Source organism: Myxosarcina sp. GI1(2024) (assembly GCF_053543375.1).
This window is the reverse complement of record NZ_JBKGTY010000002.1, coordinates 656674-713954: the sequence shown is the minus strand read 5'-3', so window position 1 is coordinate 713954 and position 57281 is coordinate 656674. Positions and strand designations below refer to the sequence as shown.

The 57281-nt window shown below is 42.2% G+C and carries 59 protein-coding genes, 2 pseudogenes and 2 riboswitches (2 of these 63 only partly in view); of the genes and pseudogenes, 37 read left to right on the top strand and 24 right to left on the bottom strand.

The genetic code is table 11. From position 1 onward, the window contains the following. The 5 genes from ACLFKQ_RS12440 to ACLFKQ_RS12420 form a co-directional block, all read right to left on the bottom strand. Positions 1–208 carry the start of a transglycosylase SLT domain-containing protein gene (locus ACLFKQ_RS12440; protein WP_449000120.1) on the bottom strand. It extends 1892 nt beyond the left edge of the window, so only the first 208 of its 2100 coding nucleotides appear in the window; it begins with the start codon at positions 206–208; the stop codon falls past the left edge of the window. 194 nt (positions 209–402) lie between these two features. Beyond that, positions 403–738, bottom strand: a complete 336-nt coding sequence (locus ACLFKQ_RS12435; RefSeq protein WP_449000349.1) for a LysR substrate-binding domain-containing protein — start codon at positions 736–738, stop codon at positions 403–405. Between the two features lie 61 nt (positions 739–799). Beyond that, positions 800–940 carry a hypothetical protein gene (locus ACLFKQ_RS12430; protein ID WP_449000119.1) on the bottom strand — a complete coding sequence of 47 codons (141 nt, stop codon included), beginning with the start codon at positions 938–940 and terminating at the stop codon, positions 800–802. A 40-nt stretch (positions 941–980) separates the two neighbouring features. Then, positions 981–2318 (bottom strand): ferredoxin reductase family protein, encoded by a 1338-nt coding sequence (locus ACLFKQ_RS12425; RefSeq protein ID WP_449000118.1) that lies wholly within the window; start codon positions 2316–2318, stop codon positions 981–983. Between the two features lie 52 nt (positions 2319–2370). Then, entirely contained in the window at positions 2371–4788 is a 2418-nt protein-coding gene (locus tag ACLFKQ_RS12420) for an endonuclease MutS2 (RefSeq protein WP_449000117.1), read from the bottom strand. A gap of 242 nt (positions 4789–5030) precedes the next feature. Here ACLFKQ_RS12420 and ACLFKQ_RS12415 point away from each other — a divergent pair, with 242 nt between their 5' ends. Further along, complete coding sequence (locus ACLFKQ_RS12415; protein ID WP_449000116.1) at positions 5031–5174, top strand: chlorophyll a/b-binding protein; 144 nt, start codon at positions 5031–5033, stop codon at positions 5172–5174. A gap of 86 nt (positions 5175–5260) precedes the next feature. Here the strand turns inward: ACLFKQ_RS12415 and ACLFKQ_RS12410 are convergent, their stop codons facing one another. From ACLFKQ_RS12410 to ACLFKQ_RS12395, 4 genes are all read right to left on the bottom strand, one after another. Continuing rightward, entirely contained in the window at positions 5261–7879 is a 2619-nt protein-coding gene (locus ACLFKQ_RS12410) for a CHAT domain-containing protein (RefSeq protein ID WP_449000115.1), read from the bottom strand. A 36-nt stretch (positions 7880–7915) separates the two neighbouring features. After that, a complete protein-coding gene (locus tag ACLFKQ_RS12405; RefSeq protein WP_449000114.1) occupies positions 7916–8926 on the bottom strand; it encodes a hypothetical protein in 1011 nt (336 codons plus the stop codon). 147 nt (positions 8927–9073) lie between these two features. Next, positions 9074–9586, bottom strand: coding sequence for a COP23 domain-containing protein (locus ACLFKQ_RS12400; protein WP_449000113.1), 513 nt, complete (start codon positions 9584–9586; stop codon positions 9074–9076). A gap of 211 nt (positions 9587–9797) precedes the next feature. Continuing rightward, a complete protein-coding gene (locus ACLFKQ_RS12395; protein ID WP_449000112.1) occupies positions 9798–10397 on the bottom strand; it encodes a DUF1517 domain-containing protein in 600 nt (199 codons plus the stop codon). Between the two features lie 228 nt (positions 10398–10625). Between ACLFKQ_RS12395 and ACLFKQ_RS12390 the strand changes: the two genes are divergently transcribed. From ACLFKQ_RS12390 to ACLFKQ_RS12375, 4 genes are all read left to right on the top strand, one after another. After that, positions 10626–10874 (top strand): LapA family protein, encoded by a 249-nt coding sequence (locus ACLFKQ_RS12390; RefSeq protein ID WP_449000111.1) that lies wholly within the window; start codon positions 10626–10628, stop codon positions 10872–10874. 194 nt (positions 10875–11068) lie between these two features. Further along, complete coding sequence (locus ACLFKQ_RS12385) at positions 11069–12511, top strand: alpha/beta hydrolase (protein ID WP_449000110.1); 1443 nt, start codon at positions 11069–11071, stop codon at positions 12509–12511. A gap of 115 nt (positions 12512–12626) precedes the next feature. Next, a complete protein-coding gene (locus ACLFKQ_RS12380; RefSeq protein ID WP_449000109.1) occupies positions 12627–13688 on the top strand; it encodes a transporter substrate-binding domain-containing protein in 1062 nt (353 codons plus the stop codon). 320 nt (positions 13689–14008) lie between these two features. Further along, the gene (locus tag ACLFKQ_RS12375; protein WP_449000108.1) at positions 14009–14482 is read left to right on the top strand and encodes a DUF4112 domain-containing protein; all 474 of its coding nucleotides are present in this window, start codon (positions 14009–14011) and stop codon (positions 14480–14482) included. Between the two features lie 184 nt (positions 14483–14666). Here the strand turns inward: ACLFKQ_RS12375 and ACLFKQ_RS12370 are convergent, their stop codons facing one another. Further along, positions 14667–15881 carry an HhoA/HhoB/HtrA family serine endopeptidase gene (locus ACLFKQ_RS12370; protein WP_449000107.1) on the bottom strand — a complete coding sequence of 405 codons (1215 nt, stop codon included), beginning with the start codon at positions 15879–15881 and terminating at the stop codon, positions 14667–14669. A gap of 40 nt (positions 15882–15921) precedes the next feature. Beyond that, complete coding sequence (locus ACLFKQ_RS12365) at positions 15922–16677, bottom strand: photosystem reaction center subunit H (RefSeq protein WP_449000106.1); 756 nt, start codon at positions 16675–16677, stop codon at positions 15922–15924. 52 nt (positions 16678–16729) lie between these two features. On the opposite strand from ACLFKQ_RS12365, the gene ACLFKQ_RS12360 reads away from it, so the two are divergent. Next, positions 16730–16894 carry a hypothetical protein gene (locus tag ACLFKQ_RS12360; protein WP_449000105.1) on the top strand — a complete coding sequence of 55 codons (165 nt, stop codon included), beginning with the start codon at positions 16730–16732 and terminating at the stop codon, positions 16892–16894. 475 nt (positions 16895–17369) lie between these two features. Here the strand turns inward: ACLFKQ_RS12360 and ACLFKQ_RS12355 are convergent, their stop codons facing one another. Both ACLFKQ_RS12355 and ACLFKQ_RS12350 read right to left on the bottom strand, forming a co-directional pair. Continuing rightward, on the bottom strand, positions 17370–17507 hold the full coding sequence (locus ACLFKQ_RS12355; RefSeq protein WP_449000104.1) for a hypothetical protein: 138 nt from the start codon (positions 17505–17507) through the stop codon (positions 17370–17372). Positions 17508–17542: 35 nt separating this feature from the next. After that, positions 17543–17863 (bottom strand): Hsp20/alpha crystallin family protein, encoded by a 321-nt coding sequence (locus ACLFKQ_RS12350; protein ID WP_449000103.1) that lies wholly within the window; start codon positions 17861–17863, stop codon positions 17543–17545. 359 nt (positions 17864–18222) lie between these two features. Here ACLFKQ_RS12350 and ACLFKQ_RS12345 point away from each other — a divergent pair, with 359 nt between their 5' ends. The 3 genes and pseudogenes from ACLFKQ_RS12345 (at position 18223) to ACLFKQ_RS12335 (ending at position 20707) form a co-directional block, all read left to right on the top strand. Beyond that, positions 18223–18783 carry a manganese efflux pump MntP gene (locus ACLFKQ_RS12345; RefSeq protein ID WP_449000102.1) on the top strand — a complete coding sequence of 187 codons (561 nt, stop codon included), beginning with the start codon at positions 18223–18225 and terminating at the stop codon, positions 18781–18783. A 340-nt stretch (positions 18784–19123) separates the two neighbouring features. Continuing rightward, positions 19124–19300 (top strand): annotated as a pseudogene (locus ACLFKQ_RS12340) (chloride channel protein); the annotation flags it as partial. A 315-nt stretch (positions 19301–19615) separates the two neighbouring features. Beyond that, positions 19616–20707, top strand: a complete 1092-nt coding sequence (locus tag ACLFKQ_RS12335) for a glycosyltransferase family 4 protein (protein WP_449000101.1) — start codon at positions 19616–19618, stop codon at positions 20705–20707. Between the two features lie 377 nt (positions 20708–21084). Here the strand turns inward: ACLFKQ_RS12335 and sir are convergent, their stop codons facing one another. The 3 genes from sir to ACLFKQ_RS12320 form a co-directional block, all read right to left on the bottom strand. After that, entirely contained in the window at positions 21085–23037 is a 1953-nt protein-coding gene (gene sir, locus ACLFKQ_RS12330) for a sulfite reductase, ferredoxin dependent (protein WP_449000100.1), read from the bottom strand. Positions 23038–23190: 153 nt separating this feature from the next. Then, on the bottom strand, positions 23191–23844 hold the full coding sequence (locus ACLFKQ_RS12325; protein ID WP_449000099.1) for a methyltransferase family protein: 654 nt from the start codon (positions 23842–23844) through the stop codon (positions 23191–23193). A gap of 7 nt (positions 23845–23851) precedes the next feature. Further along, entirely contained in the window at positions 23852–24514 is a 663-nt protein-coding gene (locus ACLFKQ_RS12320) for an acetoacetate decarboxylase family protein (protein WP_449000098.1), read from the bottom strand. Between the two features lie 250 nt (positions 24515–24764). Between ACLFKQ_RS12320 and shc the strand changes: the two genes are divergently transcribed. Then, positions 24765–26681 carry a squalene--hopene cyclase gene (shc, locus tag ACLFKQ_RS12315; RefSeq protein WP_449000097.1) on the top strand — a complete coding sequence of 639 codons (1917 nt, stop codon included), beginning with the start codon at positions 24765–24767 and terminating at the stop codon, positions 26679–26681. Between the two features lie 140 nt (positions 26682–26821). On the opposite strand, the gene ACLFKQ_RS12310 is transcribed toward shc, so the two are convergent. Continuing rightward, a complete protein-coding gene (locus ACLFKQ_RS12310) occupies positions 26822–29059 on the bottom strand; it encodes an amylo-alpha-1,6-glucosidase (protein ID WP_449000096.1) in 2238 nt (745 codons plus the stop codon). A gap of 302 nt (positions 29060–29361) precedes the next feature. Here ACLFKQ_RS12310 and ACLFKQ_RS12305 point away from each other — a divergent pair. The 6 genes and pseudogenes from ACLFKQ_RS12305 to ACLFKQ_RS12280 all read left to right on the top strand — a co-directional run bounded on the left by ACLFKQ_RS12305 (position 29362) and on the right by ACLFKQ_RS12280 (position 34881). Further along, positions 29362–30353 (top strand): annotated as a pseudogene (locus ACLFKQ_RS12305) (IS110 family transposase). Positions 30354–30934: 581 nt separating this feature from the next. Continuing rightward, the gene (ebsA, locus tag ACLFKQ_RS12300; protein ID WP_449000095.1) at positions 30935–31309 is read left to right on the top strand and encodes a type IV pilus biogenesis protein EbsA; all 375 of its coding nucleotides are present in this window, start codon (positions 30935–30937) and stop codon (positions 31307–31309) included. A 41-nt stretch (positions 31310–31350) separates the two neighbouring features. Next, a complete protein-coding gene (locus tag ACLFKQ_RS12295; RefSeq protein ID WP_449000094.1) occupies positions 31351–32436 on the top strand; it encodes a phosphotransacetylase family protein in 1086 nt (361 codons plus the stop codon). A 51-nt stretch (positions 32437–32487) separates the two neighbouring features. Next, positions 32488–32685 carry a heavy-metal-associated domain-containing protein gene (locus tag ACLFKQ_RS12290; RefSeq protein ID WP_449000093.1) on the top strand — a complete coding sequence of 66 codons (198 nt, stop codon included), beginning with the start codon at positions 32488–32490 and terminating at the stop codon, positions 32683–32685. Positions 32686–33340: 655 nt separating this feature from the next. After that, a complete protein-coding gene (locus ACLFKQ_RS12285) occupies positions 33341–34576 on the top strand; it encodes a glycosyltransferase (protein WP_449000092.1) in 1236 nt (411 codons plus the stop codon). 2 nt (positions 34577–34578) lie between these two features. Beyond that, positions 34579–34881: a hypothetical protein gene (locus ACLFKQ_RS12280; protein ID WP_449000091.1), complete on the top strand. Its 303-nt coding sequence runs from the start codon at positions 34579–34581 to the stop codon at positions 34879–34881. 72 nt (positions 34882–34953) lie between these two features. On the opposite strand, the gene ACLFKQ_RS12275 is transcribed toward ACLFKQ_RS12280, so the two are convergent. From ACLFKQ_RS12275 to clpS, 4 genes are all read right to left on the bottom strand, one after another. Continuing rightward, positions 34954–35745, bottom strand: coding sequence for a biotin transporter BioY (locus ACLFKQ_RS12275; protein ID WP_449000090.1), 792 nt, complete (start codon positions 35743–35745; stop codon positions 34954–34956). Between the two features lie 85 nt (positions 35746–35830). Continuing rightward, positions 35831–37375 carry a phytoene desaturase family protein gene (locus ACLFKQ_RS12270; RefSeq protein ID WP_449000089.1) on the bottom strand — a complete coding sequence of 515 codons (1545 nt, stop codon included), beginning with the start codon at positions 37373–37375 and terminating at the stop codon, positions 35831–35833. Positions 37376–37397: 22 nt separating this feature from the next. Continuing rightward, positions 37398–37691: a DUF2103 domain-containing protein gene (locus ACLFKQ_RS12265; RefSeq protein WP_449000088.1), complete on the bottom strand. Its 294-nt coding sequence runs from the start codon at positions 37689–37691 to the stop codon at positions 37398–37400. Positions 37692–37738: 47 nt separating this feature from the next. Next, positions 37739–38032, bottom strand: coding sequence for an ATP-dependent Clp protease adapter ClpS (gene clpS, locus ACLFKQ_RS12260; RefSeq protein ID WP_449000087.1), 294 nt, complete (start codon positions 38030–38032; stop codon positions 37739–37741). Between the two features lie 260 nt (positions 38033–38292). On the opposite strand from clpS, the gene ACLFKQ_RS12255 reads away from it, so the two are divergent. The 15 genes from ACLFKQ_RS12255 to ACLFKQ_RS12185 all read left to right on the top strand — a co-directional run bounded on the left by ACLFKQ_RS12255 (position 38293) and on the right by ACLFKQ_RS12185 (position 47579). Beyond that, a complete protein-coding gene (locus ACLFKQ_RS12255) occupies positions 38293–39087 on the top strand; it encodes a type 1 glutamine amidotransferase (protein WP_449000086.1) in 795 nt (264 codons plus the stop codon). Between the two features lie 126 nt (positions 39088–39213). Then, complete coding sequence (locus tag ACLFKQ_RS12250; RefSeq protein WP_449000085.1) at positions 39214–40017, top strand: hypothetical protein; 804 nt, start codon at positions 39214–39216, stop codon at positions 40015–40017. A gap of 670 nt (positions 40018–40687) precedes the next feature. After that, a riboswitch (cobalamin riboswitch) is annotated at positions 40688–40834 on the top strand. 24 nt (positions 40835–40858) lie between these two features. Further along, positions 40859–41044, top strand: coding sequence for a CbtB domain-containing protein (locus ACLFKQ_RS12245; RefSeq protein WP_449000084.1), 186 nt, complete (start codon positions 40859–40861; stop codon positions 41042–41044). Between the two features lie 13 nt (positions 41045–41057). Further along, a complete protein-coding gene (locus ACLFKQ_RS12240; RefSeq protein ID WP_449000083.1) occupies positions 41058–41222 on the top strand; it encodes a hypothetical protein in 165 nt (54 codons plus the stop codon). Positions 41223–41252: 30 nt separating this feature from the next. Then, complete coding sequence (locus ACLFKQ_RS12235) at positions 41253–41417, top strand: hypothetical protein (protein WP_449000082.1); 165 nt, start codon at positions 41253–41255, stop codon at positions 41415–41417. A 3-nt stretch (positions 41418–41420) separates the two neighbouring features. Then, positions 41421–41891 (top strand): hypothetical protein, encoded by a 471-nt coding sequence (locus tag ACLFKQ_RS12230; protein WP_449000081.1) that lies wholly within the window; start codon positions 41421–41423, stop codon positions 41889–41891. A gap of 44 nt (positions 41892–41935) precedes the next feature. Next, a complete protein-coding gene (locus ACLFKQ_RS12225; protein WP_449000080.1) occupies positions 41936–42334 on the top strand; it encodes a hypothetical protein in 399 nt (132 codons plus the stop codon). Next, positions 42318–42548: a hypothetical protein gene (locus tag ACLFKQ_RS12220; protein ID WP_449000079.1), complete on the top strand. Its 231-nt coding sequence runs from the start codon at positions 42318–42320 to the stop codon at positions 42546–42548. The genes ACLFKQ_RS12225 and ACLFKQ_RS12220 overlap by 17 nt, the downstream gene beginning before the upstream one ends. Positions 42549–42632: 84 nt before the next feature. After that, complete coding sequence (locus tag ACLFKQ_RS12215; RefSeq protein WP_449000078.1) at positions 42633–43634, top strand: metal ABC transporter substrate-binding protein; 1002 nt, start codon at positions 42633–42635, stop codon at positions 43632–43634. Positions 43635–43644: 10 nt separating this feature from the next. Continuing rightward, positions 43645–44427 (top strand): metal ABC transporter ATP-binding protein, encoded by a 783-nt coding sequence (locus ACLFKQ_RS12210; protein ID WP_449000077.1) that lies wholly within the window; start codon positions 43645–43647, stop codon positions 44425–44427. Beyond that, complete coding sequence (locus ACLFKQ_RS12205; RefSeq protein WP_449000076.1) at positions 44424–45323, top strand: metal ABC transporter permease; 900 nt, start codon at positions 44424–44426, stop codon at positions 45321–45323. The genes ACLFKQ_RS12210 and ACLFKQ_RS12205 overlap by 4 nt, the downstream gene beginning before the upstream one ends. Before the next feature lie 299 nt (positions 45324–45622). Next, positions 45623–46377 (top strand): IS5 family transposase gene (locus tag ACLFKQ_RS12200; RefSeq protein WP_448998612.1). Its coding sequence is split into 2 segments (ribosomal slippage): positions 45623–45943 and positions 45946–46377, totalling 753 coding nucleotides; the frame shifts between segments, so codons are not numbered across the junction. Then, positions 46378–46605 carry a photosystem II protein PsbQ gene (gene psbQ, locus ACLFKQ_RS12195; protein WP_449000075.1) on the top strand — a complete coding sequence of 76 codons (228 nt, stop codon included), beginning with the start codon at positions 46378–46380 and terminating at the stop codon, positions 46603–46605. Between the two features lie 237 nt (positions 46606–46842). Further along, a complete protein-coding gene (locus ACLFKQ_RS12190) occupies positions 46843–47121 on the top strand; it encodes a UPF0175 family protein (protein ID WP_449000074.1) in 279 nt (92 codons plus the stop codon). Continuing rightward, on the top strand, positions 47118–47579 hold the full coding sequence (locus ACLFKQ_RS12185; protein ID WP_449000073.1) for a DUF3368 domain-containing protein: 462 nt from the start codon (positions 47118–47120) through the stop codon (positions 47577–47579). Before ACLFKQ_RS12190 ends, ACLFKQ_RS12185 begins: the two co-directional genes overlap by 4 nt. A 282-nt stretch (positions 47580–47861) precedes the next feature. On the opposite strand, the gene ACLFKQ_RS12180 is transcribed toward ACLFKQ_RS12185, so the two are convergent. Then, a complete protein-coding gene (locus ACLFKQ_RS12180) occupies positions 47862–49835 on the bottom strand; it encodes a heavy metal translocating P-type ATPase (protein WP_449000072.1) in 1974 nt (657 codons plus the stop codon). Positions 49836–49961: 126 nt separating this feature from the next. Next, on the bottom strand, positions 49962–50357 hold the full coding sequence (locus tag ACLFKQ_RS12175) for an ArsR/SmtB family transcription factor (protein WP_449000071.1): 396 nt from the start codon (positions 50355–50357) through the stop codon (positions 49962–49964). A 216-nt stretch (positions 50358–50573) separates the two neighbouring features. Continuing rightward, a riboswitch (cobalamin riboswitch) is annotated at positions 50574–50718 on the top strand. Between the two features lie 537 nt (positions 50719–51255). On the opposite strand from ACLFKQ_RS12175, the gene metE reads away from it, so the two are divergent. The 6 genes from metE (at position 51256) to ACLFKQ_RS12145 (ending at position 56526) form a co-directional block, all read left to right on the top strand. Continuing rightward, positions 51256–53511 (top strand): 5-methyltetrahydropteroyltriglutamate--homocysteine S-methyltransferase, encoded by a 2256-nt coding sequence (gene metE / locus ACLFKQ_RS12170; RefSeq protein WP_449000070.1) that lies wholly within the window; start codon positions 51256–51258, stop codon positions 53509–53511. After that, complete coding sequence (locus ACLFKQ_RS12165) at positions 53495–53944, top strand: hypothetical protein (RefSeq protein WP_449000069.1); 450 nt, start codon at positions 53495–53497, stop codon at positions 53942–53944. Before metE ends, ACLFKQ_RS12165 begins: the two co-directional genes overlap by 17 nt. Positions 53945–53968: 24 nt before the next feature. Continuing rightward, positions 53969–54352, top strand: coding sequence for a DUF1636 domain-containing protein (locus tag ACLFKQ_RS12160; protein ID WP_449000068.1), 384 nt, complete (start codon positions 53969–53971; stop codon positions 54350–54352). Positions 54353–54530: 178 nt separating this feature from the next. After that, entirely contained in the window at positions 54531–55340 is an 810-nt protein-coding gene (pgeF, locus tag ACLFKQ_RS12155; protein ID WP_449000067.1) for a peptidoglycan editing factor PgeF, read from the top strand. A gap of 18 nt (positions 55341–55358) precedes the next feature. Next, a complete protein-coding gene (locus tag ACLFKQ_RS12150; protein WP_449000066.1) occupies positions 55359–55991 on the top strand; it encodes a DUF721 domain-containing protein in 633 nt (210 codons plus the stop codon). A 262-nt stretch (positions 55992–56253) separates the two neighbouring features. Continuing rightward, on the top strand, positions 56254–56526 hold the full coding sequence (locus tag ACLFKQ_RS12145; RefSeq protein ID WP_449000065.1) for a hypothetical protein: 273 nt from the start codon (positions 56254–56256) through the stop codon (positions 56524–56526). Between the two features lie 265 nt (positions 56527–56791). Here ACLFKQ_RS12145 and secA read toward each other — a convergent pair whose 3' ends face one another. Beyond that, on the bottom strand, positions 56792–57281 hold the 3' end of the coding sequence (secA, locus tag ACLFKQ_RS12140; protein ID WP_449000064.1) for a preprotein translocase subunit SecA. It continues 2330 nt past the right edge of the window; the window shows 490 of its 2820 coding nt (coding positions 2331–2820); the start codon falls outside the window, past its right edge — the gene reads right to left on this strand; it ends in the stop codon at positions 56792–56794.

The following is a 57281-nucleotide window of genomic DNA, read 5'->3' as shown; positions in this document are numbered from 1 at the left end:
ATAAAAAACTGGTGCGAGAATTCTCTAAAGTTTGCTTGGATGATTCAGTATTTAATGAAGACAAAAGCTGAGAATTATCAACCTTAGTATTGAAGCGATCTAAATTTTTAGTCGCAACTGAATTATTACAGCCCGAAACCATTGTCGAGCTAAGCAATCCCAAACCAATTGCCAGAGAGGTTTTGATGTAAAATTTTTTTTGTACCACAGGTTACCAAAATCCAGTCGATTAGACCTCTTGCATCAATAAAAAAGAGAATACTCTTCCCTTTGCCCTTTACCCTTTTCCCATTCTTAAGGTAGTCATTAATAATTTGGGCAAGAAGTTTATTATAAAAAGTATTCCCCAGACTAAGTTTGTTTCTAACATCATTTGCCAATCCAATTAATATTCCTGGGGTTCTAAACGTGCCAATTATGGCTTGTAGCAAATATACAGAATCGGTCGACAACTCTAGATTCTTGCTGAGGTCGCCATTTGAGTCCTACAATGTGATCGAGATCGGCTAGATTTATCCTGCTGCACTGAGTAAAAGGATGGTTTAGAGGAACGGCAAGTAGCAATCTTTGCCGAAATAGTTCCTGAAAAGTTTTGGGATCTTCACTCTGCTTTAAAGAAGTAATAGCGAGATCGATCTTACCTCGATCCAGCCAGTCTTGCAGTTTTTCTAGGTGACTATTGTAAAGCTCGATCGTGACATTAGGGTGTTCTTGTCGATATTGGCAACTGCAAAATATTCTTATTGGCTATGGTTTGAGTTTAATAAATATGCTTTGACTTGTAATGTATATGAATTACTCATAATTTTAGAAGAGAGTTAACCTGTCCTTCTGTTGGCGTTGGAGTAGGACGACTTTGCAGCCAGGCAAATAAAGCACCCGAACCGACAAGAATCAGAGTAATAATACCGACAATTTGAAGCATAATGCTATAACGCATAGTACGAGTAATTTAAAGTAATTGGCTAAAACTCTAATCTTCAAACCAGGTTAAAGTATTCCATGTGGACGTGGGCGAAAGGTACGTTAAGTTCGTGCAAAGCCGCTTCTACTTGTTCCATCATCACTGGAGCAGCACAGATAAAGTATTGACGACTCCCTGGATGAGTGGGGACATAGCGTTTGAGCAATTTTTTGTCTACGTAGCCTGTTTCCCCCGACCAATTTTCTGGCGGTTCTCTAAGAACGTGAATCACAGTAAGGTCTAGTTTTTCCTTAAGTGCATTCAGTTCCTCCCGAAAAGTGATATCTTCCCAAGTTTTATTGGCGTAAATTAATAAAAAAGGGCGATCGTCATTGCGTTCGGCAGCGGTTACCAGCATACTCATCATCGGCGTAATCCCGATCCCGCCAGCGATGAAAACAAATCCACCTGAATCCCAATGTCGGTCTATTGTGAATACGCCGTAAGGTCCGTCGAGGTAGGCTTTTGTACCTGGTTTGACATCTTTAATCTTATTGGTAAAATCTCCCAGAGCTTTAATGCTAAACTCCCAGAGTTCTGGATGCTCGCCACTAGAGGACATAGAAAAAGGATGTTCTCGCATTCGCCAAGGAGAAATACCGATAGTAATCCAGGCAAATTGACCTGGTTGAAACTTCATCCCTTTATGTCCTTGGGGTCGCAGGGCTAAGGTCCAGACGTTCCCTCGTTGAGGAATCACTTCCTCTACCAAATAAGTTTTTCGCATCATTAGCCCTGGCTTGATGAGGCGAACGTAAATAAGCAACCATAAAGCAAAAAGAGCGATCGCACTCCAGAGAACGCTTTTCCAGAACAATCCCAAGTAGTAGCCTACTCCTAAAGCGTGTGCTAGTCCAAAAGCAACAGCACACACGGCTAAGATACCATGAGTAGTTCGCCAAGGTTCATAGGGAATCTTTAGAGGTTTGCGCCAGATAGACGTGACAACGATTAATACCAGTGCCAAAGTTGCCAAGATCGCAAATCTGGCTCTCCAAGGAGCTTCTAAGAAATTTAGCAGTTGCAGGGTTTGAGGTTCGGTTGCGAACAAAATCAAGGGATGAATAATAATAAAGCTGAAGGCAACAATAGAAATATATCGATGAAACTGAAGGATAATGTCTATGCCGTAGGAGGCTTCGATACGATTAAACCTTGCTGTCAGGGCAAACTGAAGGGCGAGCATAGCTAGACCAATAAAACCAAGAGCCACCGAAAATTCTGTCCAAAAAGCTCTTCCTGCTGGTGGTGGATACAACAAAAGAACGAGCAGCGGTAAAAGAGTCACGACCAAATAGATCCCAATCCAAAAGGTTGCTACTGCTACTGGGCTTCTCATCAATATACGTTGCATTTAAAATCTCCATTCCGAAGTGTATTTTATATGACAGAGAAGTGCGGTAGATTTATTTCAAATAGGCAATAGTGACTCCCGAACCCCCTTCGTTTTGAGGTGCGAGTTCGAAGCGATCTACTTGGGGATGGCGTTGTAAAAATTCATGGACTCCCTGACGTAAACGTCCCGTTCCTTTGCCGTGTATTATCCACAATACTCCCGACTCAGTTGCCGAAGCGATCGCATTTTCTAAATCTACTTCGGCATTGGCTACCCGACTGCCACGAATATCTATAGTGTTTTTCGAGGTGCGAACCGTTACTGGAGAAGGTGTTGTTGGTTTGGTACTAGTAGCTTTGGGCGATTTAGCCTTGGCGGGAACTTCAACTTTTTGTCCGTCTAAAGATTCAATCTCTCCTAAAGATACAGTCATCTTCATAATGCCAAAGCGAACCGTTACCTCTGATTCTGCCTCATCGATACTCAAGACTTCTCCAGTTTGTCCGAGACTGGATATTTTAATTTTTTCTCCTACCTGGGGTTTGTAAGCTGGTTTGTTTGGTTTGGGCTGTTGAGTTTTAGCTAGTTCTCGCTGACTAATTTGATTTAGTTCTTCACTAGCTTGTTGGGCTTCTTGGGCAGTTGATTCGCCCTGCTGCAGACGATGTATGACTTTGGCGATTTCGGCTTTAGCTTCGGCGATCGCCTGTTGGACTGCCCGTTCTTGAGAAATTTTTAACTTTCGTTCTCTTTCCTGTAATTCGGTAGCTTTGGTCGAGACTTCTGAATAAAAGCGTTCGGTTTGTTCTAACAATTTACCCGCTTCTTGGGCTTTAGCTTCTTGTTCCCGCCGCTGTGCTTCTAAGGCAGCAATTACTTGGTTGACATCTTCGGTTGTATCTATTCCCGCTTGATTGCGAGCTTCGTCGATAATTTCCGATTTTAACCCCAGACGTTTGGCGATAGTTAGAGCATTAGAACGTCCTGGAATTCCCCACAAAAGGCGATAAGTAGGCTGTAAAGTGCGATCGTCAAATTCTACCGAAGCATTTTCAAACCGTTCGTCTTGATATTTTAAAGCCTTTAGTTCGCCGTAATGGGTGGTAGCCACCGTCAGCAAACTATGTTCGGCTAGATACTTGAGTAGGGCGATCGCCAGCGCACTCCCTTCGGCAGGATCGGTTCCCGCGCCAATTTCATCGAGTAAGACGAGAGAATCGGGTAGAGTCGTCGTTTCACTTTCAGGACTTAAAGTTTCGATGATGCGGCTGATACGGCGGATATGACCAGAAAAAGTCGATAAACTCTGCTGTAAAGATTGCTCGTCGCCAATATCTGCCAATACCGACTCAAACCAAGGTAATTCTACTGGTTCTTTAGCTGGTACGAAAATTCCCGCTTTTGCCATTAGTGCGGCTAAACCTATTGTTTTGAGGGTAACAGTTTTACCGCCAGTATTGGGTCCGGTAATCGCCACTACTCGAGTTTGAGGTCGAACCAATACGTCAATAGGTACTACTTCTGCTCCTTCTTCATGACGATGTTGCCAAACTAAGAGGGGATGGCACAGACGACGCAGGGTAATCGTTTCTTTTCCCTCAAAATCGATAAATCTGGGGGGATTAGCTTCCAACCACAGACTGTATCTCGCTCTAGCGGTGGCTAAATCTAAAATAGTCGCTACTGCCAAAACCGTCTCTAAATCTTCAATAACCGCCGCTACTTTCTCAGTTAATCCTTGTAAAACCGCTTCTTCTTCTCGTTTTTCCTGACGCTCTTTTTGGCGCAATTGATTGCCCAATTCCACAACTGCCCCAGGCTCGATATAAAAAGTCGAACCCGTACTGGAAACATCGTGAACGATCCCCTTAATAGCTTCCTTTTGAGTGGCTTTTACTGATAGTACGAAGCGATCGCCTCTTTGGGTAATTACAGCTTCTTGAATGGCAGTGCTGTTGCGCTGCATGATGCCCTGCAAAGTTTTATAGATTCTCTGCCGCAGTTGTTTGATTTCACTGCGAATCTCGGCTAGTTTAGGATTGGCGCGATCGCTAATCTCGCCGCGATCGTCGATGCAGTGATGGATCTCTTGCTCGATTTCAGGATAGGTTCGCAAGTCAACAATTAATTCTGCTAGAGTCGGTAACTCTTCAGCTTGAGCATCGATTACTCGCCGCAAACGCCTTACTCCAGCTAGAGTAGTTGCCAAATCTAGTAATTCTTTAGGGGCTAAGATACCGCCAATCTTGGCTCTTTCTAGAGAATCCCCGATATCTTCTATGCCTTTGAAAGTCCATCCAGAGTCTATTTCCTGCTCTAGGTAATATATTTCTGTAGTTTGTGCTAATAGCTGTTGACTTTCTGCTTTAGTAGCTGGAAATCTTAACTGTCTGGCTGCGACTGCACCGAGTTTTGTGGCGGCAAAAGTAGCTAAATGCTGACACAAACGTCGCCATTCTAGTAGGTCTAGAGTTTCTGTAGTAATCAAAGTCGAGTCGGTCTTGTGGTTAATATCTATTTCTATTATTTAGCTATTTTCAAAAATTGAAAGGTCAAAACTGGGAAATCGATCGAATTATTTGCTTCTTACTCTAATTTATTTATTTTCGTAATGCGATCGTATTTTCAACTAAATCTTAAGATATATTGCGATATGTGTTGCAAATTGTTAAACTTGTTTACAGATAGTTGACATCAATCTAGTAACGGAATCATAGAGGGCTAATCATTATGGAAACACAAGAAAACAAATTTGGTTTTACTCGCTTTGCTGAAATCTGGAATGGTCGTTTGGCTATGTTAGGTTTCGTCATCGCCGTAGCAGTAGAATTCGCAACAGGACAAGGTATCTTAAGCCAGTTAGGCTTGATGTAACTGAAAAATTTCCTAACTGCCTTCTCTAGAGGAAGCAGTTTTACCCCTGACAATCGTTATTTGCTAGCGATGTCAGGGGTTTTACATTAGTTCCAGTTACCAATTAAGGTAAAGGCAGACCAAAAATAAGGATGAGAAAGTTCTAGAGAGCCTCGAGGAAATTCTGGAGGCAAAGCTACAGAATCACCATTTGTTAGCTCGATCTGCCCATTATCTACCAACACTTTGCCCTCTAACATCGCTAATTGAGTTTGTCTTAAAGCTTCGGCTTTAGTCAGGGTATTTCCTAAGCGATCGTAAAATTCGCTCATTAAAGCTAAAGTACCCAAATCGCTAATGTACCATAGACTAGCTAAAGCAGATTTAACTCCTGCCTGTACGGCTAAACCAGCAAATCCTAATTCCGCTTCTTCATCTCCCAGAGCGGTTTGACAAGCACTAAGCACTAACAATTCTACGGGAGTAGTGTTGCTACTATTCCATCCCAGTTCGTCGGAAATAGTTCTCAACTCAGATAAATTGAGCTTATCATCATAAAACTGAATATAAGAATTTTCTAAACTACCTGCTTGAAATTCAGCGTGAGTGCCGAGGTGAATAATTGGGAATGGTTGCTGACCGACATTTTGGGCTTTGAAATTGGCAATTGTAAATTCTTCATTTAGAAATATTTCTCCTTGACGGGGATCGCTAACAATAGTTGCTAACTCTACAGGTATGGTGGGTAAAGCAGCTTGTTCGGTAAATTCGGAAGCTCCCATTGCCAAAATAGAACTTCTATTGAGATTGACATAACGAGTATCGGTCAGACCAAAACTAGGAACTAATGCTACGGCATATTTTTCGATTAAAAATTGTTGACCATCGTGAAGAGCGGCGATTGGTAGTAGACGCAGTCCAGAGTCCATAGAAAAAACTAAAACATCGATCTCATTTGCTTTTAATTCACCTTCTATCGGTTCGATTAGTTGCTGGTATAGCTCTTTGGCAGATTCAATGTAAGTTGTTTGTCGGAGATTTTCAATGTTACTTACTTCTTGACGAAACTGCTCGGCTGTAGCCAACAAGCTGCTCCTCGAGGTATTTTTCAGGGTTTTTCTGATAGTTGCCGCTTGAGTATTATTTGGCGTCACAGCACTAATTTTAGTTGAAGCAATCGCCGAACTATTTTCTAAAGCAGATTCTTCTACAGTAGGTAAAACTACGAAAGACTCTAATTGATTCGACTGAAGAGAAATATTAATAAACGCTGGCTTGTTACCAGTTTGCAGCCAAAGTTGCCCCAATCTTTGGGAAATTTCGGTAGTAGATGGAGGTTTGCCATAAATTTGTAATCCCGATGAATCAATTAATTGAGTAACTTGAAATTCTTCTTGCAGTTGGATTGCTACATCGATATCTGACTGCTGTACCTGAACTTCATAAGCCAAGCGGTCTACTTCTGATTCAAAATCCGACTGCTGATTTTCTTCTCGCGCTTCTTCTGTAGTTTCTTCACTACTTTCTTCCTGAGTTTCTGTTTCCGCTTCTGTCGATTCTTCAGTGACTGGTTCTTCTTGCGCTTCAACCTCTGTTTCTGTTGATTCTGCGCGATCGCTACTTTCCAAGTTAGTTTCTGGGCGATCGCTCGTTTCTGTTTCTGTTTCTATCCTGTTTTGTGTATCCGTTGCAGATTCTCCATTGGATTCAGCTTCTACGGTTGACGGATCGGTTTCGACATCAGTTTCTGGGGGATTGACCGTTTCTGACTCTATTTCAGTCTCTGTTTCTGTTACATCTAGGGATTCTTGAGTATTAGCTTCATTGATGTCGGCAGCAGATTCTACAAATACAGATTCCTCATTCATATCTGTGTTATCTGTATTGACAGTATCGACAACTGTATCGGTGTCAGTCGTATCTCCTATATTGGAAGTGCCGGTATCAGTTGTCTCAATAGCCGTATTAGCCTCGGTGGTATTGGTATCGGTAGCTTCTGTAGTAGCAGTAGATTCTACAGCTATAGATTCATTACCTCCTTCAGAAAGAGCCTTTAACACTGTTTCATTAATAATGGCGGGAGAAGTTTCAATATCAGTATTAGATTGGCTACCTAAATTTTCAAAGCTCGCTTCTACCGTTGTTTCTGGCTCGATAGATTCTTGAGCTTCTGTATTGGTCATATCCGTGGTGTCAGCCGTATCTGCGGTCTCGGTGTCGGCAGTATCTGCCGTATCAGATGTGTCAGCCGTATCTGCGGTCTCGGTGTCGGCAGTATCTGTCATATCTGCAGTCTCGGTGTCGGTAGTATCTGCCGTATCAGATGTGTCAGCCGTATCTGCGGTCTCGGTGTCGGTAGTATCTGCCGTATCAGATGTGTCAGCCGTATCTGCGGTCTCGGTGTCGGCAGTATCTGTCGTATCTGCGGTCTCGGTGTCGGCAGTATCTGTCGTATCTGAGGTCTCGGTGTCGGTAGTATCTGTCGTATCAAATGTGTCAGCCGTATCTGCGGTCTCGGTGTCGGCAGTATCTGTCGTATCAGATGTGTCAGCCGTATCTGCGGTCTCGGTATCGTTATTAGTATTATTGTCGTCGGAGATCATTTCCCCTGAATTGGGTAGTGTAACGTCAGACATGTTCCCCGACTGGGAGCGAACGGGATTAATAGTAACTAAAGACCAACTAAAAAATAGACTGATATTAATAAGTAGCTGAAAAAATTTCATATTTTTTACTCTTACTCTATTAGAAATAAAATTACTTTAAAGAGAAAAAGAATAGCCTACGCCGACTACAAATCTCGCTCCGTCGCCTGCCGTTCCAGTAATGTCTGTAACAGCAGGTACTACTACTATTGGTAAATTACGAAATGGAATTATAGAAGTTCCAATAGTTAAATCTTGACCAGTCCACTCAGTTATAATACTGATTGGCTCTATTGCCCGAATAGCCAAGCTGCTAAATACACCTACAGATTCTACACCGTTATCAATATCAGATTCCGAACGAAATTGCCCGCCACCAACTCCAACCGAAGTATAAATTTCGCTAAATGGTTTAGTTATGTTCTGACGAAGTATGAATCTTTTAGTAACTACTCCATAAACGGAAGAACCACCATCTGTATCTCCCCAAGTTGTTGCCCCCTGTACGCCTGCTGCCACACTAAAATTTTGCGGTAAGCGGCGATGTAACTTAAGATTAATTGCTCCATCCCGCCAAGGGGAACTGACATCGACCAAACTAACTCCAATTTGCAGACCGATGTTTTGGCGGGGATTTCCCAAACCAAACCCCAACCCAATTACACCGTCAGATTCATTAATAAAACGCGCTCTTTCTTGAAAACCTACACCAATACCAACGCTTCTCCACGACGCACCGTATCCGGAGGGATTAATGATGGTAACGCTAGGAGATGCTCGATAATTTCTTCTTGGAAAAGAAGGAACGCGCAAAGGTATTCTTTGTGGCTCAAACTCTTCTTCTCCTTCTAGTGGTTCACGACGTAGAGCAGGAATTCCCTCATCGCTAGATTTGGTTTCTTGAGGTTCAATAGCCATAGTTTCTATGTCACTAGAAGTAGAATCGAAATCTGTTAGTCGCCAAATATCGCGATCGCCCACATTGACATTATCTAATTTTGATTTTTGAAGAGCGATTTTTACCTGGTGAGCTTGGACTAACTGATTTGAGGTCAGAATAAATCCAACGCTAGCGGTTAGTGTATTAATTCCTCCCAAAAATAACTTTTTATATTTTTTGTATGACATTCATTTGAGTTTTGAAATGACTTATCTTTTTAAATTTTTCAATCAAGGATATGTAGTATCAAATTTTATTTATCAGCGATGATAGAGCGATCGAGGTATTTAGCCGCTCGATAAAAAATTTGTCCGCGCTATAAACATGCCAACCAATTACCAAGGCCACCATGTTGGCTGATAGGGACTATCGATACTGCTATAAACGCCTCTAACTCTGCCGAGGGCAACGCATTCTAATGGTTCGCGATTATCGAGAATACAGTGGGCATCGTAGTTAGGATTGATGCTAAATAGTTCTTCGCTATTATTAGAGGAACAAGTTGCGTCTTTTTCAGATACTATACATACTACGGTACGGTGTACTTTGGACTGTGTTCTAAGATAGTGCTCTTGTCGTCGATCTATTTCTTGTAGTTTGGTTGCTGTTTGTTGACAGACCTCAGTTGCCGATTGTTCTGATAGTAAATATTCTGAATGCCAACTAACTATCGGAGTAAGTTTGACATTTCCAGGAGTAAAAGCGAACATAGTAGGCGTTTCTATATCAGTCGCACACACAAAAATTTTATCGGCATTGGGACTGGGTTTTTCTTGTGCCTGAATGGAAGTTGTAGTGATAGCAATTGCACTGGTAGCGATCGCCACATAAAAAGCTTTGTTATTCATCACAGCGTGACCGAATCGTTTTGTATTAAATTTTGTATTAAATTTCTATCTAGGTATTTTTGACGAAATTATTCAGTATGTTGTTCATTATTTCACTAAACATTATTTCACTAAACTTGTTGAGAGATTGCAATTTTATTTAAACTTATTGGCTAGGGTACGAAGAATACTGCCTCAGATAGCTTCGCAGCATTCTCTAACTCAAACACGCCTAAAGCGGTACGAGTTCGGGAAAGTTAATTATTAGCTGTTCGTCATTAAGTTCATCTCCTAACTTGGCAGGAGAAAAATGAATTTGAATCGCTCTCAATCTTCCCTGATAATGAAGTTCGATTAAAGCTTTAAGACCTTCTTCTAAAGCCTTTACATCGGCGAGATTAGTTTCGAGGTCGGTTGCTTCTCCTTCAAATGCCACTACCAAGATTACTACTAAATTGTTCGTTATTGGTAAAGATAGAGTTTTATCTGTGGTGGGTTGGGTAAAATCGAATTCGCTGAGATATCTTTGTCCAGAGTCGGTAAAAAGTTCGTTGACATAGCTTCCTGCTTCACCTTCATCCCAGAAAACATCTCCTTCATTGCCAGTAGATTGCCAGTAGGCATTCATTTGCAACAAATTTTGACAGACCGTTACCAATCCTTCTCCTAAAACTTCGAGCTCTCCATCGGCATCTACTACCTCTCTGACGACTCGATTGAGAACGCCCAAAAGAGGCGCAATTTCTCTTCCAGCAAAATGTATGAATAGACGAGATACTACAAAACGGGTTTTGCCACTAAATTGATTGAAGCGATCGCGCCAAGAACTCATATTTCATTCGCAACTCAGACATTCATTACTAATTTCTTATCATATCTCTCAAATCTCGATGATTAATTATCTCTGTGGTTCTTGTCTTCAAGACGCGCGATCGATCTTGTCGAACAGGAAAGCAGAGCTGACTGAGATAATCAAAATTAACGTATAATTTAGATAGACTTAATACCTTACTGTAGGATAAAGTGGCGCTCGACTTCGTCGGAATACTAGAGAAAAACTATGTTTTTAATTGCATTTAGACTGATTATCCTTCTAGCATCTGCCTATTTATTCGGTCTACTAGTGGCTTGGTTGTTCTCGTGGTTCGATGATAGTAACGGTGGTGATGACTTCCGTGGTGACGATCCCGATACTCCTATTCCGCCAGAACCAGGAAAAACCTTGGATGGACAAAGAGGTAAGAAGCGGTTGGTAGAAGTGGATGAGTCTTATTATCTTGAAGAATTTGATTTGAGCAAAAAGCTGTAGTTTGACTTCAAACTTAGTCTCAATGGCTGAGAAGCTGGAATTTTATACTTTTGCTATGGGTTGTTAGTAAGATCGAACTCTTGTAAATAACTACAATATCGGTGCAAAAGTACAGAAGCGTCATATTAACACTTCTATATTGAGTCGACAATGCCATAAGCTTTATTTGACTAGCAGTTGAAGCTATTTCCTTGGTGAGATTAATTTCTTTAATGTACGGCTTGCCTAAAATCATTTCCAGCAGTTTTTCACTTGGCGCGATCGCCGCAATAGTTCTCATAGATACTCTAACTGCTAAACCCAGCCAGAGTGCCGAAGAAATTCGCTTTTATACCGATGCTCCCGTAGCGATTTCTTTTTCCCTCGATACTTTGGAAAAATTTGTGAGTACCGGGGTAGCTGAGGGAGATTTAAAGTTACTAACTAGTTCTTTCGATGAGCCTACCCTCAATACTCTGCGCCAACAACTCCAGCGACCTTTTCCCCTCAATGTCGAGCAAACCCATCATTTCTCTTATTCTCCTTTAGGTAGAAAAGTACTGGAGCAAGTGGGTAAAGTACTGAGATTTTCTCCAGAAACTAATGGTTTTTATGGCTTGAGAGCCGCCGCGATCGCCGCTATTGCTAATTCTTCACCTGAAGGCTGGACGCTTCTCGATGCCATGAGAGAATTTCCTACAGAATCTCTAGAAGTTAATGCTGAAGATCTGCTTAAATTACGTCGAGAATTAACTTTATATTTTAACTATAGTGATGCTGCAGTTAAAGCAATAAGCGAACGGGCAAAGGCAGAAATAGCAACGCAAGTCTCCCCTTCTTTAGAAGAGCTTTCAAGCTTGAGCCAACCGGGAGCCTACAGTTTCGAGCGACAGACCATAACTATTGTTAATCCCACCCTCAGACAAACTGACAGAGGTCTATCGATCAACTACGATTTTCCAGTGGATATTTACCTTCCTCAAGGTTTAGAACAACCCGCACCCATTATAATTATCTCTCATGGATTTGGAGCAGTTAAAGAAAATTTTGCCTTTCTTGCCGAACACCTAGCATCCCACGGTTTTGTAGTTTTAGTTCCCGATCATGTAGGCAGTAACTTATCCTATCGTCAAACCTATTTACAAGGTCAGCTCAATACCCTACTCAGTCCTATCGAATTTATCAATCGACCACAAGAAATTTCCTTCTTAATCAATGAGTTAGAACGACTAACCGCCACTCCTCGTTGGGCGAAGTTGCTTAATTTATCGCAAATTGGCGTTATGGGCAATTCTTTGGGAGGAAGTACGGCTCTATTCCTAGCAGGAGCTGAAATTAACTATGCCAGACTAGTAGAGACTTGCGATCGCGACAACCTCATTTTAAATTTCTCTTTGTATCTTCAGTGTCGGGGACAATTTCTGCCGCCGCAAAACTTCGATCTTTACGAGCCGCGCATCAAAGCTGCTATTGCCTCTCATCCTCTCAGTAGCGGACTATTCGGACCAGAAGGCATGAGTAAAATTACTATTCCTTTAATGATAACCGCAGGCAGTCGAGATGTAGTCGCGCCAGTTATTACCGAACAAATTCATCCCTTTGTTTGGCTGCAGTCCAAACGAAAATATTTAGCTTTATTTAGTTTTAGCTTTATTTAGTCCGGGAACCCATTTTACTACCAGCGAACCCAATGCAGCAGGAGCAGAATCTATTCCTCAAGTTTTGCGTGGCGAACATCAAAAATGGGGTCGCAAATACTTTAAAACTCTCAATGTGGCATTTTTTAATACTTATTTGCGCGATAAGCCTCCGGCAATCGGCTATGCCGATTCGCCATTGCAAAGCGATGTCGGTGCGCTCCAGCGCACGCAAGCCAATCGCAGTGAGTATTTACCTTACCTCAGCGCGGCGGCGGCTCGTACTATGAGTATGAATAAGCCCATGCAATTAGATTTTATTGGCGCTCTTTCTCCTCAAGATTTAAAAAAAGCCTATGGTAAAAAACCTCCAATTCCGATCGTTCCTGCTGCTGTAGAATCAGTCTCTCAGCTTCGCGATCGCACTATTGTCGAGGAGATTAAACGCACCGGGGTATTACAAGTAGCAATGCGCCGCGACGTTGCCCCTGTGGGCTATATCAACCAAAACGATGAATGGTCTGGTTACTGTGGGGATTTAGCGATCGCTTTACGAGATTATTTAACCGCAAAGCTAGAATTCGAGGACGTAGAACTAGAACTGGTAGAATTGCCTTCAACATCGCAAAGTCGTTTTTCTCTAGTGCGAGACAATGTGGTTCATTTAGAATGCGGTCCTAATACTGTTAGGCAAAACGTTGATGGTATTGCTTTCTCCAATCCCTTTATGGCAACGGGAACTCGTTTTCTCACTCAGAGTAATTCTCATCAAGCAGTCAATCCCAATCGTTTTCTAGCAGATGTACGAGTGGGGGTTCTGAAAAATTCTACTGCCGAAGCTTTCGTTGGTGATAAATATCCTCAAGCTAATATCGTTCTTTTTGAAGGAGTGACCGGACAAGAAGATGCTGTAAAGGCAGTGATGGAAGGTCGCATCGATACTTTTGCTCACGATAGTCTTTTAACTTTAGCAGAAGTAGTACGGCAAAAGATACCTTCAGAACGCTATACTTTTTCTCCACACAATCCTCTCACCTGCAATTTCTACGGGCTGATCCTACCAGACGACGATCCAGAATGGCGCAGAATAATTAATCAATTTATGGGAGTCGAAAAGAACGCTCAATTAATTCAGAGTTGGTTTGCCCAAACTATGACTTCTGAGTTAAATGATTTGGACTATTGTCTCAATCGCTAAATTGCATTAGAACATAAGTTCGACAGATGCGCAAAGCCCTATTCTTTGATAAGTTGAAACCTACATTATTTCTTAAGAGACTAATAATTTCTGTTTTTATCGAACTCTTAGGAAACAAATTGTTTCTTTCAGACATAAGGAATCAAAATTCGTTGGACGCTCACGTTACCCAAATTAATCTCCTGTAAAACATGAGCAAATTTACCAGCAAATTTCTCGAGACTTTTTGCAGCGATCGCTTAAAGCGATCGCTTAACACTAGATCGAAAAATCAAAAATGTTATTGTTTTTAATCTCTAAACTTAGAGCTTGAGAATTTTATGCCACCCCTTCGACCTCATTCTACTAAGATCGCCCGTCTCCGTCGGATTGCTCACCTGCTCGATAATGCGATCGCTATACCGGGAATTGGCTACCGTATCGGGCTAGATCCGCTGATAGGTTTACTTCCCGGAGGTGGGGATACCGTAACTGGTGCCTTGGGTGGTTATATCATCGTCGAAGCAGCACGAATGGGAATACCTCGTCGGGTTATTTGGCAGATGGTAGGAAATATTATCTTTGATTCCATCTTAGGTACCCTGCCAGTCATCGGGGATATTTTCGATGTTGGTTGGAAAGCTAATGCCAGAAATATGGCTTTGTTAGAGAAACATTTACACTATACCCAAGATAATCGTCAGAGCGATCGCCTGTTTTTAATTGGTCTAGTTTTGCTGCTGGTAATTATCATTTTGGGATTTGCGGCGCTGACGGTGTTAGTAATTCGTTGGTTGTGGCAGACACTCTCATAGTAGCGATCGCTTATCAAAACCTTAAAGTGAAAAATCTTTTTCTCCCAAATTTAGGGGTTAGGGGCTTAAATTAATTCGACTTACCCAATAAATTCATCCGAATATGCCAGCAGGTTGGATTGAGGTTAGAAAAAAACCCAACTAACAGTTGAAGTTGTTGGGTTTTTATTTACGATCTCAAATCTTATTTAGCAGCTTCTTGTAACTCTTGAGGACGTACAGATAGTTGTTGAGTTTGTTCTCCCCGTCGCACGGAAATACTCAAAGGCTTGCCAATTTGACTTTGTTCGACTGCTTTCTGTAGTTGTTCGGCAGTTTCAATCTCAGTTCCTGCAACGGAGGTAATTATATCACCGCGACGCAAACCTCCTCGTGCTGCGGGACTATCTGGGACTACCCTTACTACTAATACGCCCCTGATTTTTGGAACGACCATCAGAGAATTAGGATCGTCATTAAATTGTTCGGCGACTTCGGGAGTCAAAGTCAACATCTGAATGCCAATGTAGGGATGGGGAATCGTTTCACCACAAGCCAGGGGATCTTTAATTGCTTTAGCTTTATCTATAGGAATAGCAAAGCCAATCCCTTCTGCACCGGCACGAATAGCAGTATTAATGCCAATTACTTCGCCGTGATCGTTCAATAAAGGACCACCCGAATTACCAGGATTGATTGCAGTATCGGTCTGCATAAAATCGAGACGCATATCGGGAATACCAACTTGGGCGCTGGAACGGTCGAGAGTGCTAATAATTCCCAAGGTAACCGTATTATCGAGTCCTAAAGGATTACCTACCGCGATCGCCCAGTCTCCTACCCGTACCTGACTAGAGTTTCCCAAGGGTGCAACGGGTAAATTGTCTCCTGAAATTTTGACTACTGCCAAGTCGGAAGGTTCATCGACTCCCTGTACTTCCCCTTGAAAACTACGTCCGTCTCGCAGCTTGACGGTTACTTTATCCGCACCACTAACTACGTGAGCGTTGGTCAGAATAATTCCTTTGCTGTCAATAATAAAACCAGACCCCTGACCTTGCTGACGATACTCTTTGGGCAGTTGAGGAAAAACATCTCTACCAAAAAAATCGCGGAAGAAAGGATCCTCGAAAAATGGATTCTGAAGATTTGTAGCAATGGTACGTTCGGTATCGATTCGCACTACTGCGTCTCCAACCAGCTCGACAGCAGCAGCAACAAAATTGCGAGGTCGATCGGATAAAGGCGGCGCTTGAGAAGGAAAGGCTTCTATTGCTGTTGAATTCTCGGCTACTGAGGCCGGGGGCAGTAATTGAGGAAATACCCGCAGCGATCCCAGAGTTAAAGCGACACTTGCAGCCACGACGATCGCATAGATACCAGCTTGTCGTAGGGGTTTAGAAGTAGGTTGAACGGTCACGATATTTTATCCTCCGAGAGCGAAAAATGATAGAAAACAGTTATTGATGAGTTGATTTTTTCCAGGCAGAGTCTAAAGCCGATCGCATTCGTTTACCTGCGCGACTAATACTTTGCTTTAGATCTTGCCACTTATCTTGTAGAAACTCAGTTGCTTCAGCCAAGGTGTGGCGATCGTGTTTGCCAGAAGTTGCTAGTTCGTTACTCAAATCTTTAATTTTGACCCGCACTAGTTCTGGTTCATCTTCAGGAGAAATCAAAGAACTAAGGCGACTACTCATTTTTTTGACTAAATGTTTGACCTGCCGGGATTTCTCGCTAATAAAGCCTTTGAGTCCTTCTGATTCGCTTTGAAGACGATCTCGAGCTTTATCTTTAATTACCACTACTTCTGCGTCGATCGCTTCGACATCTTCGGAAAATAAGACTGCCCTTCCGCCAAAAGGTTCGGCAACATCTCCACCTAAAACATAAGCAGCAATATCTCCTGTTTCCCAATCGAAGAGAAAATCTTCTACCCAACCGAGGGGATCTGATATGGGAAAACTTACTTGCATACGGTTGAGGCGACGCAAATTGCTAGAAGGTTCAAAAACATTACTGCTGTAGGTTAACACTGCATCTGGACCGATTACCGATACTTGTTCTAAAGGAGTATAACTTTCTTGACCTGCCAAATAAACGACTCGCCCGTTTTCATCTAACCAGACCTCTTCAACACGGTCGTATTTGGTAGCGGTGGAACCGTCCATAGTCATCAAACCAACGATTTGGCTACGACGAATTACATTCATCATCTTGTGCCTCCTGAGTAAATTAAGATTGGGAAATTGAGACTTTTACTAAATCATGCTAGTTAGCAACACGGCAGCAAAGAGTACCAACGCTTTTTATTTTCACTACAATACCGATCTGCGGTATGGTGGATCGAGTTTTAATGTGAGTTTTAAGCTCGAATATGGAGATAAAAATTACTGTAATGGTCGCCTAATTGAAGTTGAAGAATTATTGTAATTACTAGTTTGAAAAATCAGCAACAAGATAAATAGCTGAATCTGCCAGGAACGGTTAACTAAACACCAAATGAAACTAACTCCACCAATAAAGAAAGAAATAATACGTCCGATTTATTCCCTAGTTTTACAGCCAATATTGATAATCCACCAACTTATTAACAACAGCAATAAATACATGACTACCGCATTCGATCATTCGATCTTTATCTTCAGTTCGAAATAACTAGCTGATTTTTTCTACCTCAAGAATAAAATAAGTAAAACTAAAATTAGGTTCGGCTTTCAAGACTTTTTCTGAAGAGATCACCCTACTTCTATAAAGCGATCTCTACTTGGATTGAAAGAACAATCGAAGAATAAACTGTTAAAATCATTGTGCATTCGCATAAAAAACCACAACCAAAATCTGGTTGTGGCATGCCAATTAATTGTTAATCTAGAAGATTGGTAATGATTTACTTTCTCTTTCGATTTTAAGCATTGGCTACTGCGGCTTCTGCTTCTACAGATTCTGTTTCTGGTAGAGACGATGCTGAATTTGTATCTCCCAAACTAATTTTCACCGTTCGCTGTCTGGCTTCTTCGGCTTTAGGTAGTAGCAGCGTTAGCATACCAGCTTCGTACTTAGCAGTAGCTTGGCTATTGATTACGGGTACGGGTAAAGATATGTGTCGCTGCCATAGTTAAATTCTGAATGCAGATAACGAGTAGATTTGCCTTGAAGATGGTTACGTTTTCCAGAAATAGCTACAGATTCTCTGGTAACTTGGATATCGAGATCCTTGTCTTCTACACCAGCAAGCTGCATTCGTAAAATCAAATTATCCGAATCATCTAGTAGTTCGATTGCAGGTGTCCAAGTTGAGTAATTATCTTGGGCAGTATTTTCAATGTCTGCAAAAACTCGGTCGATTTGTTTGCGTAATAATTCCATTCGTCCAAAAGGTGAAAAGCGCACTATGTCCATAACGAAATTTCCTCCGTCATTAATGCAACTCAACAAACAATTAAACAAATAAAAATTTATAAAAATAAACTTAGAAGCAGCGCTTAATTCCCTATTGAGGGGTAGTTTAGCAGACCTTACTTCTGAACGCTAATTTAGCAAAACTTATTTTAGAATGACAACTCCAGTAAAAGTAGGGTTATCCGAACCAATAACACTAACTGCAAATTACGCTCGAAATTAAAAACTCCGCTCGACACAGAAGCAAAATATTGTAAATATTAAAAGAAAATGATTAGAAAATGAACTGAATATGACATAAAAATATCGCTAAAAACAATTAAAATAACTAATAATTTAAGTTCGGTTAAAAATAAACAATGGATTCTTTATCGACAACTTTTTTAGCCTTGGGATTATCTGGGGATGCTTTTGCTGTTTCTCTCAGCAGTGGCATGCTAATTCAGAGGATTAAAATTAACAAGGCATTAAAAATTGCTTTATTTTTTGGTGGTTTTCAATGTTTAATGTCTTTAATTGGTTGGGGAGTAGGGATAAATTTTAACGATCTTATTTCTGGAGTCGAGCGCTGGATTGCCTTTGGCTTATTGAGTTTTATTGGAGGAAAGATGATTCATGAGTCACTGCAAACAGAAACCGAACAAAAAAAATTTAATCCTTTAGATTCCTATACTCTCTTGGTACTAGCGATCGCCACTAGTATCGATGCCTTAGCTGCTGGTTTGGGATTATCTGTACTGAAAAGTTCGATTATTTTAGCCGCTACTTTAATTGGAATTGTTACTTTTTGTTTGTCTTTTGCGGGAGTTTTTATCGGTCATAATATTGGCAATAGATTAAATGATAAAATTGAAATTTGCGGTGGTTCGCTCTTAATCCTGATTGGCGCCAAAATTTTATTGGAACACTTAATGATATAATATCAGTTCTCTAAGAAAATGGACTATATAGACAATCAATCCTACTCCTCAAGAACAAAACTTTGCAATATGTAATCTTGTTACTACTGGCGATCGCTCTAGCAAAATTAATTAGACGAGAAAAAGCGTCGCCAAGTAAACTCAGAAAAATCCTGTTGTCAGAAAAAAAGAATTTTAATTTCAAATACGGAGCTAATTTTTTACGTTCGAGATTAATAGCCAATTTCCAATGCTTTTACTACCCAAGTTTAAGCTTGCATCCGTAAAAACTACTCTGATTTTTTATTGACCTTTACCGAAGCTTGAGTTTCGAACGACTACTAGGATTAATTTTTGAGCAATAGCTTCCCCTCTTGCCTATGCCATTGTCGGTATGACAGCGGTTGCACCCGGTAGCGTTAAAGCTCCTTTAACGGCGATCGCCTTCCTATTCGAGCTAACTCAAAACTACTCAATCATTCTGCCTTTGATGGCTGCCGTGGGAGTATGTGTCTGGATTATTGACATCATTCAGCCCAACAGGCTAAAGAAGTATTGACCTTACAGCAAATGGAAATGAACCTAGAAAGACAGAAAGAAATATAGTCAAACGAGGTGCTCGCGTTTCAGATTCGAGCATTACTTTCAAACCTTGCAATTAGTATTAACCGTAACCTTGCTTTTCTGCGGGTAGGGAGATATCTACCTTAAACTAGATTGCTATTTTTAATAATTATTAGTTAATCTATAAATAACTATTAACTAAATAAAATTTCGTTAACTTTTTACGGTCGACTAACAGTATTACAGGCACTTCTAATTTACGTTACAGATTTTTTTAGGAGGTTTGAAGATGCGAATTGCTCAAATTGCACCTTTATGGGAAAGAGTACCTCCACCAGCCTATGGTGGCACGGAATTAATTGTTAGTTTGCTTAGCGATGAATTGGTACGCCGAGGTCATGAAGTAACTTTGTTTGCTACGGGAGATTCTCAAACTCTAGCGAAATTAAAATCCTGCTCTGCTCGACCCTTGCGCTCGCTGGGAATAAGTCACCAAGAATCTGAAGTTTACCATACACTGCAACTCAACAAAGTTTTTGAAAGAGCTTCGGAGTTCGATCTAATTCACTCTCATGTAGATTATGCGGCATTTCCCTATGTAAATTTGGTTAATATCCCAACTCTACACACGATTCACGGTATTATTCTGCCTCATGCCGAACCACTATGGCGGGATGCACGGGAGCAAAATTTTATCAGCATCTCTGATGCTCAAAGACGCAAAGATCTGGGATTAAACTACGTCGCTACAATTTACAACGGCATCGATATTAATATCTTTCCTTTTTATCCTCAGCCAGCTAATCCTCCCTATCTGGCTTTTTTAGGTCGTATTGCTCCAGAAAAAGGTCCCCATCTAGCAATTGAAATCGCTCGGCGTACTGGTTGGCAGTTAAAAATGGCTGGTAAAGTAGACCCTGTCGACCGAGAATATTTTGAAGCCAAGGTTAAACCATTTATCGATGGCAACCAGATCGAATTTCTAGGGGAAGCCAATCACCAGCAAAAATGCGAGCTAATGGGTGGTGCGGTAGCGACTCTATTTCCCATCACTTGGTCAGAACCTTTTGGTTTGGTCATGGCAGAATCGATGGCAGTGGGTACGCCAGTAATTGCTATGGATCTGGGTTCGACCAGAGAAGTAATCGAAGATGGTAAAACTGGTTTTTTGTGCCGTAATGTAGAAGAATGTATCGCAGCACTCGATCGCCTAGGAGAAATCGATCGCCTCAGCTGTCGCGATCGCACTGCCGCTAATTTTAGCGTCGCTCATATGGTAGATGGCTATGAAGCAGTTTACCAACAACTTATTGCCAAACGGTTCGCCAACAACGGTCAACTTCAGACTCCAGTGGTCGCTTTCAATCGTTTGACCGCATAAGCCGCTAATTAACTGGTTTGAATATCCAATAGGTGAGACAAGGAATCGCTACTTGAGAATATACCACAGCGATCGCTAGGGAATGCTTAAATTAAATTGAGTAACAATCTGAGGCTAGTGTTTTGTCAATTAACAATTGAGCAACGGTCACTCGCACGCGCTGGATGTCAACGGGACACCGCAATTCAATTCCGGTGCCTCCTGCGTTGACTTCGTAAAATCGAGCGATCGAATGACGGGTAAAGGAGAAGGGGGAAAGGAGCAATTGTTATACCTTTTCCGTTGCCTCAACCGAAGTTTATTGGACTTATGCAAGAGTTCTACTTATTGTCTTTAACCTTTGCTCTCTACTCTTTTCCCCTAAAGAAATCTCAAATCTATTGAGCTTGCTTATCTTTAACGAAATAATCGTTTAAAGCTTCGGCAATAATTTGGTTCATCGGTCTTCCCTCTTGTTGGGCGACTTCTTTCAAACGAGGAAAGAGATCGTCGGGTACGCTGACGCGACGTTGATTTTTACGAAATTTACGTTTTTTAGTGGTATCTGTTTCCATATAGCTTCCAGGTGTATAGTTAGCAGAAAATTGACGAATGGCTTCAAATCCAACGCGATCGCAGAAAATTCCAAAGCTTTCTTGCGGTTGACGGTTTTGTTTGAAGTAAACCAGAATTGGCTCTAAGAAGCTTTCCAGGTCTTCAATGGGCATTCTCTGCTCGTAAGGTTGAGCTAGTTGGGTTTGATCGGGGGTACCTCCCAACCACACTTGGTATTTATCGGGAGCACTACCGACAAAACCTAATTCTGCCATGTAGGGACGGGCGCAACCGTTAGGGCATCCAGTCATTCTAACCACAAAGTGTTGGTCTGCCATTCCGAGTTTATTTAATAATATTCTCAGGCGATCGATAATTCCCGGTAAAGCTCGTTCCGATTCGGTAATGGCTAAACCGCAAGTGGGTAATGCCGGACAAGCCATCGAATAGCGTAAGAGCGGATCGATGACGCTGGGATTAGTCTCAATTCCTCGTTGTTGGAGAATTTTAGTAATGCTTTCTTGTTGCTCTGGTGCGATATCGTAGATCAAAATGTTGTGGTTGGCACTGAGTCTTAGGGGTAGATTGTACTGACCGACAATTTCCCTCAGAGCAGTTTTCAGTTGCCAATCTACTTCGTCTTTGACGCGACCATTGGGTACGGAAATACCAAAGAAAAGCTTGCCGTCTCCTTGTTCGTACCAACCTAGATAGTCTCGATACTTCCATTCGGGTAATTCTTTAAATGGCGCGATCGCTTTGCCAAAATACTCTTCTAATTTGGCTTTAAACTTCTCTACACCCCAATCGTGAAGCAAATACTTCATTCTCGCATGACGGCGATTGTGGCGATCGCCATAATCTCTTTGGGTGGCGACGATGGCTTTGACTAGGTCGAATACTTCATCTTTAGTCACAAAACCGATGGGATCGCTCATGCGGGCAAAGGTTTCTTCTTTATTGTGAGTGCGTCCCAATCCGCCCCCTGCTAAAACGTTAAACCCTTCTAATTCTCCCGCATCGTCGGTCATTACCACCAAACTAATATCGTTGGTGTAAACGTCGATGGAATTATCTCCAGGAACGGTCAGACAAATTTTGAACTTACGGGGCATATAGTACTTACCGTAAATTGGTTCTTCGCCTTCGCGAACGAGCGTGCCATTACCGTTGCGTTCTCTAGCAGCTTTCACTTCTGGGGCTTCTTCAGCACTAATCGCTTTTTCCCCATCCAGCCAAATTTCGTAATACGCACCGGTTTGAGGCTTTAACAAATCGGCAATTTTTTCAGCATATTCCCAGGCATACTGATACTCTGGTTTATCTTTGAAAGGAGCGGGTGGCGCTAGAACATTGCGGTTGACGTCGCCACAAGCCCCCAACGTAGAACCCATATTCCGCACGATATTAGAAATTGCGGTTTTGAGATTTTTTTTGAGGATGCCGTGAAGTTGAAAACCCTGACGGGTGGTAACTCTTAGGGTGTGATTGCCGTATTCTTCCGATAACTTATCTAAAGTTAAATACAGTTCGGGGGGAATATATCCACCAGGATTGCGGGTACGCAACATCATTTGGTAGTCTTTTTCCTGACCCTTGACCCGGTTATCGCGGTTATCTTGTTGGTAAGAACCGTGATATTTCAGAATTTGAAGCGCATCTTCACTAAAATGGGTGCTGTCAGTTTGCAGTTCGGAAAATAACGGTTCCCGTAAAAAATTGCTACGTTCTTTGAGACCTTCTAACTTTGATACTTTTTTGTCTTGTTCGTGCTGAGGAATTGGTGTCTGTACCATATTTATCTACAAATACGTTTAAAGCAAAGTTGGCAATTGCTTTATTTGATAATTAAATGCTCTATCTTTCATCTTAGCGTTTGCGATCGCACACTTGAGCTAATTACCAAGTTAAGAAAAGATAATTATTTTTTAGCTGTTGTAAATTCCCATCTACTGGGATTCGGCGATCGCTTCTGTCGTTTTTGATTCGACGAATAGTTTGGGCAATAATAAACCAGAACGCTCTTTGTAGGCGGCAAATTCTGGATAACGAGAGAGAGACTCGTCTTTTTTGAGCATATTCGGCACGAAGATCCAGGCTGTAAATCCTCCTAAAATCACAAAAGGCAACCAGTGTTGCGCTAACATAGCAAAGCTCGAGTAAATTAAAATTTCTCCTAAATAGTTGGGGTTGCGACTGCGGCTGAAAAACCCCTCGGTAATCAAACCACGTTTGTATTTGAGAGTAAAGTATTTTTGAGCATCGCTTCCGTGGTGTAAAACAGTTCCCGTGATATTCATCGCGATCGCGGTGGCGATTAGAGCCAGTGGAGGTGTCGAACCGGTACTAATCAGAATAAACGGCGCAACCCAGTACGAGCAAAGCAACAAAAAAACTCCTATTCCCCTAGGAATGGATATTTCTGCTTCCCATTGCTTATCGGGATATAGTCGGTCTTTGAGTATCCACATCAAACCATAAGTTCCATGTAGAGCCAAATATACCCATGCGGCAATGCTAAAGTTACCGTAAATTACCATGAGGCTGCCAACGAAGGCAAAGGTCAAAAATTTATTGAGATTAACTGGGTGTTTGATTTTCATCTTAAATTTAGCTAGTGTTTCGGGCGATAGTAGATTTCTCGCCGACTGTTTCTGGCACGCCTGCAGTTAAATTAAGTCGATCTAATTTGAAGGTAAACCAAGGTTGAGCGAGAGCCAAACTAGCAAAAGGACTATTGTGGGGAATGGTTACGCTCCCAGAAAGTAAACCAATGTCGGCTGAAAACTGATTGGTAAATAACAATAAATCTCGATCTAAACTGCTAAAAACCTGGGCACTAAACTGGGGTTGCCACCAAGTAGCCAAATTAAACCAACTCGACCGATACTGTAAACTGCACAACAAGCGAGTATCCTGTTTGACAGTGACTCGATCCCCTTCCCAAGTAAATTCAGCCATTTCTTTGGGTAGTCCCCAAACTTCTCTGCCACCAGCAACTGAAGCTCGATCGTCTACATAAATATGAGAAATCCAAGCACCGAGGCGATCGCCATAGCGCGTCAAACCAGGAACGATGATTAACTCACTATATTGCAATGGCGAACCGAATTGATAAGTAGACAAATAGATTCCACCTAGGGTTTTACCTGGGAAAACTGAAACTACTGTCAATTCTGAAGGAATAACCGCACGAGCCTGCTCTAGATCGACGAGATTTAGTGATTGAATCGCATAACCCTGAAGATTCCAGGGTGGCGAGGGATAATTCATTGCAAGAAGATTTGTTTACTTTTGTTACTAGTTAAAGTAATTTTAGCGAAGCTAATCGATCGACATTAGTCATAAGCTTTCCAGGTAATGGTTACAAGGCGATCGCGATTTAAAAGGTTAAACCTCAAGTCGCTGAAGGAGCATCAATTTTGAAGAGTTTCGGTAGGTAATACCCAAAAGAATTTCTTACTTGCTACTTTTATATATGATATTTTCTGTCTAATCAGGTGTAGGAGTTCGAAATCATTTCATGCTGACTCAATCAGAAAAAATGAGTTACTCAGCGATCGCCGCAGCAATCGCCCGCAGTCAAAACTATTTACTTTCAATTCAATATCCCGACGGCTATTGGTGGGGTGAGTTAGAATCTAATGTTACCATTACCGCTGAAGTAGTTTTGCTGCATAAAATTTGGGGTACTGAGGGCAGTATTCCTTTAAAGAAGATCGAAAATTATTTGCGATCGCAACAGCTCCAACACGGTGGTTGGGAATTATTTTACGGTGATGGGGGCGAACTTTCTACCTCTGTTGAAGCTTACATGGCGTTGCGCTTGTTGGGGGTGCCACCAGAAGATTCCGCCATGATTGATGCCAAGCAGTTTATTCGGCAACGGGGCGGGATCGCCAAAACCCGTGTCTTTACCAAACTGCATTTAGCTTTAATTGGTTGTTATCCTTGGCGGGGTATTCCTTCACTGCCCCCCTGGATTATGCTCTTACCCGATAACTTTCCCGTCAATATTTATGAGATGTCGAGTTGGGCGCGAGGCAGTACCGTACCGTTACTGATAGTCTGCGATTGCCAGCCCGTATTTGAGATCGAGCCTGCAATTAATTTAGACGAACTATATCCAGAAGGGAGCGATAATGTTCGCTACGAGTTACCCCGCAATAACGACTGGACGGATATCTTTTTAGCCTTAGACGAAACTTTTAAATTCGCCGAAGCTTTTAATTTAGTTCCCTTTCGTCAAGAAGGAATTGCCGCTGCCGAACGCTGGATCTTAGAAAGACAGGAGGCTACGGGAGACTGGGGAGGAATTATTCCTGCCATGTTGAATTGCATGTTAGCTTTACGCACTCTCAATTACGATGTTAACGATCCAATCGTGCGTCGGGGTTTTCAGGCGATCGCCAACTTTGCCATTGAAACCTCAGATAGCTACAGAATTCAACCGTGTATTTCTCCGGTTTGGGATACGGCTTGGTGTTTGCGGGCTTTGGTGGAGTCGGGTTTAAATCCCCAGCATCCTACTTTAGTTAGGGGTGGCGAATGGTTATTAAACGAGCAAATCCTCGATTATGGAGATTGGGCGGTAAAAAATAGCCGAGCTACTCCAGGGGGTTGGGCATTTGAATTTGACAATCGCTTCTACCCAGATTTAGACGACTCGGCGGTAGTAATGATGGCGTTGGCGGGGCTCGAACTGCCAGATGAAGCTGTAAAGCACCAGGCGATTGCTCGTTGTCTGAATTGGATCGCCAGTATGCAGTGTCAACCAGGAGGCTGGGCGGCTTTCGATGTAGATAATGACCTGGATTGGCTCAATTCCCTACCCTATAGCGATCTCAAGGCAACGATCGATCCCAACACTGCCGATGTAACCGCCAGAGTCTTAGAGATGTTAGGCAAATGCAATCTGGTTATCGAAGAACGACAACTCCAAAGAGCGATCGCCTATTTGATCTCCGAACAAGAACCAGACGGCAGTTGGTTTGGACGTTGGGGTGTCAACTATCTTTATGGTACCAGTGGCGCATTATCGGCTTTGGCTGCCATTGTCCCGACGACCTATAAAGAAAATATAGCTAGGGGTGCAGCTTGGTTAATAGGCTGCCAAAATCCTGACGGCGGTTGGGGCGAAACTTGTGGAAGTTACCATAATAGTGCTTTAAAAGGTAAAGGAGTTAGCACCGCTTCGCAAACCGCTTGGGCTTTAATTGGTTTAATCGATGGGATGAATGCGACTGGTTTTGATGCTAGTAGAGCGATCGAAAAAGGAATCGATTATCTTTTGGCTACGCAACAGCCAGACGGAACTTGGGACGAAGCAGAGTTTACTGGTACCGGGTTTCCCGGTCACTTCTACCTTAAATACCATCTCTATCAACAATATTTTCCTCTAATCGCTTTAGGAAAATACAGCCGTTCTTGCCTTTCATGAGGTCAACCAAAGGAAGGAAACCTTGCCCCCATCAGTTAATCGTTCGGTACGAGCCCTTCTTTTAAGAAGAAATGCAATTGGCAGAGGTCTAAATTGGCGCGCCTCCCGCCTCCTGCCTTTCCACTTCTGCCTTCTTCAAGTTAAGCTTCAAAAACTACCTTAAGATTGCCACGTTTTTTGGCAACCCGACAAGCGGTCGTACCTCCAGAACGTTCGAATTGTAAGTCTAGTACTGTCGAACCTACCCGAAGATTGTGTAGCCAAAGAGAATCTAACGACTCTGGTAATACGGGATGAATGACTCGCACGCCGTTAGTAGCGGCATCGGGAACGATATTAATCGCTACTTGTAGTAGTTGAAATAAGCTGCCAGTCGCCCAGGCTTGAGGCGAACAAGCAACGGGATAGCGCACTGGGGTATTTTCTGGGGTGCGTTCGTAACCGCAAAATAGTTCTGGGGGACGTTGATAAGCTTGTTGTAAGGTCATATCAAAAATTCCCGTAGTAACTTCGAGAGTTTGTTCGATTAGTCCAAGCGAGCGCAATCCTAAAGCAATAATACTATTATCGTGAGGCCAAACCGAACCGACGTGATAGCCCATGGGATTGTAAGCAGGAGAAGAACTGCTGAGGGTGCGAATACCCCAACCGCTAAACATATCCGGCGCACGCAGTCTTTCGGCGACACTGGTTGCTTTTTCCGGTTGCAAAATATTCATTGCCAAACAGTGACCCGGGTTAGAAGTAATGCTATCGATTGGTTTTCCCGCTCCATCCAATGCCAAGGCACAGTAGTCGAGGTCGCTCAGCCAAAAATCTTTATTGAAGCGACTTTTGAGTTCTTGAGCATCCCGATACCACCGTTCGGCAAGGTCAGTTCTCTGCATTAATTTAGCAATTCCACTGAGGCGCATTTTAGCCCCATAAACATAACCCTGTACTTCACAAAGGGTAATCGCTCCTGTTGCCAATTTCCCTTCACGGTTGACGATACAATCTCCAGAATCTTTCCACCCTTGATTGACCAAGCCACCAGGAGAAACACGCTGATAGCTCAAATAACCAGTTTTTTTACAGTTATGGTCGATCCATGCCATTGCCGCTAAAGCAGCTTCCCACAGTTGTTCTATAGTATCGCGATCGCCCGTCCAGCCATAATATTCTGCATAGAGAATCAACCACAAAGGAGTAGCATCTACCGTACCGTAGTAAGGAGTATGGGGAATTTCACCGCAACGAGCCATTTCCCCCAAGCGTAGTTCGTGGAGAATTTTTCCTGGTTCTTCTTCACGCCAATCATCGTGAGTTTTACCTTGATATTGAGCCAGAATAGTAAGGGTATTCTTAGCAATTTGCGGATCGAGAATTAAAGTTTGCCAAGCGGCAATCAGGGAATCTCTTCCAAATAAGGTAGAAAACCAAGGAATTCCGGCCGATAAAGCTTTTTTATCCTCAAAACTTTGCCGTAGCAAATATATATCCCTTTCTGCCCGTTCGATGAGACGATTAAAGGTGTTGCTATCGGAACGAATATTCGTCACCCGTTGCTGCCACTGTTCTAATTCCATCGATTCTGCTGCTTTAGCCTGCACTAGAGTCATCGGCGTTCCTACTTTGGAAATCGAACGGTGGTCGGTAAACATCTGTATCCGATAACCCAAACGGATAGTTTGATGGGGTTCTAATTCTAGTTGCCAGACAGCAGTATGTCCCTTGGAGTAGTCGGGTTGGCGTTCGGAAAACTGAATGCGGGATTCCATTACCGCTCCATCTAGACCTTGATAGGCGATGACCATTTCTTCTAGAGCTTCTAAAGGTTCTAGTTGCTTGGTTTCATCGTTCTCCGTTACTAGGTGCAGTATTTGACCGCGTTCTTTGCGCTCTCGACCCCTTACTTCAAATAGATCGGCAAAATCCGCGTCGAAACTAAGACTGAGTTCGAAGCTGACGGAACTAGTGCGATAGTTGGTAATAGTTAATTCTTCAAATAGTCCACCATTAATGGCAATTTCTCGCTCGATGCCGATAGTTTCTGCTCCAATTCCTTTTTCCTCTAAATAAGGATTAGCACAGAGAGCTGAAAGAGCAAAGCCACGACGCGCATTACTGCTGAGGAGAATCGGTAAGCGTCCTTCAATTTGTAACTCCAGACGACTCAAAAAACGGGTATCTCGGCAAAATAAGCCTAGAGTACTACTTTCTTCATCCGGCAGACATCCAGGAATGTTACCCAAAGTATCGGTAACTAAAAATATATCGTCATCTTTAAGAGTTAGAGTAGGAATCCTCGGTTCGTTTTTAACACAGGGCCATTGCGGAATCGATACGGTTTCCCTCGAGACAAAAGTTTTGCCGTCATGCTGAAGAGTTTCTGCCATAGTCAATTTAATACAAATTTTGAGTAGAGGAGACTGCCAGAGCTGAAGCAACTTTAGCTCTTTTAATCATCCCTAGAGAGATATAAATATATTTTAAATAAGTTTAGTCGTTAGAAAGACACTTCTAGTATTCTGTCAACATTGTTTTGATGGGTATTTTTCTAAAGTCAAATAAATTTCTTTAATCTTCAAGTAAACTCAAACAATCGCTAGAGACAAAAATCTCGCATTGTAGCAAGGAAGAGTCAGAAGAGGTGAAGATATTTAACTAGCTCAAACTAAGATCGTCTTTGAGAACAACAATGAGCGAACAACAATGGGTAGGAATAGATGTTTGCCAAAAAATACCTTGATGTCTATGTCCGTCCCAAAGGAAATCTATTTAAAGTAACAAACAACGAAGTAGGTATTAGTAAACTGGTTCAAACGCTAACAAAAATCAAACCAGAGCTAATTGTCGTAGAAGCCACAGGAGGAATGGAAATAGATGTAGCAGTCAAACTAACTAAAGCGGGACTAGCAGTAGCAATAATTAATCCTCGTCAAGCTAAGGACACGGGTGCTGAGGTTGCCTCAGCACCGTGAGCTGTCCGTAGAGATTTTGCCCAAGCGACGGGAATATTAGCCAAAACCGATGCTATTGATGCCGAAGTGTTAGCGCATTTTGCTGATGCGATTCGCCCCCAAGTCAGACAAATAAGTGATGAATCTTCCCGTCAACTGGAAGATTTAGTAGCTCGTCGCCGTCAAATCAGCGACATGATTACCGAGAAAAAAATCGTAGAAGAGGCAAAACTAATTCGGTTCAAGCCGATATCAGCGAACACATTGAATGGCTGGAAAAACGACTCAAAGAAATTGAATCCCAAATCAAATTAGCGATCGCTAATAATCGAGACTGGCAACAAAAACTTAAGCTATTAACCAGTGTTCCTGGAGTAGGAGAAGTTGTTGCGGTTACTTTAATTTCATCTTTGCCAGAACTTGGTACGCTTTCCCATAAATCTATTTCTTACTTAGTAGGTGTTGCACCTCTGAATAAGGATAGCGGTAAGTTTCGAGGGAAGCGAAGGATTTGGGGTGGACGGGCTAAAATTCGTTGTGTACTTTATTTATATATATGGCAGCTTTGGTCGCAATTCGTTATAACCCGCCAATCAAAGCTTTTTACGAGCGTTTGATTCAAAAAGGTAAGCTCAAGAAAGTTGCGATAACTGCCTGTATGCACAAACTCTTAATTTTTCTCAATGCCATGATGAGAAATAATCAAACCTGGCAACCTCAAATCGTTTAGTTCAATTATCACGATCGCTTTAGTTTTTTCCTGCTCGCAGTAAGTTATGACTGTGACAAGCGATTCTTCTTACTTAATTTGGTTACTAGCGATCGCACCATAAGACAAATTAAACTTGACATTTAAGACAATCGCTTTTCCCTTTCCCCTGACTTCTGCAAGAAGTCTAATCTATTTCTTTTTTCTGTTATGCTTTGAAATTTTCCCCTAAACTGTAGCCGTTGTTCGATCGTGTGACCTCGAAGGGTTAGACAGGCAAAAACCAGTCAACACTTAGCTCACATTATTTTTTTTATATGAAATACAAAATCTCTTTTTATTTGTATTTGTAGCAAACTTTCAAAATCTCTTTTTTGCCGAAAATATCGAGTGCCTATTTCAACAATCCCTTCAAAGTCGAGGCAATTTAGACTCAGTTCAGTTTCGATGGGTTATTCCGATTTTCTGCTTTCGAACTAGTTCGACGAGCGGTTTCTCTACACCCTAATTTAAAAGCAAGCTTGTCGCCATCGAGATCGAAAAAACTGATGTTATAACGTAAAAAGTCAGAAAAAATTATCAAAAATCGAATATTTACCTCTATGCCCACAATCGACCAGTTAAAGCCCGCTAGTCATGCAGAAGTAGTGATCTACATACCTTACTATGCGAAAACTAAGCACAGTTGGCTTCCACAGGCAATTGCCCTCTATCGCCAGGGTTCTCTAGAAGGAAACCGCATTATCGAAGGAGGAGAAAGTATACCTTATATTGCTAGCTGGTATGTATCCAAATTACCTTCTGAATTAACTCGTTGTCGCCTACAGTTTGATGGACAGGCAGAATTAAGCTATGAAGTTACTTTATCTAATTCCGAGTTCATAGATTACTTAATTGATGTCATCATAAAATTTAAAAGCTCTCAAATAACAGATTTTCCCAGAGGATTTTATCGGAAACTGTTGCGCTTTGAATAGCAAAGAGCGAGAAAGCAAATCAATAATTAAGGAGTCTAGACGTGGCAGATGCCAAATATTTGTTAGTTGGTTCGACTGAAGCTTATAGTGGTAAATCGACGACCATACTCGGTCTAACTCATCTAGCTGTCGAACATCAAATTAGTATTACCTATGGCAAACTAATAGGGACATATTTAAGTCAGCATTCAGTAGAAGTCGTCGAAGAAGATGTAAATTTTTTGGCAACTACTTTAGGACTATCAGCCAATCGCGTACGCCTTCCTCTATTATCTCTCGATCGCGAAACGATTGACCGGCGTCTCAAAGGCGAAGATAATCGAAATTACGGCGATGCCTTAAAAAAACATTTAGGAAAAATCGATAGCGAGCTAGTAGTATTAGAAGGACCTGGAAATTTATCTGAAGGAAGCTTGTTCGAGCTATCCGTACCAGAAATTGCTGAGACTGTAGATGCAGCAATTTTATTAGTAGCTCAGTATGATTCTCTATCTTTGGTTAGTAGTTTACTGACTGCTAAAAAACTATTAGGTGGGCGCCTAATTGGAGTAGTCATTAACGGCGTTCCTGCTGCAGAACTAGAAACAGCTCAAAAGGTTACTAAGCCTTTTCTCGAAAACCACGATATTCCCGTATTGGGCACGATTCCCCGGGATAATTTACTTAAAGCAGTAAGCGTGCGTGAATTAGCTCGCAGACTGGATGCTAAAGTTCTCTGTTGTCACGATCATCTAGATTGGTTAGTAGAAAGTCTCAGTATTGGCGCGATGAACGTCAACTCGGCTTTAGGATTTTTTCGTCAGCGGGAAAATATGGCGGTAATTACCGGCGGCGATCGCACCGAACTACAGATGGCAGCTTTAGAAACCTCGACTCACTGTTTGATTTTAACGGGGCGAATTCCACCACAGCCCTTGATTCTCAATCGTGCTGAAGATTTACAGGTGCCAGTTCTCTCTGTCGATAGCGATACCCTAACTACAGTAGAAATTGTCGATCGCTCCTTTGGTACGGTACCAATTCACGAGCCGATCAAAGTCGAACGAGTTAGAGAATCGATGCAGCGCCACTTCGATATCGAGAGATTAATTAGCAAATTGGGTTTGAGATCGACCGTTAAGGCTTAAAATAGCCAACAAGAATTCAACCAAGAGATGACGGAGGAAAAATTTTAACTAATGACGACAATCAATTTAAAAGTGCCTAGTATGGTCTGTCAAGGCTGTGTCGAGACGCTTTCTAAAGCGATCGCCACTCACGAACCAGAAGCCAAAATAGATATCGATCTCGACACCAAACAAGTAACGGTAGAAACCGAAGCCTCTAGAGCTTCGCTCGAACAGGCGATCGTGGCAGTCGGACACACTGTTGAATAAACCCCAAACTATTAACCGCTGATGAACGAGTTCGCTATTGGCAGTTGGAGCTTGAGTGTAGTCTCAACGATCTGGTCGAGCCAAATAGCAATAGCAGCACCCCTAAAATCGGTGTCACTAGATCGAGTCCCTCTGGGACTAGACCAGACTATACTCATGCTCTTGCAATTCCGCTCTAGACCGAAGTCTTAACCAATGGCGAACTGAAGCTAGTTGTTCTCTAGTTCGCCACAGCAATCGATGGAACGAGTCGAGCCGCAACAACTATAAAGCAAGCAATCTATAACAGACTTGATTACCTGAATACCCCTAAAGCAGCTAGAGACTATCGCCACTTGCTACCAGAATTTAGTTTGAAATGAGTGAAGCGATCGCTAATTTGCTTTCGGCAATTACTGTTAACTATAGAGAATAAAGTTTGCTATCTACTTTATAACTAGTTAGGATTCTAGATACTTCCAAACAAAATCATTGCTTAAAATTATATTCGACTAAAACTAATTCGCAATTCGATGGGGCATTATTGCGGTGGGAAAAACTCCCAGTCTCAGCCCTTTGACTTCGGAATTTGCAATTGGCAGTTTGGACTAAAATAACTCCGAACTCTGAACTAGAGCGAAGCGACTCGAGTGTCATTTTCTACCAGTAAAAATCCATGAATATTCTCATGCTTTGTTCTACCTTTCCCTATCCTCCAACGAAAGGCAGAAAACAACTAAGAACATTCCATTTACTAGAGTACTTAGCACAACGACACCGAGTAACTCTCTTAACTAAACGCAGCGAAGAAGTTACCGATGAAGAAGTAGAAGTTCTTAGAGAACGAGTAGCAGAATTAGCAATTTTTACAGTAGAAAAAACTAAGACATCGACAAAACTAATCGATAAAGCTAAGCGTTTGGGAACTTTTATTCAGCAAGGCACACTACCCAAGATTCTCAGTGCCTATTCTTCTGACATAGCTGCCTGGGTAGACACGGCAGTTAACGAGGGTGCTTTTGACTGTATCGTCTGTGAAGATAGTGCTGATGAAATATATATTAATCCTAGCTGGCGAGATGCAATCGGAGTAGTTTTAAATCTTCATTGTTCTGAGTATAGTATCTACAAACAACAAATTGAAACTGGCGACTCAAAAAACGAATTAAAAGATCAAATTAACCTGGGATTTCGGCGAAGATACGAACGCAACTATCTAGGTAAGTTTAGTGTAGTCGTAACCGTTACTGAAATCGAGCGTCGCATGGTTAAAAAATTGGATCCAGAAAGCCGTATCGTCACTATTGCCAATGGTGTCGATCTCAAAAAGTTTCCTCGTCGCGTAACCAATCAAGGCGGACAACGCATAATTTTTGTCGGCAATATGGATCGACCTTTTAATATTGATGCAGCCAGACTCTTGGCGTTAGAAATTTTTCCCGAAATTCGCCAACGCTATCCAGAAGCAGCTCTAGAACTAGTAGGTGCCAATCCCGTACCAGAAGTTTTAGAACTAAAAGCCTTACCCGGGGTCAAGGTAACGGGAAAAGTTCGCTCTGTAGTTGAATATTTGCATTGGGCTACTGTTTGTGTAATTCCAATCCGCCAGGGATTTGGGCTAAAAAATCGTACCTTAGAAGCAATGGCGGCAGGAGTGCCAGTAGTAGGAAGCGATCGCGCCCTGTCGGGTTTGCAGGTTGATGGTGCTAATTTTCCTTTACGAGCTATGCGCGCTAATAATATCGAAGAATACGTATATGCGATCGCCCGTTTGTTTTCCGAACCCAAACTGAGAGCAAAACTGTCAGAAAATGGTCGTAAGTTAGTCGAAACAGAATACACCTGGGATAAGATCGGGCAGAAATACGAACGAGTATTAATTGATGCTTGTGCTCTAACTGAAAAAAACTAGTTTTGAGTTCAGATCTAGACGAGATAAGTTCGATCTCCACACGACTTGGCAATTTTAAGAAGAAAGGAGAGCAAAAAACCTTTGCGCTAGAAGGCGAAACCTATTCTCTAGGACGAGATTTAAATAATTCAAGGGTGCTTTACGGAGCCTTAATTTCCCGTCTGCTCCCGACAATTTTACGCCTTAGCGTTCCCGAAAGCGAGCGCTATTTTTTCGGATTATTGATGGCAGTCTCAACGGCAAAAAAAGTAAACGGCATAACAATTAGTGGGAAAAAGTGTTTGAACCGAAATATAAACTGCTGACAGCCAAGTTAGGCTAAATCCCTATTTAACTAGAAACAAAAAGACAGCAAATTGAAGTTTAGTGAATAATGCCTAAGAAAACATTATTTTGCGCAGGATCGAGGCGATAAGAGTAACCACGCAAATTACAGCTATTTGTCCTGGAAGTGGAGTAAGAGAATAGATCGAAATTCCTTGCCACCACGAATCAATTCCCTCTCCCAAACCAGTCGAAAAATACAATCCTGTCAGATAAACAATGCCTGTCAAATGAATCGCTAATAAACCTGCCAGACAGCTAGAGATCAAAGTATGTAACTTAGCTTTAGACTGAAAAGCTAAATAACCACACAGCCAAGCACCGAAAACAAAGCCTAGTAAATAACCAAAATTAGGCTGTTGAAAATATTGCCAACCTCCACCGCGATCGAAAATAGATAGTCCCGTCAAGCCTAGCAATAAATAGGTCAATTGCGAAAGCCAACCGGCGTGTTTACCACCTACACAAGCAACAAACAGCACGGCACCAACCTGATAGCTGACTCCTAAATAGTGAGTGGTAATTTCCTGACGCCAAGTCCAAGGTGGGGCAATGGTATGGGCTGGAATAAAGGTACAGGCGACAGTAAGAATTAAACCGATAGTCGCCCACAAGAGAACTTCAGGTAAAGCTGGTAAAGAGACGCGATCGCCTGGGTTTAATTCTAAATCCAGTTGTTGACGCAACCATCGATTTTCCGCTTTTAAATATTCTAGATTTTGCTGTTTTTGCTGTAGCGAACGCTCGAGGCGATGGAGGATCGCTTTGACGGCAGGAGGTGTAACTTCCCACTCATAATCAGTAATATCTGCATTAGGTTTGGAAACTGATTCTAGGTTAGACATACCCTAACTCGTTCGGTAGCATTTCTTAGTTTAGCCTCCAATTCGCTTTTCGCCAGGAATTTTTCGCGGTTTTTAGAATCACTCCTTACTCAATCGACCGCAAAACTTTCAAATGCTGGTTTAGAGGTGCGATGGTATTCGCAGCGATCGCTCCACTAGCAGCAACCGCAGGAATGCCAATTCCGGGAAAAGTCGAATCTCCACAGCAAAATAATCCCGACAGAGGAGTAGTAGAACCTGGGAAAAACCCCGTTCCTGCTTTAATTGCCGGACCATAAGTACCGCGATAACGGCGAAGATAATATTGATGCGTCAGGGGCGTACCTACTAAAGTTACTTCACAACGCTGACGTATATCGGGAATAATTCGTTTTAAACCCTGCCACATCACTTCAGCCCGCTTTTGTTTCAGTTGCTTGTATTCTGGGCTGCGGCGCTCGAGTCCCGCCCAGATTTCGTAAGGTTCATTACCTGGGGTATAAACGTGAATTACCTGCTTGCCGGAAGGGGCGAGAGAGGGATCTAATACCGAGGGAATAGAAACTACCACGACGTTCTGCGGTGCGCTAACGTCCCTCTTCCAGTCATTAACTACGATGTAGTGACACTGCAAATCATCTGGTAACCCCTTGCCGTCGATACCCAGATGGAGGTGCATAAAACTCTCGCATTCAGGAGTAGCTTGGCGTTGGTTAACGAAACTTTTGGGTAACGCCCCGTCGGGTACTAAAGGTAAAGTATCCCAAATCGAAGCATTAGAGACCACCGCTCGAGACGCGCCGATTTCTTTTCCGTTTTGCAGACGCACTCCCACTGCCCGTCGATCTCTAACGATAATTTCTGCTACGTGAGCGTTATAGATAATTTCGCCGCCATTTTTAGTCAACCCTCTAATTAGAGCTTCGACGATCGCGCCACTGCCGCCGACAGGATAGTCCAACACCACTCCAGGCTGATACCATTCGGCAAACATAAACGCCATTTCTGCCCCCACAGTACCGCTAGCAGGCAGTCCAGATAGTAAAAAACACAGCAGATCGAGCCAATTGCGAATGAAGCGATCGCTAACGATGTCATCGACAATCGTGCTAAACGGTCGAGTTAGTTTGAGAATATTGGGAAAGTGCCACAGCATCGAGGGCAGATAGCGACCCATGCTCATCGCCGCTCCCAGATCGAAGCGCATTGCTAGAGGAGGTAAGGCATTAACCGCTTCGGCGAGCTGCTTCATCTCCTGCTGAAGCTTGCTCCACTGCTCTACGGCAGCTCGACCCCGTAGCTTTGCCAAAGTTTCGCTAAAGTGATTTGCCCCGATATAGGCATCAAAGTCTGCTTCTGGCAGACGACAGCCCCAAACATCGTAGTTGACCCAGGCAAGCTCTTCACCAAGCACGTCTAACACCTGTCTTAAAGGATTATTGGAAGGATGGGATAAGCCCGAATAGAGAGAAGGACCCGAATCAAATTTATAACCGTCGCGCTCGAAACTGTGTGCCGCCCCACCGGCGATCGCGTGACTTTCGCAGATAATTACTTTAAAACCATATTTGGCGAGTAGTGCCCCACAGCACAGACCCCCAACGCCACTACCAATAACGATGGCATCTACTTCTCGAGCGAAATTATTCATTAATTTAATTATTGATTTACTGCTAAGAGTCGATTAACGAGGCAATAACTTTTTCCAATTCCCTTTGCTCGAGTACGGTGATGATAAACACTTCCTGTACGGTTTTCCCTTGACGAGCGATGACTTTATAGCCGCCCCGAATTGGTACGGAAACTCTCAATTTTAAATTAGCACAGCGACCGCGAGCGGTTTTGATTCTGCCGGGAGTAATCGTTCCTATTCCCTCACAGCCTACCAGCTTTTCTAGTATGGGAATTAAACCGGGCAGATGAGTCGAGTGGTTCCAAACTAGCCTACCGTCAGAAGAGTTATTCATAAACCAAAGGCGATCGCCATAAACTAAAATAAATAAATTATCTAATTTTAAGCCTTTTCTAAAGGAGCCATGGTCAAACCCGCCCGTTTTAGTTGTTGGTGATATAGTTCGGCTTGTTCTTGAGGACCTACCCAGACGATCGCTTGTCCTTCAGAATGAACCTGCTCGGTCAACTTCCAAGCGCGATCGCTGCTCATCCCTGGAATATATTTCATCAAACATTCAGCAACGTGCTTAAAGGTATTAAAATCATCATTAAGTACGATTACTTTATAGTTAGGATAAATTTCTTTGATGGTTTGACTTGCACGTTCTCTAGTTGTCGTAGGCGTAGCAGTCATATCATTAAATTCCGTTAATTTAGTAAAATTCGATCGAATGTCAGAAAAAGCCCCGATTTTCAAAGATTATCGAGAGCGAACATAGCAATAGTTTAGCTACTTTAAGTGTTTTCTTCAAAACTAAACTGGCAATTTTTCCTCGAGTAAGTTACATCTGTAACCAATAGTACGAACGATTTATCGAGTAAAGGTTTAAAATTAGCCCTTTTGTCGTTGAGGTATATATTGGAAAAATTAATCTTACACAACGAGCTTGCAAAATGAAATTATCAATTGGCTGGCTGTATCCTTCCTTAATGAGTACCTATGGCGATCGCGGCAACGTTATTTGTTTACAACGACGCTGTCAATGGCGCGATATTGAAGTAGATCTGGTTCCCCTGCAAAGAGAATCTAGTGTTGAAGAGTTCGAAAAAGTAGATTTGATTGTTGGTGGAGGGGCGCAAGACCGACAGCAAGCCATTGTGATGAGAGATTTATGGGGAGCAAAAGCCGATGCTTTGCGCCACAAACTAGCAACCAATACCCCTGGTGTATTTACTTGCGGTTCGCCGCAGCTTTTGGGTCATTTTTACGAACCTGCCTTAGGACAGAAAATTGAAGGATTGGGCTTATTCGATCTCGTTACCAAGCATCCAGGAATTGATGCACCACGCTGCATTGGCAATTTGGTCTTTGAAATCGTCGCTTCACCCATAGCTGAAGAATTGCGAGCAATGCTTGGTAAAAAACCAATTGCCATTGGCTTTGAAAATCACGGCGGAAGAACTCATCTCAATCGCGTTCAGCCATTGGGCAAAGTAATTAAAGGTTTTGGTAACAACGGTACAGATGGTTGGGAAGGAGCTTTTATGGGTAATGCGATCGCCACCTACGCTCACGGTCCTCTATTACCGAAAAATCCTTTTATTGCTGACTGGCTGATTCAAAAAGCTTTGCAAAAAAAATATCAAACCGAGATCGAGCTAGCGAAACTACCAGATTCTCTAGCCATTGCCGCTCGCCAGGCAATGCTGCAACGCTTGAATTTGACTAAAATTGCAGTAAATATCTAGTTCCGGCTTGCAGGTTTTTTTAAATATTTGCTAGAAATGGATGTTTTGCAACCCAAATTGCATTAAGATTGGCAATTATGCAAGACAAACTTGCAACTAATAGATTTAGCAATTGCAATTACAACTATGACAGGAAAACCCTTAAACAATAGTTCTGCTGGCATTCTAATTCTAATCTTGCCCCTAGCACTATCAATTGTCATTTTGTACAAGCTTTGGCCTTTACTGCTGTTGTTGGCATTATCAATTGTTGCTTTTAGAATTTGGCAAAATTATCAGTGGCAAAAATGGTGCGCTCAGGTAAATCCTTACTTCAATCAATTAATCAAAGAAAATCGCGGTTACCTTACTCCAGTAGACTTATCCTTGAAAGCTAATTTGACTGCCAAAGCGGCAAAGAGTTTCTTAGAAGGGAAAGCTAGCGATTACGGGGTAGCGCCCAAAATCATTCCAGATAAAGGAATCGTGTATTACTTTCCTACTGCCAGTGCCTTGGGAAGTATTTTAGATGACAGCGAACCTGAAACTGAATCAGAATTATCCCTCAATTCCTATGAGTCAGCAGCTAGTGAGTCTGGTAAAGTTTCTTTTCGCGGAATTGCCAGTTTAGCCAAGCAGGAACAAACACAGCAACAGCAAATTAGCGAGCATTCAACTTCTGCTGCCACTGATGTAGCTGAGTTAGAATCCGAATCGCCTGTTGCGACTGAAAGCTCTGCAGTAGATGAAGCTGAAATCACTACTACCGATGAAGAGCGCTTTTTAATTCAGGCAGATTTAGCCAAACGTCTCGATCTTAACTCTAGTACCGTCGGCAGACGCAAACTAGACGAAGATTTTCCCGAATGGAGTCAGAGTAAAGATCCAGAAGGAATCGCTTGGAAATACATACCTGAAACTAAACACTTCGTTCCGATGGATGAAAATTAAATCTGAAATCGACGCTAATTCGACGAAGCTAAAACTTAAAAATTATCGATCTCGAGCGGTTTCAATTGCCTAAGAGCTCGTAAAAAACAACTTGACTTTTAATTCCTAATTGCAAATTGCCAACTCCGGTTAAATCTATGGTTTAGCTAAAAAAAATCATCAGAAAACAATTCAGCCAGTTAAAAATAGCTGAATTGTCCAACTCAGCTCGGAAAATAAGGTTTAACAAGCTTCTTTTTCGATTTTTTAGGGCGAGAATAACTCTTTTTCGCTATGGGATAGGTCTTTCTTTTTCTTCTTTTCTAACCTTTTATCCAACCAGGAGACTTTCCACGGAGTTTAGGTAAAGTAGTCGCGGTGTCAATCTCAACTAAAAGTGAAAATAGTGACTGTACAACCTTTCCAAAAGTTAAATTTTTTAAAAATCACCAAAATAGTCTTCCTCTCTCGCAATCAGAAAATATGAAAACCATGATTGACGAGCCTTGGTCAGAAGTATGAGAAATAGTCAAAGCTAGAGAGCGTCGCTCAAAAAGCTGTAGCGACTGGTACTTAGGTGCATCGATTAATGTTTACTTTTGGGTGGCTTTAGGTGCTGGGGTGCAGTTATTTTGTAGCCTAAATCATTTAAATTTCTTGTTGCAGTCAATCTAATTAAGGTTACTATAACTGTAACAGTTACTCAATCGGTTCTAATGGGGAACAGTCATTAGAAGTAATGGGGAAAGTTTGGTAAAAATCCAACGCTGTACCGCAACTGTGATGAGAGCGTTAAAATTCTCTTAGTCAGAATGCCCGCCGATATTAACACCGCACTAAATCAATCTGCGAGGTACAGATAATGGTTAGCATAAGTAGTTTGGGGCAACGCGCCCAGCGTTTAGTATTGTCATTGCCAGTCCAAGTTTTTCTGATAGTTGGTCTTTGCATGATAATTCTTTGGACGCTTTATTTTTCCACCTATTCTCCCGTTCATGACGCGCTACACGAGACTCGTCATCACACTTTGACGGTCGCCTGTCATTAATTAGGGAGAAAAAATGAAATTAATTAAATATATTTTATTGACCGCAGTAGCGATCGCAGGTTGTAGTTTAGTTTGGTTATCTAAATTAACACCAATTGTCTCTCAACCAACAGTACTACTGCAAACTGAACCACCTTTGGAAGATGTAATTGTCGATGATACGGTCGTTAAATTTTAACTTCAGGCACTCGATGCTGACGAACAGCCTTTGACTGATGCTAATTTAAAAGTCGGTATTTTCACACCAGCCAAAACACCCTGGTTTACTTCCGATTTTCCCATTGTCGAGGGGACAGAATTACTCAGTTTAGAAGCGATCGCCTCTCAAGGAAATCCAGAGTTCGAGCAAGTATTACCCATTCGCGGTAACTAAACTATGGAAGTAGCTGCCAATCCCCAGGCTACAGACATATTTAAGGCTTTCGAGCACTCTTTAACCTTCAAAGTTCCTGAAAACGCCGTAAAATATCGTAATTTAGCAATTTTAGCGATTATTTTGTTAGGAGTTGGTTTTACTGGCGGTTGGATTTTAGGTGGCGAACAAACTTTGAATGATGGAGAAATCGCTCCTCAGCCAGTCAGAATGTTATTGAGTGGCATGACGATAATTGCGATCGCGGTTTTACTCGTGGTTAATGTTAGTGCCAAAGTTGCAGCATCTAATGTTGAAGTTGGTGCAGTTTCTACTTCTGCTGCTGTTGCGAACAATAAAGCAAATGCAGGTATCTCAGGAAATAGAAGTAGAAGGCATCGCTCCTCCACTATTAGTCAGGTTCATCAGTCTATTGTATTTCACTCTCATTTTTGTGGTGGGATTAATCGCAAAATTCTGGGGACGGAGACGTAAAACAGTTTAGTCATTAGTTATTAGACTTTAGCATCCTTAAACCAATGAAATCTGACGTAGAAAAACTAGCTAAATCTTGGTTCGTTTCTTCAAAATCTGGGAAAAATGGCGAATTATCTCAACTCAATTCCTGGCAAATAGCAGTAAAAGCGATCGCTAAAAGTAATCGGTGGCAGATGTTTCTGATTACTGTTGGTAGTGCTAGCAGCATCATCTATCCTCATGCGCCTTTAGTCGGTTTTGCTGCGGTAACTGGTAATACGTTGACTCGCAAAAAAGCTCTAATTAGTGCCATGAGTATCTGGTTTGCCAATCAGCTTTATGGCTTTACCATTCGCCAATATCCCAGAACTTTAGAATCTTTGACTTGGTGGTTAGTAATGGGTTTAGAAACACTGTTGGTTACTTGTTACTTGGTTGGTTACATTGCGACCAAAATTTAGCCGTCATAGTGTTTGGGGTTATTTGATTTGGTTGGCTGTAAGTCTTGTCAGTGGTTACGGTATTTATCAAGGCAGTATCGTGCTAATTGCCCAGTTAATGGGCGGACATGGATTTAGTTCGACAATTTTATGGGGTATTTTTATTAAGAATTTTATTTGGGCTACTGCTTTATCTGGGATACATGGTTGCGCTGTTTTGATGAAAAAAGCTTAAGCCAATAGTCGCCATGCTCAATAATGAGAGAAATATGAAAGAAAAGTGATACGATAATGAAATTGAGTTCAATTTTATTTTTCGATGGCACAAATTTTTTTAAAGCGAAAGATGCTCTTCTCCTCCACTCTGGCATTAAGCGTTTGGCTGACTGGCTGTGGGGGTACAGGGGAAACTACAACCTCGACTACTTCAGACAGCACACAACCAACGGAGGCTGATTCAGAACAGGTAGCTAATAACGAAGGTAAAAAGAAAGTCCTCACCACTTTTACCGTATTAGCAGACATCGCTCAAAAAGTGGCAGGTGACAAACTCAATGTAGAATCTATTACTCGCATTGGTGCGGAAATTCACGGCTACGAACCCACACCCAGCGACATTGCCAAAGCTCAAGATGCCGATTTGATTCTTTACAACGGAATGGGTTTGGAGCGTTGGTTCGAGCAGTTTTTGGGCAACGTACGAGATGTTCCTTCGGTGTTATTGACAGAAGGTATAGAGCCAATTCCTATTTCTGAAGGTCCATATGAAGATAAACCCAATCCCCACGCCTGGATGTCGCCCCAGAATGCTTTGGTTTACGTGGAAAATATTCGTCAAGCTTTTGTAAAACTCGATCCAGAAAATGCCGCAACCTACAACACCAATGCCGAAGCATATAGCAAAAAGCTTAAAGCAATCGACGAAGAACTACAGGCAGATTTGACACAAGTCCCCGAAAATCAACGTTATTTAGTAAGTTGCGAAGGGGCATTTTCTTATCTCGCTCGCGACTACAATATGGAAGAAATTTATATGTGGCCGATTAATGCCGAGCAGCAGTTTACTCCCAAGCAGGTTCGGGGGGTGATTGAAGAAGTGAAAGCTAACAATGTGCCGACCATTTTTTGCGAAACTACAGTGAGCGACGAAGGAATGAAACAAGTTGGCAAAACGACGGGAGCAAGATTTGGAGGAAACCTTTACGTGGATTCTCTTTCGTCAGAAGAAGGACCAGTTCCCACTTTTTTAGATTTACTCGAATACGATGCTCGCACCATTGCTAATGGTTTGCTGGCGGGTAGCAATGCAAGTAATAAGTAATTAAAAGATTATGCAAATAACAACTCAAGCACTCGATATTAGCGTCAATGACCTCAGCGTTACCTACAGCAATACCAAACTAGCTCTTTACAACGTTAGCTGTACGGTAGAGCCAGGCAGTATTACTGCTTTGGTAGGACCGAACGGTAGCGGTAAATCTACTTTATTTAAATCCATTATGGGATTTTTAAAGCCTGCCCAGGGACAGATTCGCATTGGTGATGTGACCGTACAAAAAGCTCAGAAAAAACAGTTAATGGCTTATGTACCGCAATCGGATGAAGTAGACTGGAATTTTCCTGTAAGCGTATACGATGTGGTAATGATGGGACGCTACGGTTATATGAACCTGTTGCGTATCCCTGGTTCAAAAGACCGTCGGTTGGTGATGGAAAGTTTAGAACGAGTGGGTATGAGCGATTTTCGTCACCATCAAATTGGCGAACTATCTGGAGGTCAGAAAAAACGGGCATTTTTGGCAAGAGCCTTGGCTCAAGAAGGTAAGGTAATTTTACTCGACGAACCTTTTTCGGGTGTAGATGTAAAAACCGAAAAACGGACGATCGATCTGCTGATCCAGCTACGGGAAGAAGGTCACACTATTCTAGTATCCACTCACGATTTAGCCTCTATTTCCACTTTTTGCGATCGCACTATTCTGCTCAATCAAACTATTTTGGCTTCGGGAAAGACGGAAGAAACCTTTACCGAAGAGAATTTATCCATGACTTTTGGCGGGTTGCCAATTAATAGCCTGCGCCAGATGTACCAATCGTCTGAGGTGGATTCATGAGCGATTTGATGATGGCTATTTCGGTTATCGACTGGCTGGTCGAACCCTTACAGTATGGGTTTTTAGTCCAAGCTATTTGGGTTAGTGCCTTTGTTGGTTTAGTGTGTGCGGTACTTTCTTGCTACATTACTCTTAAAGGCTGGTCGTTGATGGGAGATGCGGTTTCCCATGCGGTTGTGCCAGGAGTAGTAGTAGCTTATGCTTTAAATATTCCCTTTGCGATTGGGGCGTTTCTATTCGGGTTTGGGGCAACCGTTGCCATTGGCTACATCAAGTCAAAAACTCGTCTCAAAGAAGATGCCGTGATTGGAGTAGTGTTTACGGGCTTTTTTGCCTTTGGTTTGGTGCTGGTTACAAAAATTCCCAGCAACATCGATTTATTTCATATTCTATTCGGTAACGTCCTGGGTATATCCCAAGAAGATATCATTCAAACTGCGATCGCTGGGGTAATTACGCTGGTAGTAATTTTAATCCGACGCAAAGACCTATTGCTGTTCTGTTTTGACCCCAACCACGCCAAAGCTATCGGTCTGAACGTTCAGCTTATGTTTTATACATTGCTTTCGGTGCTGGCTTTAACCATCGTTACCGCTCTGCAAACCGCAGGTATTATTCTGGTCATTGCCATGCTAGTAACACCAGGCTCGACAGCATATTTATTAACCGATCGCTTTGACCGTATGCTAGGCATTTCTGTTGCTACCAGCGTCTTTTCTTGTGTAATGGGAACATATCTCAGCTACCACTTTGACGTATCCACAGGGGGAGCGATCGTGGTACTTTTGACGGCGTTATTTCTTTTAACAATGGTATTCGCACCTAAGTATGGAATTTTGGCTCAGAATTCTAATCGGCACCAACCAGTTTTAGAAGGAACACAAGGTAAAGCTTAGCTGGCGATCGCTACTCCTAATTCCTTTGAAGCTATACTGGCACAGGTACAACCAGCAACCGAACAACTCGATGAAGATAGTTCGATTAGCTATTCTCAGACACAACTCAACAAAATTGAGAAAGCTGCTAAAGATGTTAGTTCATTGCGCGATCGCCTAGAAGCATTTCCACCCGCGATTAAAAAGCGAGATTGGTCAGAAGTTCACAAGGATGTTGCTGGATTATTAGGTTCTGTTGACGTAAAGAGGCAAAGATAAGAAAGTACCTGAAGTTGCTGATTTTAGTCAAAAAATTCTTCATGAAATCTCGTGTTAAGTTGGACGATTCTGCTTGGCAGCAAATTTTCGTTGTTCTGAGCCACCAACAAGACATCCGTATCAAAGACCCCAAAGCTTGTCGTCGTTTTCTGAATGCGGTTCTCTGGATTACTCGCACAGGTGCTCAATGGCGTGAATTACCCAAACGTTTTGGCAACTGGAACAGCCTCTACAAACGATATCGGCGTTGGTGTCAGAAGGGAGTTTGGCATCGTCTCTTGCAAGAAATGTCCCACTCTGCTGACTTAGAAAGTTTAATTCCCGATAGCACCATGATTCGTGCTCATCCCTGTGCAGCAGGAGCAAAAGGGGGTCAGAAAAACACTCTTTAGGAGGTTCTTGTGGCGGATTTAGTACCAAGTTACATGCTGTGGTAGATGCGTTGGGCAATCCGCTGCGGTTGCTTCTGACTCCAGGGCAAACCGCCGATATCAGTCAAGGAGAGGCATTGGTGGCTGGTTATCGAGCTCAACAGGTAATTGCCGATAAAGGCTATGATTGTGATGCTTTTGTGGTCTTGATTGAGGAAACTGGTGCTCAAGGCGTGATTCCGCCTCGTTCTGGTCGCCTCAACCCTAGAGATTACGATTCACATCTGTACAAGGAGCGACATCTAGTTGAGTGCTTTTTTAACAAACTTAAATACTATCGTCGCGTTTTCAGCCGTTTTGACAAAACTGACGAATGTTATTTGGGATTTGCCGAATTTGCTTCGGCTTTAATTTGGTTGCGTTAATTGTGTCAACAGAACCTACCCGATCTCAAGCAAAAAATGATGAGCGTAACCGACCAATTAGAATTGAGCGATCGCATTTTAGCGCGAGCCGTATCTACAGAAGTATTTATCCATTTGGAAAAAATTGACGAAGCCGATGAAGTTTACGACTATCAAGCTGCCGAAACTAACTATCTTCAAGCAGTACAAGACTTTGATGCCTTTTTGAATCTCATTCCCACCAGTTAAGGTTAAAGTAGTGCGATCGCTTTTATGTGGGTGAAAGGGCGATCGCATCTAGAGTACAAACAAAAGAAGTATTTATGGAATAGATAAAGCGATCGTGAGTTAGAAAAGAGCGATCGCGGAAATCACCTGTGTCTGGATTAAGTTACGATTTATATGTATTCGAGTTAAAAAAATCAATCTACGAATCTTGTTTAAGAGCGCGAGACAACGCTTTTATATATATAAGGAGTCTAATCCATGGAAATTACGCTCAATCTACCTGACAAGCTGGTTCGACATTTTAACCAAAATCACCTTGCTCGCGAGATTTTGGAAGCTTTGGCAGTACAAGCATACCAAGATCGAAAAATTACCAGTGCTGAGGTGGGACAAATCATAGGTTTACCGTCTCGTTGGGCAGTAGATGCCTTTTTAAAGCAGCACCACGCTGATTTACATTACAATGAGGCAGATCTCGTGAGCGATCGTGAAACTCTCCGTCAACTCCGTGCGAATTATTCCAATAGCACCTCATGATCGTCGTTTCTGATACTTCGCCTCTCAATTATCTACTGCTCATTGACCAAATTGACCTGCTCTCCTACTTGTTTGAAAAAATCATTATCCCTGATGTGGTGCGAGATGAAATGCTCGATCCAGATGCACCACCAGCCCTTCAGCAATGGGTTGCTAGTCCTCCTCCTTGGCTTATAATTCAAGCAGTCTCAGTGATCGATGCAACCCTGAGTAGTCTCGATCCAGGTGAGCAAGCTGCTATTACTCTGGCTCAAACGTTATCAGCAGACTTACTGATTATTGATGAACGCTTAGGAAGACAGATTGCAAGGGAACGGGGAATTCCCATTATCGGTACTCTGGGAATTTTAGATGATGCTGCAAGTCAGGGTTTAGTAGACCTTTCAGATACTATTGCTCGATTGCAAAAAACGAACTTCCGTATATCCCGTCGCATCATTCAGGCATTGTTAAATTAGAAAAGAGCGATCGCATAGAGGTACTTTCGGCGATCGTAATGTACTGTTACATCGAATCTAAATAAAAATCCCTACATAATTTAGGTATTTAGCGTAATTTAATTGATGCTTCAAAGGTTCAATTAATCTATCAGGTAATATATTTATTCGGTAATGTTGCTCTATAGATAACACTATACCGCAGCGGACGTGGTGGCTAAAGCACTGGCTTAGTTCGGGCTTCTGGCCGCGCCACTAGCCTCAAGGACATTATATGCTTCGATCCTCTATACATCTTCACCTCTACCTCGCTCGCAAAACACGACTGGCATTAAGAATCGCCAACAGAGCCACTCCCATATCAGCAAATACCGCTTCCCAGAGAGTTGCTATCCCAATCGCGCCCAGGGCAATAAACAAGGCTTTCACGGACATAGCGATGATAATATTTTGCCAAACAATACGTAGGGTTCGGCGAGCAATGGTGATCGCTTCGGCTACTTTAGAGGGAGCATCGGTCATAATTACCACATCGGCGGTTTCAATGGCTGCATCCGAGCCTAGTCCCCCCATAGCTATACCCACATCGGCACGAGCAATTACTGGTGCGTCGTTGATGCCATCCCCGACAAAAGCTACTTTATGGTTGGTTCGGTTTACCGTCTTCATAATCTTCTCTAGAGCATTCACCTTATCCTCTGGTAACAGTTCGGCTAACACGCGGTCGATCTGGAGTTGACGGGCGATAGTTTCGGCGATCTGCTGGCTATCTCCTGTCAGCATCACGGTTTTAATTTGCTGCTGATGCAGTGCTTGGATCGCTGTGACGGCATCTTCTTTGAGTTCATCGGCAATCATTATGCGCCCAGTATATTCACCATCGACAGCTAAGTGAGCTACCGTACCATCTACCACACAGACATCGTGGGGAATCTCCTCTCGATGTAACAAGCGATCGTTTCCTGCTATGACAACTCTGCCGTCCACTCTGGCGCGGATACCATGTCCCGCAATTTCTTGATAATTTTTAACCTGAGAAGCATCAATCGGTTTTCCATGAGCTTGTCGAATCGATTGGGCTACGGGATGATTGGACTGAGATTCCACTCTGGCTGCTAATTCTAGCAGTTGTTCTCGACTCAAACCATTATGGGAAATAACATCGGTAACTTGGAAGTTTCCTTGAGTAAGAGTGCCAGTTTTGTCAAAAATAACGGTTTTCACCTGAGTTAGGGCATCTAAAAAGGTAGAACCTTTAATCAAAATACCCCGCTTGGCTGCCCCCCCAATACCGCCAAAGTAGCCCAGAGGAATACTAATGACCAATCCACAAGGACAGGAAATTACCAACAGCACCAACGCTCGATAAGTCCAGGTACTTGTGGTCGCTCCCGAAATCAGCAAGGGTGGTAATAGGGCAACTGCTAGGGAAAGAAACACTACAACGGGGGTATAGTAACGGGCAAAGCGAGTAATAAACTTTTCGGTGTCGGCTTTTTTGCTTCTGGCATTTTCCACCAACTCTAAAATTCTGGCAATGGATGACTCGCTAAACAGCTTAGTAACGCGGATGGTTAGCCCTCCAGACTGGTTAATCATTCCTGCTAACACCGTATCTCCCGTCGCTACGGTACGGGGTACTGATTCTCCCGTCAGGGCAGAAGTATCGACTTGAGAACTTCCTTCGATAATCTCACCGTCGAGGGGAACTTTCTCCCCAGGACGTACCCGAATTATCTCTCCAATGCCCACTTTATCGGGAGATACGGTTTCGATCTCGCCGTCAACCAGCATATTGGCAGTATCGGGACGCACTTCCAGCAAGGCTCGAATCGAACGACGCGATCGCCCTACGGCAGAACCCTGTAACAGTTCACCTACCTGGTAAAACAGCATCACGCCCACTGCTTCTGGTAGTTCGTGAATGGCGATCGCTCCTAACGTGGCGATGGTCATCAAAAAATTCTCGTCAAAGATGCGACCCCGCAGGATATTCCGCCCAGCAGTGGTCAGCACTCCCCAACCACAAAGCAAGTATGCAGGAATCAAGACGGCATATTCGGCAATAGAAAACGGAGTCTGATGTAAAGCATCGTGAAAAATCAGTCCGATTAATAAAAGAGGTGTAGCGATCGCAATCTCTCTTAACTCTCGCCATAAGTTAAACTCACTCTTTCCGTGACTGTGACCGCAACAGTCATCATGGATTGTTACTTCAGATAAGGGTTCGGGGGAATGTTCGTTACAGCATCCTTGATGATGATGGTGTTCTGCCATAAATACCTACCGTGAAAATATCCTGAATATATGAAAGTCTATTCAGATGAAAGATTATTCAAATTATATAGTAAGTATTCGTGCAAAATAAATTATTAGTAGGGCGACACAATCTCTGGTTGAGAATCAACCCTCATCGAGGTGTTTGGCTACCTCTCGATAAAAAGTCACAATATGCTCGTCTGCAAGGCTGTAATAAACGTTGCGACCTTGACGGCGATATTTGACCAGCTTTTGCGATCGCAATACTCTTAGCTGATGGGACACTGCCGATTCACCCATTTTAACAATTGCTGCCAAGTCGCAAACACAAAGCTCCTGCTGTGCTAAAGCTGAAAGTAATTTGAGCCGATGGGGATCCGAGAGAACGCTAAAAAATTCTGCCATTTGTTGAGCCTTTTCGGTTGCTAGAACCTTACGTTGCACCTGCCACACATTATCTAGATGAACTAAAGACTCTTCACAGCCTGGAGCATCAGAAGCGGGGGCAGTTTGTTTATTTAAGGAACTAGAATCAGCCATGATTAATTAGAATTAGTTTTAGTCTCTGGCTCTATAATACTAAGAATCATTATCATTTGAATACTTGTTCAGGCAATTGAACGTTTAAGCCGATTAAAAACGCTTAATTTCACTGATTATATGAATACCTCTGAAGCAACAAGTAAAATACGGTGCAGGAATCTTGTATTGTAAATCAGGCAAATTTCTTGTTTCAGTAAATTAACCTAGGGTATCATGTATGGATAATCGATCGGTTCTAATGGGGAACAGCCATTAGAAGTAATGGGGAAAGTTCGGTGCAAATCCAACGCTGTCCCGCAACTGTGATGGGAAGGTTAAACTTCTCTCAGTCAGAATGCCCGCCGAGGTTAACACTACAAAACAAACTAATCTGCGAGGTACAGATGTTTAAACACTTTTTGATTTCCAAAATTATTAATTCTCTGCCTGTTATATTACACATAACTCTACGACGAACCACAGAGTAATTATTAAATACAGTTTTACAGAGATTTGTTTAGCAGTTTTCTTGACGCTGTTTTGAGTACATTTTTTAGTGTTACTCAGGCTATAAATGCGCATTCTAATTCCTAAATTTTGCGGGAAAATTGAATAGCGACAGAGCGGTGTTTAAGAGCAATTTTAAATAAATTTATTTCGTAAAACGCGATAAACAATTCATCACTAAATAGGGTATGAGATGGCACTTATGTTAGTTAGCAAGCTACTCATACCACACAGTTTATAATGCCAATTTGTTCTCGGTTTAGTGTCGGTCGTGAACAAGAGCAATCGCAGCTTTTTCTGCTGTAAGTTTGGCATTTTTAATTGCAAAAACAGACATATTCCGTAAGGGCAATTTGCCCCTACCTTATTCTTACTTATCCTTAAAAAGCGATCGCTTTTAATCAAAAATATGAATATTTCCACAGCAACAATAGGTTATCCTCGTATCGGTAGAAGTCGCGAAGTCAAAAAAGCACAAGAGTCTTTTTGGCGCAATAAAATAACCGCAGAATCTTTACTACAAACAGTAAGAGAAGTAGAAGAGGCAAGCTGGAAAACTCAGTTAGCAGCAGGAATCGATCGCATTGGAATTGGCGATGCTACCCTTTACGATCGGGTATTAGATTGGTCGATACGTTTGGGTTTAATTCCCCAGAGATTTCAAGATTTTACGGGATTAGAACGTTACTTTGCTATGGCGCGAGGTAAAGAGGGAACTCCTGCTTTAGAAATGACTAAATGGTTTGATACTAACTATCATTATTTAGTTCCTGAAATAGATAATAATATTACTCCCGAAGCGGATTTTGCAGACTTTATTGAGATAGTAACTAGAGGACATTCAATATTAGGAAAAAAAGCCGTTCCCATTATTCTCAGTCCTGTTACTCTTTTGCGTTTGAGTCGTTTGGAAGGAGTAGAATTAGGAGATTTTTTAAACTTACTCGTGCCACTCTACCACAGTTTATTAACCGAACTAAAAGCATTGGGAATTGAGGAAGTTCAACTACACGAACCCGCTTTGGTTTTGGGGAATGCGCCTAGTCTTAAAGAACAGGTACAAACTGTCTATAACGAACTAGCGACAGTAAGAATAGACATTAACCTGGTTACTTATTTTGATGACTTGGGACAAACCTATCCTTGGGTTATAGAGTTACCCGTTGCTGCGATTAGTTTAGATTTCACGCGGGGTAGTAATTTAGACTTAATTAAACAGCATGGTTTTCCCCAAGATAAAAGTTTGGGAGTCGGTATTGTTGATGGCAGAAACATCTGGCAAATTCGCACCGATAAAGTGTTTCCCCTGTTATCAGAAATTCAAACTGTAACCTCGAATATTTCTCTACAACCATCGGCATCTTTGCAGTTCGTTCCCTATGACGCAACTAGAGAACGACAACTCCCCGAACCGTTACGTAATGTATTGAGTTTTGCCGAACAGAAGTTACAGGAAGTCAGATTTTTAGCCCGAACTCTATCGGGAGAGAATACTCAGATCGAACAAGAATTAACCGAAGACTTAATTGATGCTAATTGGGAGGTTTTCTATAAGTTTAATCCCGTTAATGAATCAGTCAAAGCTAAGGTAGATAACCTGACTCCTCAAGACTTTCAACGTTCCCTATCCTACTCCTTACGCATCGATAAACAAATTCCCCTGCCCCTCTTACCCACAACAACTATCGGTTCTTTTCCCCAAACACAAGAAGTACGGAAACTGCGCCTACAATACAAAAAAGGTAATTTAACCGAGTCCGAATATCAACAGGCGATCGCTGCTGAAATTGCTAAATGTATTAAAACTCAAGAAGAAATCGGCTTAGATGTCCTGGTACATGGGGAATTTGAACGCACCGACATGGTGGAATATTTCGGTCAGCAGTTAGCTGGTTTCGCCTTTACCGAACATGGCTGGGTACAAAGCTACGGTAGCCGATATGTACGTCCCCCTATTATCTATGGTGATGTAGTTCGCACTGCGCCCATGACAGTTAGAGAATATAAGATAGCACAGTCTTTAACCGAAAAACCAGTCAAGGGAATGCTAACCGCCCCAGTTACCATCTTGAATTGGTCTTTCCCCCGTAACGATATTTCCCGTCGCGAGCAATCCTTTCAGATTGCTTTAGCTTTACGGGAAGAAGTAGCGGATTTAGAACAAGCAGGGGCGAGAATCATTCAAGTAGATGAACCCGCACTACGAGAAGGTTTACCCCTAAAACCCGAACGCTGGAGTAACTATCTTTCTTGGGCGGTAGATGCGTTTAGACTAGCTACAGCGAGTGTCACACCGCAAACTCAAATCCATACCCATATGTGCTATTGCGAGTTTGGAGATATTATCCAAGATATCGAACGTCTCGATGCTGATGTAATTTCTATCGAAAACAGTCGTAGCAATAATCGCACCCTGCAAGAAGTTACCCAAGGGGGCTATTCCCATCAAATTGGTAACGGAGTCTATGATATTCACTCTCCTGTCGTCCCGACAACAGAACAATTAGCCAGTCAATTAAAAACAGGAATTACCAATCTTCCCTTACAGCAAATCTGGGTTAATCCCGACTGTGGACTTAAAACCAGAAGTTGGGAAGAAGTCGTTCCTGCTTTGAAAAACATGGTTGAAGCTACTAAAAAATTGCGTGATGAACTCAAATCATAACCAAGATTGGCAACAGGCGTTAATTGAAACCAACCTTCTCGTAATTGGTTACAATGCCTGGAATGGCTATTTGAAAACAGGACGAGGGGTAGTTGTTTGCAGCACTAATTCCCCTTTGCTCGATCGCTTGGGGGAAACTTTTAAAACTCACTTTGTACCCCGTTCTCGCCTAGCTGCTTTTTTGAATGCTTGGCTAGCTACGCCAGATACGGTAATTCTTCAAGGACACCACATGAACGGACACATTTTAGATGCGGTGGATAACTATAACCCCAAACAAGATGTCATCTTGCTTTTGGAATCGGGTAACAAAGTTTCCTTTTATTACCTAAAAAATCTACCCATCACTCCCCCTGAATCCCATCAAAGGGTTTGCTTTGCTTGGTCAGAATTTCAGCTACCAGCAAATCATCACCATCGAACAAAAATTTAATTAACTCATTCATTAAAAAATACCATGACTCAACACACCCTATTTGTTTGCAGCCTCTGTCGATTTTCTGAGAATCAAAACAAAAAACACGGACTTTCAGGAGGACAGCACCTAATCCAAGAACTAGAGAAAGGCTTAGAAAAATATGAGTGGCGCGATCGCATTACTGTCAAACCTCTATCCTGTATGGCTGCTTGTCGTCGTTCCTGTGCGGTAACTCTAGCTGCTAATGATAAACTGACCTTTATTTTTAACCAGCTTGCACCTGTTGAGTCTGCACCCGAACTGTTAGAATTTATCGAACAATACGTTACTACATCTCAGGGGAAAGTTCCTTACCGAGAGCGTTCTCGAACTATACAAAAAGCTACTGCCTTTATCTTACCGCCTCTAGTGAATTACCACTAATTAAGAGGTAAAAGGGGTCGCATTTTCGACTGAATGAGTTAGATCTTTAATCCAAAAAGAACACTCCCCTTCTCACTATTTCTTATTTCTACCAATCAAATATAAACCACAGTTAAATCCAGGCTCGGGAAAAAATAAACAGTAAACTATTTATTGTCGAGCGAAAAGCAAATGAGAAGTGACTGATAATAAGCGATCGCGAGAATCTCAATGGCAATGGCGCGAGTGGAATGGTTCTGGCTATTTAACCTGTAGTTTGCTGGCAGATTGGCAGCATGGTTTTTTTACACGGGAGTTTTATCCCCACACTCCCGAGCGCTTGGTTGAGGCTTTAAATTTAGATGCTGAAGTTTATCGGCTCAAACAGGTACACGGCAAGATTGTTTTAACTCCTAAAGAAATAAATCTGACCCGAGAGCAAATTCAGCAAGATAATTCTTTTGCCGATGGAGATGGCATAATTACCGATAACTCACGGCAGGCAATCTGGGTTGCTAGTGCTGACTGTAATCCCGTCTTGATTGGGGATAAATCTACAGGAAGAGTTGCTGCGGTTCATGCTGGTTGGCGAGGCAGTTCCTTAAAAATTTTACCAGCAGCGATCGCGCGATTTTTAACTTGGGGAAGTTCGCTGGAAAATCTCCGGATCGCTATGGGACCGGCAATTTCCGGAGAAGTTTATCAGGTAGGAGAACGGGTAGCAACCGAAGTTGCTGCGAGTATTGTTAGCTCGAGAGCGGCTGAGGATAGCCAGGCAATTCTCAAACAGTTGAGCGACCTACCCCATTCCCCACTTTTAGCAGACGAGCGACCGGGAAGAGTGCGCTTAGACATCAGACTGGTAAATTTCATTCAGTTAGAACAACTGGGAATTAGTCAGACTCAAATAGCGATCGCTCCCTATTGTACCTACCGAGACGAGCGCTTTTTTTCTTATCGTCGGACTAAAGCCAAAAAGGTGCAATGGTCGGGAATAGTTAGTAATTAATCGTTTGGTTGGTTAAAATTGTTTAATTCCTTAAAAAAAATCTTACCCCAGCTCGAATGTCAACCTGGCTGGGAAGAATATCGACAATATCGTCAGTTATTAGAGTGGTGGCAGAAAACTGTCGCCTCGACTACAGTCCAACATACTCGACTACTTTATCTTAAAAATAAGGTTTTGTTTGTTGCTACTTCTAGTTCGGCTCGGGCACAGGAATTATCTTTTCAAAGATATTATTTACTAAAAAAGCTCAATTCTCAGTTACCTTTTACTTTAAAAGATATTCGTTTTTCTGCTGCTCAGTGGCATCGAGTGACTAAAGTTGAAAGTAGCTCGAGCAGTACTCAGACATCTTCTACGGCTTTGCGCCAACCTTTTAAGCAAGCAAGCAATTCAGCCGGTGCTGTTGGCACTTCCTCAATCCCCTCTCGAAATCCGCAAGCTGCGGTGCGAGAATGGCTAAAGCAAGTTGAAGCGCGATCGCGCGATTTGCCTCTCTGTCCTCAATGCTCCGTACCGACACCAGAGTCAGAATTGCAACTCTGGCACAAATGCTATCACTGTATAGCCCAACAAAAATTCGAACTCTATCGTTCGATAAAATCCATAAATAATAATAAAATAAAAAAAATCATCCAAAAGCTAGATAGTTAATTATTAGCGATCCCGTATGGTTTTAACTCGTATCTATCCGTATATATACCCAAACAAACTGTCGAATAAAAAGGATATTTTTTTAATAGCTGTATATATTCATTAACCAAATATAAAAACAATATAAAAAATATTTATTTGATGGGGATCGCCAAAACCCAATACAGATCGCAGCTCCAATTGGTTATTTATGATTTAGCCCATATAGCAAAATAGAAAATACAGTTATGGACTAAAAAATTATTTTTAACCAAACATCATAATGAACATCACCAAGATTTCAACCTCTGCTTGCCGATATTGTCGTTATTACAAACCAGAAGGGCGTAGAGGTGGTGGCTGCCAAATGTTGGGTGTACCAGTTAAAAGTAGCTGGAAAGCTTGTGCTCTAGCTTGTTCGCCTTTTGAAACTAATTTTATAGAGCTAGAGGATATTTTCAACTTAGAAACCTCACTTTTAGAAACACCATCATCATTGAGTTCTAAGAAGCAGGCTGCTGCAGCGGATAAATTTGCTCATCCAGTTTCTATTTAAGCTAGAGAAATTTTTCAAGCTACAAAGTCACGACTAAATATATCGCCTTGTCGCTGCTTACAATACGGCGGCGTGCAAACTAATTAAATACAGTTGCAAAGGTTGATTTTTGAGCAAATCGAGTTTTTTTCTGTGCTTAGTATCTCTCAATACCGCTGTAAATCCGAATAATCAGTGTTTTACCTGAGATGATATTGCTACATAACTCCAAAAAATAACCAATAGGGCGAGTAATACTCGCCCTAAAACTAATAATTTATACCGCTTATACCGCTTGCGGCTGTGGTTGTGGCTGAAATTGGAAGAGAGAATAGACTACGTTGCGACGAATGTCGATCATCATCTCGATGAACATCTCATAACCCTCCTGTTTGTATTCAATCAGGGGGTCTTTTTGTCCGTAACCGCGCAACCCAATGGACTCCCGTAGGGCATCCATCGCTTGTAAATGTTCGCGCCATAGGGTATCGATTTGCTGGAGGATAAAAAAGCGTTCGGCTTGGCGCATCAAACCAGGCTGCATAGAGTCGATTTGATTTTCTTTAATGTCGTAAGCCTTGCGTACTTCTTCATGGAGGAAAGTTTTAATCTCTCCGACGGTCATGTCTTCTAGATGGACTGGTTCTAAATCTGATAGTAAATAAATAAATTCCTTAACCTTATCCACCATTTTGTCTAGCTTCCATTCTTCTGGAGGTAGTTCGGGATTGACATAAGCATCGACAATTTCACTCATGGTTTTTTCGGCATACTGA

Excerpts from the sequence above, each read along its gene's own strand:
- ACLFKQ_RS12355 (WP_449000104.1), bottom strand. The coding sequence starts at position 17,507 with ATGCTAACGCTGCTACTACCTAAAGCCGAAGAAGCCAGACAGCGAACG.
- ACLFKQ_RS12335 (WP_449000101.1), top strand. The coding sequence starts at position 19,616 with ATGCGAATTGCTCAAATTGCACCTTTATGGGAAAGAGTACCTCCACCA.
- ACLFKQ_RS12175 (WP_449000071.1), bottom strand. The coding sequence starts at position 50,357 with ATGGCTGATTCTAGTTCCTTAAATAAACAAACTGCCCCCGCTTCTGAT.
- ACLFKQ_RS12345 (WP_449000102.1), top strand. The coding sequence starts at position 18,223 with ATGGATTCTTTATCGACAACTTTTTTAGCCTTGGGATTATCTGGGGAT.
- ACLFKQ_RS12310 (WP_449000096.1), bottom strand. The coding sequence starts at position 29,059 with ATGGCAGAAACTCTTCAGCATGACGGCAAAACTTTTGTCTCGAGGGAA.
- ACLFKQ_RS12245 (WP_449000084.1), top strand. The coding sequence starts at position 40,859 with ATGGTTAGCATAAGTAGTTTGGGGCAACGCGCCCAGCGTTTAGTATTG.
- ACLFKQ_RS12350 (WP_449000103.1), bottom strand. The coding sequence starts at position 17,863 with ATGGACATAGTGCGCTTTTCACCTTTTGGACGAATGGAATTATTACGC.
- ACLFKQ_RS12185 (WP_449000073.1), top strand. The coding sequence starts at position 47,118 with ATGATCGTCGTTTCTGATACTTCGCCTCTCAATTATCTACTGCTCATT.
- ACLFKQ_RS12390 (WP_449000111.1), top strand. The coding sequence starts at position 10,626 with ATGTTTTTAATTGCATTTAGACTGATTATCCTTCTAGCATCTGCCTAT.
- ACLFKQ_RS12285 (WP_449000092.1), top strand. The coding sequence starts at position 33,341 with ATGAATATTCTCATGCTTTGTTCTACCTTTCCCTATCCTCCAACGAAA.
- ACLFKQ_RS12425 (WP_449000118.1), bottom strand. The coding sequence starts at position 2,318 with ATGCAACGTATATTGATGAGAAGCCCAGTAGCAGTAGCAACCTTTTGG.
- ACLFKQ_RS12180 (WP_449000072.1), bottom strand. The coding sequence starts at position 49,835 with ATGGCAGAACACCATCATCATCAAGGATGCTGTAACGAACATTCCCCC.
- ACLFKQ_RS12215 (WP_449000078.1), top strand. The coding sequence starts at position 42,633 with ATGGCACAAATTTTTTTAAAGCGAAAGATGCTCTTCTCCTCCACTCTG.
- clpS (WP_449000087.1), bottom strand. The coding sequence starts at position 38,032 with ATGACTGCTACGCCTACGACAACTAGAGAACGTGCAAGTCAAACCATC.
- ACLFKQ_RS12410 (WP_449000115.1), bottom strand. The coding sequence starts at position 7,879 with ATGAAATTTTTTCAGCTACTTATTAATATCAGTCTATTTTTTAGTTGG.
- ACLFKQ_RS12210 (WP_449000077.1), top strand. The coding sequence starts at position 43,645 with ATGCAAATAACAACTCAAGCACTCGATATTAGCGTCAATGACCTCAGC.
- ACLFKQ_RS12205 (WP_449000076.1), top strand. The coding sequence starts at position 44,424 with ATGAGCGATTTGATGATGGCTATTTCGGTTATCGACTGGCTGGTCGAA.
- ACLFKQ_RS12165 (WP_449000069.1), top strand. The coding sequence starts at position 53,495 with ATGAACTCAAATCATAACCAAGATTGGCAACAGGCGTTAATTGAAACC.
- ACLFKQ_RS12240 (WP_449000083.1), top strand. The coding sequence starts at position 41,058 with ATGAAATTAATTAAATATATTTTATTGACCGCAGTAGCGATCGCAGGT.
- ACLFKQ_RS12145 (WP_449000065.1), top strand. The coding sequence starts at position 56,254 with ATGAACATCACCAAGATTTCAACCTCTGCTTGCCGATATTGTCGTTAT.
- ACLFKQ_RS12320 (WP_449000098.1), bottom strand. The coding sequence starts at position 24,514 with ATGAATTATCCCTCGCCACCCTGGAATCTTCAGGGTTATGCGATTCAA.
- ACLFKQ_RS12405 (WP_449000114.1), bottom strand. The coding sequence starts at position 8,926 with ATGTCATACAAAAAATATAAAAAGTTATTTTTGGGAGGAATTAATACA.
- ACLFKQ_RS12400 (WP_449000113.1), bottom strand. The coding sequence starts at position 9,586 with ATGAATAACAAAGCTTTTTATGTGGCGATCGCTACCAGTGCAATTGCT.
- ACLFKQ_RS12255 (WP_449000086.1), top strand. The coding sequence starts at position 38,293 with ATGAAATTATCAATTGGCTGGCTGTATCCTTCCTTAATGAGTACCTAT.
- ACLFKQ_RS12360 (WP_449000105.1), top strand. The coding sequence starts at position 16,730 with ATGCTAGTTAGCAACACGGCAGCAAAGAGTACCAACGCTTTTTATTTT.
- metE (WP_449000070.1), top strand. The coding sequence starts at position 51,256 with ATGAATATTTCCACAGCAACAATAGGTTATCCTCGTATCGGTAGAAGT.
- shc (WP_449000097.1), top strand. The coding sequence starts at position 24,765 with ATGCTGACTCAATCAGAAAAAATGAGTTACTCAGCGATCGCCGCAGCA.
- ACLFKQ_RS12190 (WP_449000074.1), top strand. The coding sequence starts at position 46,843 with ATGGAAATTACGCTCAATCTACCTGACAAGCTGGTTCGACATTTTAAC.
- ACLFKQ_RS12325 (WP_449000099.1), bottom strand. The coding sequence starts at position 23,844 with ATGAAAATCAAACACCCAGTTAATCTCAATAAATTTTTGACCTTTGCC.
- ACLFKQ_RS12270 (WP_449000089.1), bottom strand. The coding sequence starts at position 37,375 with ATGAATAATTTCGCTCGAGAAGTAGATGCCATCGTTATTGGTAGTGGC.
- sir (WP_449000100.1), bottom strand. The coding sequence starts at position 23,037 with ATGGTACAGACACCAATTCCTCAGCACGAACAAGACAAAAAAGTATCA.
- ACLFKQ_RS12365 (WP_449000106.1), bottom strand. The coding sequence starts at position 16,677 with ATGATGAATGTAATTCGTCGTAGCCAAATCGTTGGTTTGATGACTATG.
- ACLFKQ_RS12415 (WP_449000116.1), top strand. The coding sequence starts at position 5,031 with ATGGAAACACAAGAAAACAAATTTGGTTTTACTCGCTTTGCTGAAATC.
- ACLFKQ_RS12275 (WP_449000090.1), bottom strand. The coding sequence starts at position 35,745 with ATGTCTAACCTAGAATCAGTTTCCAAACCTAATGCAGATATTACTGAT.
- ACLFKQ_RS12230 (WP_449000081.1), top strand. The coding sequence starts at position 41,421 with ATGGAAGTAGCTGCCAATCCCCAGGCTACAGACATATTTAAGGCTTTC.
- ACLFKQ_RS12290 (WP_449000093.1), top strand. The coding sequence starts at position 32,488 with ATGACGACAATCAATTTAAAAGTGCCTAGTATGGTCTGTCAAGGCTGT.
- ACLFKQ_RS12265 (WP_449000088.1), bottom strand. The coding sequence starts at position 37,691 with ATGAATAACTCTTCTGACGGTAGGCTAGTTTGGAACCACTCGACTCAT.
- ACLFKQ_RS12225 (WP_449000080.1), top strand. The coding sequence starts at position 41,936 with ATGAAATCTGACGTAGAAAAACTAGCTAAATCTTGGTTCGTTTCTTCA.
- ACLFKQ_RS12395 (WP_449000112.1), bottom strand. The coding sequence starts at position 10,397 with ATGAGTTCTTGGCGCGATCGCTTCAATCAATTTAGTGGCAAAACCCGT.
- ACLFKQ_RS12375 (WP_449000108.1), top strand. The coding sequence starts at position 14,009 with ATGCCACCCCTTCGACCTCATTCTACTAAGATCGCCCGTCTCCGTCGG.
- ebsA (WP_449000095.1), top strand. The coding sequence starts at position 30,935 with ATGCCCACAATCGACCAGTTAAAGCCCGCTAGTCATGCAGAAGTAGTG.
- ACLFKQ_RS12160 (WP_449000068.1), top strand. The coding sequence starts at position 53,969 with ATGACTCAACACACCCTATTTGTTTGCAGCCTCTGTCGATTTTCTGAG.
- ACLFKQ_RS12250 (WP_449000085.1), top strand. The coding sequence starts at position 39,214 with ATGACAGGAAAACCCTTAAACAATAGTTCTGCTGGCATTCTAATTCTA.
- ACLFKQ_RS12430 (WP_449000119.1), bottom strand. The coding sequence starts at position 940 with ATGCGTTATAGCATTATGCTTCAAATTGTCGGTATTATTACTCTGATT.